This is a genomic window from Pseudoalteromonas sp. MSK9-3 (assembly GCF_003590335.1).
Taxonomy (GTDB): domain Bacteria; phylum Pseudomonadota; class Gammaproteobacteria; order Enterobacterales; family Alteromonadaceae; genus Pseudoalteromonas.
On the sequence record NZ_MIET01000070.1, the window covers coordinates 173,015 to 230,685 of the forward strand.

Annotated in this window: 39 protein-coding genes (2 of these 39 running past the window's edge); 16 read left to right on the plus strand and 23 right to left on the minus strand. The window is 42.1% G+C overall.

Annotated features, from left to right (window positions below):
* Positions 1 to 2,400, minus strand: the 5' portion of a protein-coding gene (locus tag BGP78_RS21425; protein ID WP_119863298.1) for a TonB-dependent receptor. The gene continues 201 nt to the left of window position 1, outside the view; only the first 2,400 of its 2,601 coding nucleotides appear in the window; it begins with the start codon at positions 2,398 to 2,400; its stop codon lies off the left edge, out of view.
* Between the two features lie 139 nt (positions 2,401 to 2,539).
* Between BGP78_RS21425 and BGP78_RS21430 the strand changes: the two genes are divergently transcribed.
* The gene (locus BGP78_RS21430; RefSeq protein WP_119863299.1) at positions 2,540 to 4,663 is read left to right on the plus strand and encodes a winged helix-turn-helix domain-containing protein; all 2,124 of its coding nucleotides are present in this window, start codon (positions 2,540 to 2,542) and stop codon (positions 4,661 to 4,663) included.
* On the opposite strand, the gene BGP78_RS21435 is transcribed toward BGP78_RS21430, so the two are convergent.
* From BGP78_RS21435 to BGP78_RS21445, 3 genes are all read right to left on the minus strand, one after another.
* Positions 4,644 to 5,996 carry a TonB family protein gene (locus BGP78_RS21435; RefSeq protein ID WP_119863300.1) on the minus strand — a complete coding sequence of 451 codons (1,353 nt, stop codon included), beginning with the start codon at positions 5,994 to 5,996 and terminating at the stop codon, positions 4,644 to 4,646. The two genes, BGP78_RS21430 and BGP78_RS21435, sit on opposite strands and share 20 nt — an antisense overlap.
* A 217-nt stretch (positions 5,997 to 6,213) precedes the next feature.
* Positions 6,214 to 8,772 (minus strand): TonB-dependent receptor, encoded by a 2,559-nt coding sequence (locus BGP78_RS21440; RefSeq protein WP_119863301.1) that lies wholly within the window; start codon positions 8,770 to 8,772, stop codon positions 6,214 to 6,216.
* Positions 8,773 to 9,065: 293 nt separating this feature from the next.
* The gene (locus BGP78_RS21445) at positions 9,066 to 10,292 is read right to left on the minus strand and encodes a threonine/serine exporter ThrE family protein (RefSeq protein WP_119863302.1); all 1,227 of its coding nucleotides are present in this window, start codon (positions 10,290 to 10,292) and stop codon (positions 9,066 to 9,068) included.
* 353 nt (positions 10,293 to 10,645) lie between these two features.
* Here BGP78_RS21445 and BGP78_RS21450 point away from each other — a divergent pair, with 353 nt between their 5' ends.
* Positions 10,646 to 12,604, plus strand: coding sequence for a methyl-accepting chemotaxis protein (locus BGP78_RS21450; protein WP_119863303.1), 1,959 nt, complete (start codon positions 10,646 to 10,648; stop codon positions 12,602 to 12,604).
* A gap of 60 nt (positions 12,605 to 12,664) precedes the next feature.
* Here BGP78_RS21450 and BGP78_RS21455 read toward each other — a convergent pair whose 3' ends face one another.
* Both BGP78_RS21455 and BGP78_RS21460 read right to left on the minus strand, forming a co-directional pair.
* Positions 12,665 to 13,891: a glycosyltransferase gene (locus BGP78_RS21455; RefSeq protein ID WP_119863304.1), complete on the minus strand. Its 1,227-nt coding sequence runs from the start codon at positions 13,889 to 13,891 to the stop codon at positions 12,665 to 12,667.
* On the minus strand, positions 13,888 to 14,898 hold the full coding sequence (locus BGP78_RS21460) for a LacI family DNA-binding transcriptional regulator (RefSeq protein WP_119863305.1): 1,011 nt from the start codon (positions 14,896 to 14,898) through the stop codon (positions 13,888 to 13,890). Before BGP78_RS21460 ends, BGP78_RS21455 begins: the two co-directional genes overlap by 4 nt.
* A gap of 200 nt (positions 14,899 to 15,098) precedes the next feature.
* On the opposite strand from BGP78_RS21460, the gene BGP78_RS21465 reads away from it, so the two are divergent.
* Positions 15,099 to 17,585, plus strand: coding sequence for a S9 family peptidase (locus BGP78_RS21465; protein ID WP_119863306.1), 2,487 nt, complete (start codon positions 15,099 to 15,101; stop codon positions 17,583 to 17,585).
* A 212-nt stretch (positions 17,586 to 17,797) separates the two neighbouring features.
* Here BGP78_RS21465 and BGP78_RS21470 read toward each other — a convergent pair whose 3' ends face one another.
* From BGP78_RS21470 to BGP78_RS21490, 5 genes are all read right to left on the minus strand, one after another.
* On the minus strand, positions 17,798 to 18,652 hold the full coding sequence (locus BGP78_RS21470; protein WP_119863307.1) for a DMT family transporter: 855 nt from the start codon (positions 18,650 to 18,652) through the stop codon (positions 17,798 to 17,800).
* A 166-nt stretch (positions 18,653 to 18,818) separates the two neighbouring features.
* Positions 18,819 to 19,610, minus strand: a complete 792-nt coding sequence (locus BGP78_RS21475; RefSeq protein ID WP_119863308.1) for a class I SAM-dependent methyltransferase — start codon at positions 19,608 to 19,610, stop codon at positions 18,819 to 18,821.
* Positions 19,611 to 19,704: 94 nt separating this feature from the next.
* Positions 19,705 to 20,796: a methyl-accepting chemotaxis protein gene (locus BGP78_RS21480; protein WP_119863309.1), complete on the minus strand. Its 1,092-nt coding sequence runs from the start codon at positions 20,794 to 20,796 to the stop codon at positions 19,705 to 19,707.
* A gap of 227 nt (positions 20,797 to 21,023) precedes the next feature.
* A complete protein-coding gene (locus BGP78_RS21485; protein ID WP_182912358.1) occupies positions 21,024 to 21,866 on the minus strand; it encodes a GGDEF domain-containing protein in 843 nt (280 codons plus the stop codon).
* Between the two features lie 57 nt (positions 21,867 to 21,923).
* Entirely contained in the window at positions 21,924 to 22,349 is a 426-nt protein-coding gene (locus BGP78_RS21490; protein WP_119863311.1) for a DUF3429 domain-containing protein, read from the minus strand.
* Positions 22,350 to 22,617: 268 nt separating this feature from the next.
* Here BGP78_RS21490 and ahpC point away from each other — a divergent pair, with 268 nt between their 5' ends.
* Positions 22,618 to 23,187, plus strand: coding sequence for an alkyl hydroperoxide reductase subunit C (ahpC, locus tag BGP78_RS21495; protein WP_010362138.1), 570 nt, complete (start codon positions 22,618 to 22,620; stop codon positions 23,185 to 23,187).
* Between the two features lie 68 nt (positions 23,188 to 23,255).
* On the plus strand, positions 23,256 to 24,827 hold the full coding sequence (gene ahpF / locus BGP78_RS21500; protein ID WP_119863312.1) for an alkyl hydroperoxide reductase subunit F: 1,572 nt from the start codon (positions 23,256 to 23,258) through the stop codon (positions 24,825 to 24,827).
* 154 nt (positions 24,828 to 24,981) lie between these two features.
* On the opposite strand, the gene BGP78_RS21505 is transcribed toward ahpF, so the two are convergent.
* Positions 24,982 to 25,485 carry a DM13 domain-containing protein gene (locus BGP78_RS21505; protein WP_119863313.1) on the minus strand — a complete coding sequence of 168 codons (504 nt, stop codon included), beginning with the start codon at positions 25,483 to 25,485 and terminating at the stop codon, positions 24,982 to 24,984.
* 467 nt (positions 25,486 to 25,952) lie between these two features.
* Here BGP78_RS21505 and BGP78_RS21510 point away from each other — a divergent pair, with 467 nt between their 5' ends.
* The 4 genes from BGP78_RS21510 (at position 25,953) to BGP78_RS21525 (ending at position 36,316) form a co-directional block, all read left to right on the plus strand.
* Positions 25,953 to 29,114, plus strand: coding sequence for a glycosyl hydrolase family 18 protein (locus tag BGP78_RS21510; protein ID WP_119863314.1), 3,162 nt, complete (start codon positions 25,953 to 25,955; stop codon positions 29,112 to 29,114).
* Between the two features lie 69 nt (positions 29,115 to 29,183).
* Positions 29,184 to 30,776 (plus strand): lytic polysaccharide monooxygenase, encoded by a 1,593-nt coding sequence (locus BGP78_RS21515; protein WP_119863315.1) that lies wholly within the window; start codon positions 29,184 to 29,186, stop codon positions 30,774 to 30,776.
* Positions 30,777 to 30,858: 82 nt separating this feature from the next.
* The gene (locus tag BGP78_RS21520; RefSeq protein WP_119863316.1) at positions 30,859 to 33,501 is read left to right on the plus strand and encodes a glycosyl hydrolase family 18 protein; all 2,643 of its coding nucleotides are present in this window, start codon (positions 30,859 to 30,861) and stop codon (positions 33,499 to 33,501) included.
* Positions 33,502 to 33,577: 76 nt separating this feature from the next.
* The gene (locus tag BGP78_RS21525; protein WP_119863317.1) at positions 33,578 to 36,316 is read left to right on the plus strand and encodes an Ig-like domain-containing protein; all 2,739 of its coding nucleotides are present in this window, start codon (positions 33,578 to 33,580) and stop codon (positions 36,314 to 36,316) included.
* A 158-nt stretch (positions 36,317 to 36,474) separates the two neighbouring features.
* Here BGP78_RS21525 and BGP78_RS21530 read toward each other — a convergent pair whose 3' ends face one another.
* From BGP78_RS21530 to BGP78_RS21540, 3 genes are all read right to left on the minus strand, one after another.
* Complete coding sequence (locus BGP78_RS21530; RefSeq protein WP_119863318.1) at positions 36,475 to 38,478, minus strand: TonB-dependent receptor domain-containing protein; 2,004 nt, start codon at positions 38,476 to 38,478, stop codon at positions 36,475 to 36,477.
* Positions 38,479 to 38,568: 90 nt separating this feature from the next.
* Positions 38,569 to 39,924 (minus strand): sensor histidine kinase, encoded by a 1,356-nt coding sequence (locus tag BGP78_RS21535; protein WP_182912359.1) that lies wholly within the window; start codon positions 39,922 to 39,924, stop codon positions 38,569 to 38,571.
* Entirely contained in the window at positions 39,917 to 40,603 is a 687-nt protein-coding gene (locus BGP78_RS21540) for a response regulator transcription factor (RefSeq protein WP_119863360.1), read from the minus strand. Before BGP78_RS21540 ends, BGP78_RS21535 begins: the two co-directional genes overlap by 8 nt.
* A gap of 174 nt (positions 40,604 to 40,777) precedes the next feature.
* Between BGP78_RS21540 and BGP78_RS21545 the strand changes: the two genes are divergently transcribed.
* On the plus strand, positions 40,778 to 41,851 hold the full coding sequence (locus tag BGP78_RS21545) for an SGNH/GDSL hydrolase family protein (RefSeq protein ID WP_119863320.1): 1,074 nt from the start codon (positions 40,778 to 40,780) through the stop codon (positions 41,849 to 41,851).
* Positions 41,852 to 41,914: 63 nt separating this feature from the next.
* Here BGP78_RS21545 and BGP78_RS21550 read toward each other — a convergent pair whose 3' ends face one another.
* The 4 genes from BGP78_RS21550 to nudB form a co-directional block, all read right to left on the minus strand.
* Complete coding sequence (locus BGP78_RS21550; RefSeq protein ID WP_119863321.1) at positions 41,915 to 42,370, minus strand: NfeD family protein; 456 nt, start codon at positions 42,368 to 42,370, stop codon at positions 41,915 to 41,917.
* Positions 42,371 to 42,375: 5 nt separating this feature from the next.
* Positions 42,376 to 43,329 carry an SPFH domain-containing protein gene (locus BGP78_RS21555; RefSeq protein WP_119863322.1) on the minus strand — a complete coding sequence of 318 codons (954 nt, stop codon included), beginning with the start codon at positions 43,327 to 43,329 and terminating at the stop codon, positions 42,376 to 42,378.
* Between the two features lie 390 nt (positions 43,330 to 43,719).
* Positions 43,720 to 43,905 carry a hypothetical protein gene (locus tag BGP78_RS21560; protein ID WP_119863323.1) on the minus strand — a complete coding sequence of 62 codons (186 nt, stop codon included), beginning with the start codon at positions 43,903 to 43,905 and terminating at the stop codon, positions 43,720 to 43,722.
* Between the two features lie 232 nt (positions 43,906 to 44,137).
* Complete coding sequence (nudB, locus tag BGP78_RS21565) at positions 44,138 to 44,593, minus strand: dihydroneopterin triphosphate diphosphatase (protein WP_119863324.1); 456 nt, start codon at positions 44,591 to 44,593, stop codon at positions 44,138 to 44,140.
* Positions 44,594 to 45,361: 768 nt separating this feature from the next.
* Between nudB and BGP78_RS21570 the strand changes: the two genes are divergently transcribed.
* Positions 45,362 to 47,833, plus strand: coding sequence for an InlB B-repeat-containing protein (locus BGP78_RS21570; RefSeq protein WP_119863325.1), 2,472 nt, complete (start codon positions 45,362 to 45,364; stop codon positions 47,831 to 47,833).
* 742 nt (positions 47,834 to 48,575) lie between these two features.
* Here the strand turns inward: BGP78_RS21570 and BGP78_RS21575 are convergent.
* Positions 48,576 to 49,280 carry a hypothetical protein gene (locus BGP78_RS21575; RefSeq protein ID WP_119863326.1) on the minus strand — a complete coding sequence of 235 codons (705 nt, stop codon included), beginning with the start codon at positions 49,278 to 49,280 and terminating at the stop codon, positions 48,576 to 48,578.
* Between the two features lie 641 nt (positions 49,281 to 49,921).
* Between BGP78_RS21575 and BGP78_RS22720 the strand changes: the two genes are divergently transcribed.
* Positions 49,922 to 50,509 carry a hypothetical protein gene (locus BGP78_RS22720; protein ID WP_182912360.1) on the plus strand — a complete coding sequence of 196 codons (588 nt, stop codon included), beginning with the start codon at positions 49,922 to 49,924 and terminating at the stop codon, positions 50,507 to 50,509.
* A gap of 2 nt (positions 50,510 to 50,511) precedes the next feature.
* Positions 50,512 to 52,209, plus strand: a complete 1,698-nt coding sequence (locus BGP78_RS21590; RefSeq protein WP_119863328.1) for an LruC domain-containing protein — start codon at positions 50,512 to 50,514, stop codon at positions 52,207 to 52,209.
* 666 nt (positions 52,210 to 52,875) lie between these two features.
* Here BGP78_RS21590 and BGP78_RS21595 read toward each other — a convergent pair.
* Positions 52,876 to 53,157, minus strand: a complete 282-nt coding sequence (locus BGP78_RS21595; protein WP_119863329.1) for a GIY-YIG nuclease family protein — start codon at positions 53,155 to 53,157, stop codon at positions 52,876 to 52,878.
* A gap of 738 nt (positions 53,158 to 53,895) precedes the next feature.
* Between BGP78_RS21595 and BGP78_RS21600 the strand changes: the two genes are divergently transcribed.
* Positions 53,896 to 55,095, plus strand: coding sequence for a hypothetical protein (locus BGP78_RS21600; RefSeq protein WP_119863330.1), 1,200 nt, complete (start codon positions 53,896 to 53,898; stop codon positions 55,093 to 55,095).
* Positions 55,096 to 55,171: 76 nt separating this feature from the next.
* Here BGP78_RS21600 and BGP78_RS22725 read toward each other — a convergent pair whose 3' ends face one another.
* Together BGP78_RS22725 and BGP78_RS22730 are read right to left on the minus strand one after the other, a co-directional pair.
* Positions 55,172 to 55,321 (minus strand): hypothetical protein, encoded by a 150-nt coding sequence (locus tag BGP78_RS22725; RefSeq protein WP_182912361.1) that lies wholly within the window; start codon positions 55,319 to 55,321, stop codon positions 55,172 to 55,174.
* A 211-nt stretch (positions 55,322 to 55,532) separates the two neighbouring features.
* Entirely contained in the window at positions 55,533 to 55,682 is a 150-nt protein-coding gene (locus BGP78_RS22730) for a hypothetical protein (protein WP_182912362.1), read from the minus strand.
* 1,243 nt (positions 55,683 to 56,925) lie between these two features.
* On the opposite strand from BGP78_RS22730, the gene BGP78_RS21605 reads away from it, so the two are divergent.
* Both BGP78_RS21605 and BGP78_RS21610 read left to right on the plus strand, forming a co-directional pair.
* Complete coding sequence (locus BGP78_RS21605; protein WP_119863331.1) at positions 56,926 to 57,588, plus strand: bifunctional 2-polyprenyl-6-hydroxyphenol methylase/3-demethylubiquinol 3-O-methyltransferase UbiG; 663 nt, start codon at positions 56,926 to 56,928, stop codon at positions 57,586 to 57,588.
* A protein-coding gene (locus BGP78_RS21610; RefSeq protein WP_259386411.1) for an HNH endonuclease crosses the window boundary here: on the plus strand, positions 57,566 to 57,671 show its 5' end (the start). Its footprint extends 1,001 nt past the window's final position; the window shows 106 of its 1,107 coding nt (coding positions 1-106); it begins with the start codon at positions 57,566 to 57,568; its stop codon lies beyond the right edge, outside the window. The genes BGP78_RS21605 and BGP78_RS21610 overlap by 23 nt, the downstream gene beginning before the upstream one ends.

Consider the following 57,671-nt stretch of genomic DNA (forward strand, 5'->3'; position numbering starts at 1 on the left):
ACCGGTGGCAAACTCTGTTCTATAGTTGTAGGCTAGTCGTGTACTTAGCCAATGGTTTTCATAGTAGGCGGTGATGTTATAGCTGTGTTTAGATGTACCGGGAACAAGGTTATTTTGCAAAGAGGTTTGAGACACTCTGTTCCCATCAACGTAAGTATAGTTTGCGATCACGCCAAACCCATAAGCGAGATGTTGCTGGTAACTAAGCTCTAACCCTCTTACACTGCCGCCACTGCCATTTATAGGTCGGTCGATGGACATTAACCTATCTTCATGGCGTTCAAGTGCACGTTTAAACTCAATGAATGATGTCACATCTTTGTTAAATAGTGCGGCAGATATTAATCCACCATCTTGGAAATACCATTCTAAACTGGCGTCAAATTGAGTTGCCCGGTAAGGGTCTAAATTAGGGTTTCCACCCTGGCCTTGAGATTGAGTTACATTATAATTTGTTGAGGGCATCAGGTGATTAAACTGGGCACGAGACATCACCCGTGCAACTGAAAACCGTGACACCAGATCTGGGGTTAATTCAATATTTATATTTGCACTAGGAAGCAGGTCAACATAGGATTTTTTATCATTTATCCAGATAAAGTCCGTTGATGAACTATTGCTCGCGGGTTGTTGTAAGGCTTTGGCATCTTGCCAAGTGGATACAGCCCTTAGCCCCAGGTTTATTCTATAAAAGTCATCGTCAAACGAGAGTTTAAAATAGCCCGCGAGCGAACGCTCTTTTATATTGAAACGACTTGCTTGTTCAACATGCTGAACAAAATTAAGCGAGTTAAAATCCTGCTGTAATAGAGCAATATTTACCAAACTGTATAGCTTGAGTGTTTGGTTATTTCCTATATTTTCGAGGTAATTGTCGACAAATTGACTTGGGTAATCTGCAAGTGTGGTATTTAACTCACCCGCTAGGCCGTCAGTCGAACCATTTAAGGAGCGAAGGCGGCGAAAATCTCGTTGATGATTTCTATATTTTAAGCCTACTTTTATACTTGATATCATTGGGTGGTCAATTTGGTAATTGACATCTACTTGTGCGAAGTAAGCTTTATCTTCGCCTTGCTGAGCGTCTTTTCTCGCTTCAGTTAAAAACCACTGTGATGCTTCAAGAGGTGATGTGTCATAGTGTGCGAGAATATTTTTTTGTACACGGGTATCTACGCTAAACGTCGTATTGGCGGAGAATTGTGAAGTAAAATCTTCACTGGTGCCACCTTGGGCTTGGCTTTGTCCTAATTGGTATTGAACTTGCCAAATAGGGCCTGAGTAGAGTAAATCAAAATGAATACTCTGGGTATCTATCTGAGAATCACGCCAAATAGCTTCCATACTGGTATTGTATGGGTCGTTATTTAATTGACTATATTGGCCATAAACAAGTGTACTGTCACTAATGACTGCATTGCTTATTGAGCCACCTAAATCTAAAACTTTAGCGGGTTGCCATAAAAAATTTTGATTACTGTTATCGGCATCAAGTTGAGAATAAAGTAAATGAGTATCTAATCGCCAATGATGATTAAATTTGTAGGCTATGTTGGCTGATAGTGTTGATAAGATTCTTTCTTGTTTGAAAATTGCAGAACCGCCACCTCCTGGGGTCCAGATATTACTAAGGGCATTGGTTGTTACTTGGCTTGTCGGTGTTAAATTTTGCGCGTCATCATATTGATAATCTCTTTCATGCCACCCCCAAGATTCAAGCCCATCGCGACGCAATTGTCTCGTATATCGGGTGGCGGTAAAAAGCGTCGCAAAGTTTTCATCGCTATTTTTATAATTGAAAATTGCAGAAAGCTGAGGATCTAATTCATTTGATAAATCATTGTATTGCAATTGCGTGTTTAGCACTAAAAAGTGGTTGTCAGTTAAAAGTGGGTCGAGTGTTTTAATGTTTATTGCACCACCTAAAGAACCTTCATCTTGATCTGCTTGTGGTGTTTTGTAAACTTCCAAAGAGGAGACGATGTCTGCGGGTAGAAGCGTAAAATTAAATCCTCTATTAGGTTGTGATGATATCCACCAATCTGCAGAAGCGAGGTATTGTCCATTTAAATAGGTTCTATTTTGTTCGGGTGTGGTGCCGCGAACACCAATGCGTTCACCTTCGCCTTGAATACGAGATAAAGAGATCCCTGTGATCCGTTGCAGCGCTTCGGCCACATTTTTATCAGGAAATTTACCAATTTCTTGAGCGCTAATTGAATCTGTTATTTGATCACTAAATCGCTTATTATTGAGTGACTTGACAACGCTGTCATGAAAGCCGCGAATTTGAATTTTTTCAAGAGGGTTTTCGGTGTGTACTTTATTGTCTGTGGCTAATAGCTGTATAGGAAAGCAAAATGTGAGCAATAGTAAAATTGAATAACAACGATGACTCATTTTGTTTCTCCTTATATATTAACTTAGATTCATCCAGTTAAATGTATTTCACTATTGATGAACAGTGTATTATTAGTGTCAAATATCATACTCTTTTATTACGCTTTTAACCATACCTTTACATTGTACTTAGGACGTTATGCAACAAAATAGACCTAATAAGTTGTTAGTCAATGACGTCGTACTCGACAATGATGCTTTACGTGTGAAAGTGCATGGTGAATGGCGCACAATAGAGGTTAAGCAATTAGCGCTACTGTATTTATTGATTGATAATATTGGTCAGACAGTGACGCGAGACACTATAATCACGACGCTGTGGCCTGATATTATTGTGAGTGATAATTCTGTTAGCCAATTGGTGGTGCAATTAAGAAAAACGTTAGGTGATAATAAAAATAAACCGCGTTTTATTAAAACCGTGCCAAGGTTAGGTTATCAGCTGATTGCAGATGTTAGTGATGCCCCTGAATTAACCGAAACATTACTCGCACCACAAGTAAACAGGCCCATTTATTGGCTGTTCGCGGGCCTTATTATAGGTATGAGTGCTTTGCAATTAGTTAATAGCCAGATATTTGATACGCTACAAACAGCAGAGTATACCTACCAATCTCGCTTAACAGCTTCCCCTGGAGCTGAGGTGTTTTTGCGATATTCTCCTAATGGTCGTTACCTTGCATTCAGCCATGTAGGAAAAAACCAAGAGCAGTTTGATTTATCCGTGATTGATATGAAAACCCAATCTCTTCATAATCTGAAAAGTACGGGATATAGCGAAGAAGCGCCAGTATGGTCTGCTGATGGAAAATGGTTAGCATATTATCGATACGACCCATTTAGCTGTACCGTACGAGTGTTTTCGGTTGAGAACGCAATCGAAATGTGGCGCTTAAGTCCAGAAAGTACGTTATTTGAGTGTGATCCGGCACATGGCCCGTTACCTATTTTTTGGCCTACAGACACGGCACTCTATACCCAGCAATGGCAAGAGTCAGGTATTCAAGTTAAGCATCATGAGGTACTTTCAAGTTCAGGAATGAGGATTTCCAATACAACACTTTTACCCCGTGATATTGGCTATTTGAAAGATATTAATACTGAGACTGGAGAATTGCTTTTTTCACAATTGATAAATGGTAAACAGCATTTATTTAAAGGCCGTGTTGAGGGGGGAAATATAACAAAAAGAGTATTAAGTAATGATACTCGAGGGCCCTCTGTTTGGAATAAAGAGGTTGGCTCTTATGTGTTTGGTGAACATGCCCTCAAGTCTGTAACTCAGCAAGGTGATGAACAACTCATTTATCAACCAAATGGGGTTATTACTGATATTGCGGTAGATTTACAAGGTGGACATATTGCGCATTCTGAAGGTGAAGCGCAGGTGAGTCTTTATCATTTTGATACAAGGTCACAGAGCGTAACGGCTGAGTTAAACGCGGTTTCTTCACCTGCGAAACTAGATATCATGGCAGAGATATCTGAAGATGGAAATTGGTTTGCGTTTGCTTCTTATGGTCCACAAAGACAGCTAGGTTACACACAAGTGGAAATTTGGATCAAGCATCGACAACGTGATACCGCGAACTTACTCACTATGTTACCTCGTAACGTTTTTCCAAATCAGTTACTTCTTTCACCTCAAGGCGATAACTTATTGATTGTCTCCGAAGCTGGAGATGTCTATCTGATCAATCTCTTCTCGAAAAAACTCATTACAATAATTCAAGACTTTAAAGAATTAAGAAACATCTATTGGAGTGATGATGGCCGCTCAATTAATTACCAAGCAAAACAAGCTGCTGGTCAATGGCAATTGTGGCAGTATTCATTAAATGAGCTGAATAATCGGTTAATCGAGCGCGATCCACTAAAGCTTGAACGGTATAAACCGGTGTTGGCCGCACAGAATGTGAGTTTTGAGAGTTTTCAATCTGATGTTGCGTCTTATTTATTGAAGCATACGAAAAATGAGATTGACCCCAAACAGTTACAGGCCTCATTACGTTTGTATACACCGGCGCTATTCAATGAAGGTATTTATTACGTTTTACGCCAGGGGCATCAATTATACCTGTATTGTTACTATTCACAGCGCCAAGAGAACATTAGGATCAGACCTATAGGGCTCTATCTTTATGATATTAGTGTGTCACTCTCGTTAAGTACCGATTGGCTAGGTTCCCATATTTTATTTAATCGGGTTGATGGAATCGAAACGGATATTGTGCTGCATCGATTTAATTCAGCGAGGCAATAAACGCATCAATAGATGTTGTGGACCACGCCCGTGATAAGGCCGCTTCTCTTGCTTGATTGGCCAGGCGTTTTGCTTGTGATGGCTCTTTTGTCAATTTGGATTTATACAGTAATAGAGTTGGGTGTGCACTGTCTTGTGAGAGACCCTTATCTAGCCATGGTATAATTTTTGCTGGAGAGACTTGGGCGTTTATTAGTGCATCAACCAGTGCAATTATCGCTCTAAAGTGCTGTAAAGTCGCTGCGCGAGTAAGCCATTTTATGCCTTGATTGGGTGCGTAGTGCTGAGCTGTTTTTTGTAAGTAACTGAGTCCTAATCGATATTGTGCAACCGCTAAATCTTGCTCCGCTGCTTTGTGTAGCCAATTCAACCCAACATCTTGATCTTCTGCTGAATTACTTCCACTGAGTAAGCTGGTGGCAAGTTTATATTGAGCCAATGGGTAGTTATTTTTTGCTGATGCCAATAGCAGCGCAGAGTCGGCATGTGGCTCTCGCCAGTGATACTTTAAAAGTTTACTGGCATTGTATTCTTCGGAGCTTAGCCATTGAGAAATATAGTATTGTATTCGCCCATTCCCTTGTTCTGCGGCATCAATATGTTTGGTGATCTCTCGTTGATATTCTAGTTTTTGGGCATGAAAGCTCTTATCATATTGCTTACCTTTATACGTGGTAAAATGATAGGTCAAAGAGCGATTACTAATAGGCGCTGATGTTAGGTACTTCCAATGTGGTAGCGCATTGATAATACTCAACGTAAAGGTATTTTTTGGGTGACTATCTACAATTGAAATATTAGTGACTTTGCCACTGTCGTCTATATCAAACTCAGCCCATACCCATCCTTCCAAACCCAGTCTTCGCGCTTCATCTGGGTATGTGGGGGAAATATAAGAGGTGCGTTCTAAGGAGTGTTGGTTTTTTTTATTACGAGTGTTTGAGGGGTAAAGCAATTTAGCTGTCACATCGTACGAATAAATTTTCTGCATCGTTTGATACATATCAATCATGGCTTGTGTATCGTCATAGCTTTGTAGAACAAGCTGTGCAGTTTGCTGTGCATCGTCTAAGCCAAACTCACTGGCTAGCATGAACCAAGCATACGCTTTGGGTTTACTTGGGGCTGTGCCTTGACCATGTAAAGACATAACGGCTAAGTTATACATCGCATCCGCATTGCCTAATTGTGCTAATTGTTCAAATGCACGAAACGCAGTTTTATAATTTTTACTTTGGTAAGCAGTAGTAGCACTATATAAATCGGCAAATACGATGGGGCTCTTAAGCACTAAGCACATACTAAGTATGGCAATGAGTCGATTGAAATTCATAGTGCCTTAATAATTCGTTAATGATTAATACGCTTAGCCGTATCCTGATGACCTGCCTAAACTTGATTGTACTGTTTTATTCTACAAATACTAGCACCACTTTAAGTATTGATTATTATATAAGAAAAGCTGATAGCAATGGCTATCAGCTTTGGCCCCGGGCAAGGAGCACCCTTCCATGGGAAGTCGGATCTGTGTTAGCTAAACGAATATCCGACTAAAAATTAAACCTAACACCTGCGGTAAAGCGACGACCGTCAGCGTAAACCCCGGTAAGTGCTTGTTCTACCCCTTTTTCTTGGTAACTAACAGTGTGTTCATCTGTTAAATTGACAGCTTCAAAAACGGCAGTGACATTTTGAGTAATATTATAGCTAAGGCTTGCATCAATTTGACCATATGCATCCTGGTAGCCAGGCCATGCGCGACCTGTATCGTAACCTGTTCTGTAGTTATACGAAATACGTCCACTGAATGTGTCAGCTTCGTAGTAAGTACTAATATTGAAGGTACTCTCTGAAATTCCCGGAATGAGAATATCATTTCCATCAACATCTTTTGACTCACCGTCGACATAGGTGTAATTCGCTGAGACACCGAAGCCATCCACTATTTCGGTTTGAAAACCAAGTTCAAGACCTTGTAATGTGCCAGATGGTCCATTTATAGGTCGACTGATCTCAATAGGTACACCGTCAAACACCTCAGTTTGCGTATTATTACCAAGCGTTGATTGTAGATCTTTATAAAATATTGCTGCAGAAAATATACCAGCTTCAGAGAAGTACCATTCATAGCCTATATCAAACTGTGTTGCGCGATAGGGGTCTATTTTTGAGTTACCACCAGTACCCACACGAGTCTCTGTATTATAGGTAGTTGCATTTGTCATAGCCGCATAGTCAGGACGGGTCATCACACGCGCAGCACCAAAGCGTAGCAACATGTCTTCGTCTAGATCAATTGCTAAATTAACGCTTGGGAGAATATCAAAGTAGCTGGTGTCTTCTTCTTTCCACACTTTTGCATCCGCAGGCCCTACATATGCCCCCGTCGTTTGCTGTGTTTCGACAAGCCTCACGCCAAGATTACCACGCATACCTTCTACATCAATGTCAGCTTTTACGTAACCTGCGACGATTTCTTCTTTTATTGCAAAGTTACTATCATGTAATAAACCATATTGCCAATTTAGCGCATCGCCTGCCGCTCTAGTTTTTGCTAAATCGGTCATAGCATAATCTCGCAGCGTTTCATTTGTACCCACACCAGATAAAAAGTCGCTTGGCGCTGCAAAAGAGTAATCTGCCAAGCTCCAATTTAAATCTGTGCGCGTTTGAGAGCGTAAGCGGATGTTTTCTCTTTTATGGTCGCGGTATTTCACACCCATCTTAACTTTGCTAAATACGGCTAAGTCAACAGGCCGTTCGAAGTCGGCTTGGGCATAATACTCTTTATCAAGCGCATCATTACTGTCATAACGGAGAAATCCCAACTGCCAATTGTTGCCATCAGCAGGGTCTTTGGCATAATTAGTTCCAATGCTTTCTACATTGGATGCATCAAAGCTGTGCACTGCATTGCCTTCCCAGCCAACACTTCTATCAGTTTGTGTTCCACCAGAACCCTCTGTTACACCGATATGATAAGACGACGACCATAGCTCACCTTCATGCTCTATTTTTAAGTCGTAAGATTTAGTTTTAAGTTTTGAGTTACGGATTTTGGTCTCATCAAGAATATTGTTGCCATCAGGAGAAAGGCCAAATGTACCAGACTGCGCAAATTTTCCGACCTTGTCGTGCTCTACAACGTTCAAAGACGTATATTGTGAATTGCCGTAACCAGGTAGCCACAAAAAGTTTTGGTTGGCATTGTTTGCTTCCATCGTTGAATCAAGTGCGTTAAAAGTAACGTCGGTGTTATCGGAAGGGCGATACTGAAGTGTTAAGCTAAAACCGGTTCTGATACGCTCCTGGGTGAACATCGCTGACCCACCACCGCCTGGCGTATAAACATTGTCGATTGTTGTGCCGTCTTCAAGCGTCACATCACGGTGTGACCAGCTCCAGGCTTCGATACCATCGCGGCGTAAGTTGCGTTCTTGTCTAAAAACAGAAACTAAAGCACCAAAAGTTTCGTCGTCGTCTTTCCAGCTATATAGACCTGCCAGTTGTGGATCTGTTTCACCTGAAATCTCACTGTGTTGCATTAACACAGAGCCGGCAATTTTGTTTGCGTCTAGATCTAGTGGTTTACGTGTACGCACAATCACCGTACCACCAATTGACCCTTCATCTATGTCTGCTTCTGGTGACTTATATACTTCAAGGCCAGAAACAATTTCAGAAGGAAGCATTGTGTAGTTAAACCCACGACTCGCTGATGAATCTACCCACCAATCTGCTGAGCCGACGGCTTGGCCATTTAACAGCGTTCTATTTTGGTTCTCAGAGGTACCTCGAATACTGATCCGCTCACCTTCACCAAAATTTCGACTCATTGATACGCCAGTAATACGTTGTAGAGATTCTGCAACATTCTGATCAGGGAACTTACCTATGTCTTCAGAAGTAACTGCGTCAACAATTGAGTTTGCATAGCGCTTTGTGTTTATTGATTTAACGACACTGCCTCTAATTCCTCGTACTTGAATTACTTCTACTTCGTCTGTTTTTGCACTATTGGCCAATGTTGCGCCAGAAAAGCCAGTTACTGATGTCATTAGGATACTGCTGATCACTAATGCGAGCTTTTTCTTATTATGTAAATTCATGTTTAGTCCCCTTGGTTGCATTTTCATTATGTAAATTATTTTGCGACTAGGGCTATTAAACGCTTAACAATAAATTAAATCTTGAATAGTGATGATTAGTTATGAAAGTAGGTTTTTAAAAGGTGCTTGTTATTTTAAATAATAAAATCAATGGTGTAGGGTTATTTTTGTTGGCTTTTTCTCTTATGAGTAAATTTAAGTTGATTTATTATGTGAAATCATGAGGTCGAATTCACAACTAAAAATGGTGCTCGCTAAGGATGATAAGCGAAGCACCATAATTGAATGACGTTTTATAGACTCTTTTTAGGGGGTAAAGCGACGTTTGCGAAGATCAATCCTGCAACTAGCGACATAAAGATTAAGAACGTCTGCTGGCCAATGTGATCAGCATGAAGGAAACTTTGTCCTTCTATTAATGAATTTAAGCCTATGTAGGTTTTAGAACCCGGTACTAGCACAATTAAGCCTTGCATTGCGACAATAGAAGCGGGTGCATTAACCATTCTATTAAAAAAGTTACTGAATACACCCACGGCAAACGCACCGACAAACGCACCAATTGAATAATCGAAATAAACGGCTGCACTTATGCTCGCGGCATACGCGATAAAACCAGATGCAATAGACCAACTTGCATGTTTTAGTTTGGTTCTGAAAATCACGATTAAGCTGATACAAAGAAGCAGGATGGCAAGCCAAGCGGTCCATTTTGGTAAAGGCTCTGGCTGCACAAAGTCAGTGATCCCAAACAGGGCAAAACCAAGACTAATTCCCAAGAACGCACCAAAGTACAACTTAAATAGTAACATGAGCGCGTCCATCACGCGCGCCGTGCCAGAAACAAGGTGCCTAGCAGAGAGCTCTGCAAATGCAAGCGCTAAGGCTAACCCTGGAATAAACACGATAATAGAGGATAGCACCACAAGTCGGATATTAATGCTCGGGTCAACGTAGCTACTAATTGCACAGGCTCCCAGTGCAGCCACAATAGCAACCAAAGGTTCTAGCATGTGAGTAACCCGTTTTGAACGCGCTGACCAAACAACGAACAAAAAGACGAGAACAGAAAATAAACCTGACCATAAAACGTCATTCCAACTCGTACCCATTAGCATGGCAAAGGCCGCACCTGATACTGAAAAAGCTAGGCATGTCAGTGCCTTGCTATAGGGGTTGAGTTGTTCGCTGATGTTGTCTAAGCATGTATCAGCTTCGTCGATTGATAATTCACCTGCGAGCATACGTGATACAACATCATCAGTATCGGCAAGACTCCCTAAATCGTGATCGCCTGGTTCTACCCTTGCAACATGCGTGTATTCATCTTCATGGCCTTCTGACCAAATGACAAACGTGACCGATGTTGGAGACATCACAAATGCAGATTTCAGGTCAAGATGGGTTGCGACTTCCATAAGGTGGGCTTCAAGACGATAAGCTGGCGTGCCGTATTTATGCAGCATTTTGCCAAGTTTCACAATAAGCTTACGTTTTTGAGTAAAGGTTGCTGTGTTCAACTGTGTAAAACCTAAATGATAAAAAGACTACGCAATTAGTTGCGTCGCTATACCTAAAATATTCTAGTTAATTTGCCAGAGTAACTGTAATAACGGTAGATTTTAGCGCATTCTAATCGCTTTTATCGCAAAGTCTAGGTCATTTACCGAATTTAATTTGCATTTTTTCAAGGGTTTCTATTCACCAGGGTAAATATGCATTTTTTGGGGCTTTTTTTACATAAAAAACCGTGTTTTTTTCATTGTTAAGCAGTTGAATATAATTGAATATTTTGCATTTATTTGATTTAGGTCCAACTTTATCCATAATCTTATCTTATACTCAGTTTAATAAAATAGTGGTAGAGGCGATTATGTTAAGTGTGATTCAGGGTATGGCGTTAGGAAAACAGCTTCGGCTTTCTTTTTCATTATTAATTATATTACTCGTAGTGGTGAGTCTTTCTGGATATTACGGATTGAACTCAGCACAAAGCGGATTTACCAAATACAGAGGGTTGGCCCTTGAAACCAATTTGTCAGGCCGTATGCAAGCTAATCTGCTTTATGCGCGTATTGGGGTGATCAAGTATTTGTCTGATAGTAGCCCAAGCATACTTAAAGAATATGATGAACGCATGGACAAGCTAGACAGCTTTTTTGATACGGCAGATACCAAAGTCACGGATCCAGACCGCAGACGAATTTTAGCGAAAAGCAGAAATTTGCTAAAGCAATATGATAATGCATTCAAAGATGTTCAAGGTTTGATTGCGCAAAGACACGAAGTAGTAAACAACAGACTAAACCCTGAAGGCAAAGATATTCGCCTTCAGTTTACTCGACTACTAGATAAACTGAATGATACGAACCATTCCCAAGAGCTCTATGCGATTGCCAAAGCAGAAGAGTTTTTATTATTAGGGCGTTTGTACGTGGTTAAATACTTAGTAACAAACAGTGAAACCGATAAGAAACGGGCAGAGCTTGAGTTAAAGCAGAACTTGTTAGCAATTCTTGATGAAGATATTAGTAAGTTTCCTGAAATTACGGCTGAATTAAATGGCATTAAAGGGTCGGTTAAAAGTTATTTATCAGCGTTTGATAACATTACACAAATCATTAGTGCTCGAAACGACATCATTACACAAAAACTGAACCCGATTGGCGCTCAGGTGGCTGATAATCTTGAAAATTTAAAACTCGGTGTTAAATCGAAACAAGATGAAATTGGCCCAGAAGTAAAAAATACCACTGAATTTTTGTTGAGCGTTGTTACTGTGATCTCGGTTATTGCTGTGATTTGTGGTTTAGTGCTCGCCGCAACATTGCCTAATGTGATCCGTCGCCCAATAGGTGGAGAGCCGCTAGAAATTGCAGCGGTTGCAGAACGTATTGCCAATGGAGATTTTACCCAGCAGTTTGATGGGAAGTCGGAAGCAACCGGTATTTATGCCTCAATGGCTGCGATGTCTAATAATTTAAGTATGGCCATTTCGGGGGTTGTGAGCACCGGACACAGATTGACTGAGCAAGCACAGTTGTCGTCCACGATTGCCGGTGAAACTCAGGATGTGGTTTCGCAGCAAAAAGATCGAAGTGCACAAATCGCAACAGCATTGAATGAGATGGCATATAGCATTCAAGAAGTTGTTAAATTGTCAGGCAGTTCAGCGTCATCAGCAAATGAAGCTAAAGTATCAGCTGAAGGCGGGCTGTCGCTCATTGAGCAAATGGTTGCGGCTATAGAACGGCTGTCATCTACAATAGAAAATGCGATGCAAGATATTAAAACTCTGGCGCAAAGCAGCCAAGATATTGGGGCTGTAGTGGAAGTAATTGGTAATATTTCTGAGCAAACTAACTTACTGGCATTGAATGCTGCAATTGAAGCCGCGCGAGCAGGCGAGCAAGGTCGTGGATTTGCAGTTGTAGCCGATGAAGTTAGGAGTTTGGCAAAACGCACTCAAGATTCAACCACTGAAATTCAAACCATGATTGAATCGTTGCAATCGGGCACTAATAAGGCGGTTGCGAGTATGAACGAAAGTTCCAGCGAAGCGCTCAATACTGTGCAGCTTTCATCTGAGACAAAAGAGTCGTTAGATAAAATATTGGGTAAAATAAGTGTGATCAACGATATGAACAATCAAGTGGCCGTGGCGATAAACGAACAATCTACGGTATGTGAAGACATTAATCAGAATATTACTTTCTTGACGGACTCTGCGGAGCTGAGTGAACAAACCAGTAACCAGTCGGCAGAAGCAAGTAAAGAGTTAAAAGACTTAGCTGGTCAGCTGCAAGAGATCGCCGGTAAATTTAAAGTTTAACTTAGTATCGCAAAAAATACCGCTCTGTATTAATTCAGTGCGGTATTTTTTAAGGCAAAGCTAAGGTTTATTTTTTGCTTCGATCCATTGCGCCATATACTTGGTACTGCGCATAGTATGGTGCTTAAGCATTTGTCCTGTAAAATTATTGGCACGGTGTGTTTGTAAGTTGCGTATTGTGTCGTTTATTTTGTCTAAGAGGGTTTTTTGCAACTTATTTTGATCGTAAAAATGCGTAAGTAAGGCATTACCCGCTCGTTGCGCTTGTATAAAATGTATCTCAGATTGATAAAGCTCGACGGCCTTCTCTGCAAATTCACTGGCTGTATCTGCGATAGCACCGTGCCATGGGAGGTCGCCATGCATACCTTCAGCACCAATATGCGTGGTCACGCAGGGAGTTTGTGTGATCATTGCTTCTAGTAGCTTTCCTTTTATCCCGGCACCGAAACGCAGGGGTGACAAACACACGCGACTGTTACGCATTACGTCGAGTGCATCATCAGCCCAGCCTTTGATTAAAAAGCCCGTTTTGGGGTTATTTAATGCCGTGGCTTTTGGCGGTGGATATGAACCATAAATATGTAATTGGGCATCAGGAATTTGTTTTCTAATGAGTGGCCAAATCTCTTGTAAATACAATACTGCATCCCAGTTGGGGGCATGACGAAAATTGCCAATGGTCATAAAGTGCGCACGTTGTGAAAAGCGGGGGCTTTCTGTTGCAATAGCATCTAAGTCGACCATAAAAGGTAAATGATGTAATAATGAGGCGTCGACTTTAAAAACTGAATCTAATAAACCCATTTCATGATCTGAAATGATCAGACTCATATCAGAGCGCAAAATTGCCGCGATTTCACGTTTTGCTATATCGCTCATTAAATCTAAGTGAGAAAACTCGCGCTTAGCTTTATGTGCGTCATGACGTGCATTTCTTAGGCATTGTAAATCTTCAGTATCTAATATTTTTAACGCGTTGGGTGCATAGGTATCAACGCGCCAGCCAAATTGTTCTTCCATCATAAATCGGTCAAACATAACAATGTCTGGCGAGTAAGCTTGGATATATTCATTAAAGCTGGCGCAATTTAGATTGATTTCTTTGGTCGAAACGCCCTCAGTTGGTAAATCAACCATGTGCTCGGTTTTTTGTGCTGGACTCGCAAATTCAACTTGCCACTGTTGCTTTTTAAAAAAGCGTAAAATAGACATCATATGACTGCCAGCAGCAGACGAGTTTGGTTCTGGCCACACGTAGCCAATTACCAAGACTTTTTTATTCATAAAGAGGATTCACGTATTTGAACTGATACATCAACGAGCGTTCTTACTGCTGGTTGCGCTTTATTTAAAATTTCGCCGAGGGTTTGGCATGCTCGCTTACCGATATCATTGGCATCGATCCGCACTGATGATAAGGCTGGCTGCATTAAGCATGAATCAGCCAAATCGTCAAAGCCCACCACTTTGATATCTTTACCTGGCACGAGGCCGTGTTGGCGCATGGCTTCGATTGCGCCATAAGCGATCACATCACTAAAGCAAATAATAGCTTGAATGTTTGGCGACTCTTCAATTAGTTTATTGAAAGCTTCTCTGCCACCTTGGCGGTTGGTAGGCGCTTGAATAATACGCTTTTGATCATGAATCCCTTTGAGTTGCAAAGCAGAGTTGAATCCAGCGATACGTTCATGATAATCAGAGATATCAGCAACGCCCCCTAAAAAAGCTATGTGTGTTATACCTTGCTCTAAAATATGCGATGTGGCTAAGTGTGTCCCTTTTTGATTATCAGGTAAAATTGTCGGGGCACTTGAGTAGGGTACTTCTCGCATAATATTGATAACGGGAAAACCACTATTAACTAGGTTATCGGTCCACGTTTGTTCGGTGCCGGGTGCTGGACACATAATAAACGCAGCGACATTATATTCTTTTAATGTGTTGACGACTTGCTTTTGGCGCTCGTAGCTTTCACCGGTATTAACGAGCATAGGCACCATGCCAAGGGCGTAAATATGTTTCTCTAAACCCACAGCAAGCTGAGCTGAATAAGGGTTAGTCAAATCATTAATCACAACGGCAATGAGATTGGAGCGTTTACTGCGCAGCGCGGCAGCATCTCTATTATAGACATACCCTAATTTGTCGATTGCTTTTAGTACTTTCTCTTTACTTTTATCGCTCACTTTATCGCTTTGGGTCAGGACTAAAGAGACGGTTGATTTAGACACCTGAGCTTCTCTGGCGACATCGAAGATGGTTACTTTTTCTGGCTTATTGTTTTTCATAGAGATGCTAATTGCCTAAAGTATGGGCTTGCTGTTGACGAAAGCGTATTTTAACTTAAATAAACACCGCGAAAAAGCATTAGCTCAGGTTAAAAGTATCTTATTGAGCTGCATTTTTTTGTTATTCACGTATATTATGGCCAAGTTTGTCATTTGAGTGCAGGGATTATTACAAAATGAGGAAGTGGCTTTTTTATAGCATGATGGTTGGGTGGCTGTTTATGGCTTGGGGTGTGCATGCGTCAGACTCTGGGTATAAAGTACCATCATCAGATCTCGCAAAGGTGGTTGATGCTGAGTTGATCCCTCAAAGTAAGCTGAGTGCTGATGGCAGGTGGCTAGCCCTTTTAAAGCGCCGACGTGTTGTAGCGTTAGAAGAGCTTACCTTACCAGAGAAAGCATTAGCAGGTATCAAATTTAATCCCGCAACCTTTATGCGTAATTCGTCTCGGGTGTATGCGGCGATTGAATTAAAACACGTTGAGACAGGCTCCGTTGTTAAACTAAACGGCATACCAGCAGGTAAGCTACGCAACGTACAATGGGCAGCGAACAGTCAATACATTAGTTTTATCGTGGAGCAGCAGGATACAGCCACGTTATGGCTTTACGATATAAAAAAGCGTAAAGCTAGACAAATGACCACGAGCACCCTTAATGGGGTAGTCACTTCGCCTGCATATAAGTGGCTGCCTGATAGCAGTGGTTTTGTTGTAAACTTTGCCGTGAACCATGGAAAACCACGCTTATTGGAAAGTGGGCAAAAAAGCGGTCCGATCATTCAACAAAGTAGCGGTGTTAAAGCGCCCGCACGTACATACCAGAATTTACTGAGTAGTCCATTTGATGAAGCACAGTTTAAATTCTTTGCACAAGGTCAGTTGGCCAAATTATCTATAGATGGGCGTGCTAAAGCGATTGGTAAGCCAACGTATTTAAAGTCTTTTTTAGTCTCGCCTGATTCAACCAATCTCATTGTTGGTATGATTGATGAACCTTTTTCTTATCAAGTTCGTTATTCTCGTTTTGCCACTGTATGGCAAGTTTGGGGAATGACTGGTTTTCCTTTATATGAACTCGCAAAACAACCCTTAGCAGACTCCATTCCACAAGGGTTTGATAGCGTACGAACCGGCCCTAGAGAGTTTCAATGGCGCAAAGATAAAGGGGCTACAGTTTTATGGGCAGAAGCCCAAGATGGTGGCAATATGAAGCAAGTAACAGAGCATCATGATCACTTGTACACCATCAGTTCACCATTTAAGCGCGAACCTGAATTATTTGCTAAAGTGAAAGACCGCTTTTCGGGCATTCAATGGGCTGATGAAAATATTGCATTGCTTAGTGAATGGCAGTTTACAGATCGCTTAGTGCGTACGTCGGTTATTTCGCCAAGGAATGCTGATGAGCGCAGAGTGATATTTTCTGAGCGTAGTTATAATGATGCTTATAACGATCCTGGTCGTTTCATTATGGCTAAGAATGACTTGGGCGCTGATGTGTTGAAGTTAGTCGGTGGGCGGTATTTATTTTTACGTGGGAATGGTGCAAGTAAAGAAGGTAACAAGCCTTTTTTAGACCGCTATGATGTGAAAACGAATAGTACAACACGCCTGTGGCAGTCAACAGCACCGTATTATGAACGAGTTCGTGCCATGTTAGATGATGAAGGGCTCAGGTTCATTACTTTACGTGAATCAAAATTAGAGCAGCCAAACTTCTTTATCCGAGATTTAACTTTTGACGCATTGACACAATTAACACGATTTGCGCATCCTTATCCTGAGTTTAAAGGGATCACCAAGGAGCAATTAACGTACAAGCGCAGTGATAGTACGCAGCTAACGGGTAACTTGTATCTACCCGCAAATTATGACCCATCGCAAGGGCCTTTACCGGTACTGATGTGGGCATATCCGTTGGAATATAAAAATAAGCAAGTCGCTTCTCAAGTGAGAGAGTCTCCGTATGCATTCCCTTATGTTGGATATTGGGGACCAATGCCATATTTGGCTCAAGGTATTGCCGTATTTGATGATCCTAAAATGCCAATCATAGGGGAGGGAGCGCAACGACCGAATGATAATTTTAGATCTCAATTGGTCGCCAGTGCGAAAGCTGCAGTAGATGTTTTAGTTGAGCAAGGTATTGCAGATCCAAAACGCATTGCAATTGGCGGGCATTCATACGGTGCCTTTATGGTTGCTAATTTGTTGGCACATTCAGATTTATTTGTTGCTGGCATTGCACGCAGTGGTGCCTATAACCGAAGCTTAACGCCATTTGGCTTTCAAGGTGAAGAGCGAGACTTCTGGCAGGCACAAAATGTTTATTCAGCCATGTCACCGTTTTTTCATGTAGATAAAATCAACGAGCCAATGTTAATGATCCACGGTGCTGAAGATCCAAATTCAGGGACTTTTCCCATGCAATCGCAAAGAATGTACGCGGCGATGAAAGGATTAGGAAAAGATGCCAGGTTGGTAATGTTACCGTATGAGGGCCATAGTTATAAAGCTCGAGAAAGTATTTTACATGTGCTTTGGGAGCAAGAGCAGTGGTTAAAACGGTATTTAATGCCACTCCCAAGTATTGAAGAGATAGAAAACATAGATTTAACGTGGATGGAACCTTTAGATATTGAACCCTCAGATAGTACCGTGGAGCCAAGCACTACTTTGCAGTAAAGTGTTTATGTGGTAAATGGAGAGTCAGCTCCCCACGCACAGTGCAGCGGGTAGTTGACTCACTGTATTTAAATGGGAAAGTCATACTTGCGCCTTTGAAGCAAGTACCTTTGAAGTAAGTTAGCGGCGTGAGTAAAGCGTGAGTATTACAGTGTAATACTCACGGCTTATAGGTAAAGCTCAGTGTTGATCATCATCATGAAGTTTAAGTGTTAGGCTGCTTTAGACCCTGACATTGAACTGCCTATAGAGGCGGTTATCACCATTAATATTGCGCACCACTGCAAAGGTGTGAGTAATTCAGCGAGGATCAAGAACCCTGCGAGTGCCGCAATTGCAGGCTCTAAACTCATCATAATACTGAAACTTTGTGCCGACATATTACGTAGTGCAACCATTTCCAAACTATATGGTAATGCGCTTGAGAGTAATCCAATCATGATCCCAAGAGGGATTAACTGCCAGCTTAGTAAGGCGCTTCCTTGTGAGGCTATGCCATACGGCACCAAAACAACGGCAGCAATACTCATACCGAGTGCAACTGTCGCTCCGCCAGAGCCATGATTGCCGGTTTTTTTACCAAATAAAATATAGCCAGCCCAGAATGCGCCTGCGATAAGTGCTAACACGACACCTATAGGGTCTAACCCATCGACACTCCCCATATCAGGTAAAAGAAGCACGATCCCGAGTATTGCAAAGCCAACCCAAAGATAGTCTCGTTTACGTTTGGAGGCAAGGAGTGCAACAGCTAGCGGGCCGGTAAACTCCAGCGCAACACCAATGCCAATTGGGATCCGTTCAATGGCATAGTAAAAGGTGATATTCATGCCACCTAAGCATAGCCCATAAACAATGATAGGGATCCAATTACCTGGCAGGCGTCGCCAAGGTCGAAAAACCATACACAGAATAATCGCAGAAAATCCCAGTCGATAGGCTGTGGTGCCTTCAGGTCCAACATAAGGGAATAGCTGCTTAGCGATTGATGCACCAGATTGAATTGTCACCATTGCACAGAGTAAACACGCAATAGCGAATAATGTATCTTTATTGATAGCTGGCATTTTAAGGCTCATTGGAACTGAAATATCGTAAAGGCGCCAGTCTACTGTGAGATCTAAAGCATCTCAAGCATATTGTATACTTTATTCTTGTGGTTAGCGTTGGAAGATCTAAAAGTTTACATTGTGTATCGTTTAATTTGTTATTTATTGACCTAGTCCAGCTTTATTAACACTTTAATGTTTTAAGGTATTTGAACCAATCGTTTTGATGTCGTGTCATTGCTTGGTGTTTTTTTGAATTCATGTGGGCATCTTTGTCTTTTTCCGTCATAAAAGGACCAACTCGACAAAAAGGGCAGTGGTTATTTTGTAAATAGTGTGGCAATACAAGCTGTGCACTCAGTGCCGGGTTCGGTTTTTTTGACCAAACATAGGTGGTGCCGCTGGTGTCTTTCACATGTTTATCTCTATCCACATTACGGATTTTATAACCACCGAATTGCCTTATATCAAAGTTAGATTGTCCCAAATACTTGATATCAAGGTTATGGTTGAGAGACGATTCTAAGTCCCACTCACAATAGGGCTTTACATCTTTGGAAGTAACATAACATAACATGTGGCCAGTTGGGTCTAGCGCATATTGGCTAGCATAGCTAATAAAGCAACGTAGCAGTCGCCTATTGAGCGTATTAACAGACAAAGGCTGTGCATCAAACTCAGATTTACTGGTAAAGCCAGGCACCAAAGGAAATTGAAAAATAACAACATCAAAACTGTGCTGTTTTAGACGTTGCCAAGAGTCAGGACAAGTAACATCAAACTCAGTGTATACAGAAATAGCATGATTTTTTAGTGTATCGAATGAATGCGATTCATACTTGTCTCGAAGCTGCTGCTCAGAGTCATAAATACTGGCACAAAGGTGTTTTGGTGAGATGTGGGTATGTAATGCTGAAGAAAAGCTTAAGTCACCATCCCCAACGGTTAAAATTCGCCATTGCTTATCTAAAATCATGTAAAACCATAGTCAATAAAAACGCGCAGAGTATATCATTGAACAGGGAGGTTGGGTAAACCTCAAACGGTTTTACCCATTTGGATAAGCGTGGTTAGTAATGCCTTTGTGCGAGTTGATCAAGTAATGCCATAACATCACTACTGGCACTTTCCATCCTATTGAGTTGTGCAATGACTGCTTGTTTATCTCCTGATGAAAATAACATCATGGCTTCGACGCCCGCTCTATGTACTTCTTTATGCGGTGCATCGATGCGTTTAAAGGCTGAGTGAGCACTAAATTGTTTAGCACCATCACCTTTGAGCCATTTGCCTAGGCGGCAACTGGCATGATCTGCAAAACTATCGATTGGTTGCTTATCTATACCAACTAGATGATTGTATACATCGCCTTTCCATACCACGTGGTCAAGTTTTACGGTTTGCAAGAATGTCTGGGTTGTGGCATTCATGATGGTATTTTTCATAGAGCCACAGCTACTCACGATATCTTTATATTCATCATTTAAATGTGAAATGCTGCCCGACAGGTTGTGATTTGAGTCTTGGATCACACTGACTGCGTTGACGGTGAGCTGTGTTGTATCAATGATTTTTTTAACTAAATCAGAGACTTCATTGGCAGATTCATTTGTATTATTTGCGAGTGCGCGCACTTCATCGGCCACCACACTAAAACCTCGGCCTGCTTCACCAGCTCTAGCTGCTTCAATGGCTGCATTGAGTGCTAACAGGTTTGTTTGGTCAGAGATCTTCGAAATTGTGGTCACGAAGGTATTAATGTTGTCGGCCATTTGCGATAAGCCAGATATGTTATTTGTCATATCTCCCATATTGCTGGCTAAGCTTTCCATACCTTGCAGAATGTTTTTGAGTGAGCTTTCTGAGGTCTCAAAAGATTTATTTACACGATTTATTGATTGGCTTTCTCTCTCTATGTCGATAAAGCTTTGTAGTACAGTCTCTCTGATCCCCTGGATCTGGGATAAACCATGCATGGCACACTGCAATAGTTGATTGTCCGTGTTGTCATTGAGCTGAGCTTGAGAGTGAACTAACTTGTGGTTTAAGTCGTCGGCTTGCGCTTTTAACTGAGTATTCTCGTGAGTTAACTGCGCGACGACACGTTCTAGATCCTCGATTTTTTGCTTTTGTTGTTTATTACTAAATAGTTGATCTAACAAGTGGTTGTCCCTCTTTATCGATTTACCGTACCGAGGGTATCAGTGAATTAACTAAAGCGCTACAATTACTGTTTAACTTATTGAGCTAAATCAGAAGTTGTTAATATTTTTGGTGTGTTCCAGGTGGTTTGTTTAATATTTAGATGAGCTGTAGGAGGGGTCGTGATGTTCATTCACCTCTATGAGTGGTAAAAGTTTTAACCGACGGCTTGCTAGCAAGTAAACAACTATTGAGAGCGAGGGCGAGTGCGCACAACTTTACTGGCTTTATCAGAGTACATACTTGAATCCGCGCGTTGCACTATAGTGTCAGGTTGCTCTTTGGAGTCGGTTTTTGCTGTACCAATACTCAAACCTACGCCATATTCAAAAATTTGCTCAAGCAAGCAGTCACGTAAAGTACTGAGCGCCTGATCATTATCTCCTCCAAACGCCACAAATTCGTCGCCACCAATTCTAAAACAACAATCGTCACCAAATTGTTTTGTTAACGAAGCTGAGAATGCTTTGAGAATATTGTCACCTACATGATGACCATATTTGTCATTGGCTTGTTTAAAGTCGTCTAGGTCGAAGTAAAAAAGCAGGGATTGTTGGTCACTGAGTTCATCAAAGGTTTCAAAGCAAGCCTTACGATTACCAATGCCGGTTAACGGGTCATGATTTGCCTCATAACGCAGTTGTGCCTCAAGCTTTTCACGTTGTTCTATCTCGGTGTTAAGCTGACCAATTACCCCACGCTTTGTTAAAATCATCGTCAACATGCCGTAACATGTAATGAGAAAGCCAATGTTTTTAAGTGAGGTATCAAAAATGAGCAAGACAAAATCACTATCACTGATAAAGTCATCGGTAATATCAAGCAGTAACCCGATACTATATATACTCCAGCCGAATAGTAAGAGCCTACTTTTGAGGTAAGGGACGCTAAGTGCAATTAATGACGTCGTTAACCCAAACCAAAACAGCTCTTCAAACGTGTCCCAATAAAAGTCTGGTTGGTTTAACTTCCACGCGGTAAATAGACCAACTACTAGCCAAATGAGTACTAGATAAACTTTAACTGCCATATGCATACCTTTCAGATCTCTCATCTATATATATAGCAGATAAATTAGCAAAGTAGATTATCCTCGGGTTAATTCAATGCTTTGTGCCAACATAAATAAGTGACAGACAAACACAACCGAGGTCAGTACATAGCGCATTTTTTGATAATCTTTATGGTAGCCCTGCCACACGGCCATCCCTCTTTCAAATACCAAAACAATTGGGTAGCTAAGCGCAAGGTAGAGCAAAACGATTGAAGAATCGAATAGTGCTAAAAGTGGAAACGGCATAACAACTAGTACAGCCATGACTGCATGGGTATAAGACTGCTCACCAGCTCGCCACAAAGTGCCTGCCATAAAGGCAAGAATACCTAAACTATAGTAAATAAATGTATCAATAGCGGTTATTGATGACCCCAGAAGTAACGGCCAAAACACGCAGGCTAAAAAAGGCAAAAGGCCAAAGTAGCCAAGTTGGATATGATTCATATAAGGGTGCATGCTCTACTCTTTGTTGCGTTATTTATCAATATTGTACGTATGGCAGTATACCTTAGGTGCACTGTTCTCGGGAAGTTTTGTCATACTGTTCGGACTTTCATCGAGAAAAACAGGTTGATAAAGGATTTCATCCAAAATACCGATTAGTTTAATCTAAACAATCAATTTTATTTGTTTATTCAAAACCACTATCTTAGTTACCAAGCCAAACGAACACAGACTACATGTTCGAAACATACATTAATTATTTAAACTAAGAGAGAGCACTATGAGCACATCTTTAATTAACACAACAATCAAACCTTTTAATGCAACCGCTTACCACAATGGCGACTTTGTAGAAGTAAGCGAACAAGACTTACTAGGCAAGTGGTCTATCGTTTTCTTTTACCCTGCAGATTTTACGTTTGTTTGTCCGACTGAACTGGGTGATGTTGCTGATTATTACGCGCAGTTACAAGAAATGGGCGTCGAGGTTTACTCGGTATCAACAGATACGCATTTCACTCACAAAGCGTGGCACGATACATCAGACACAATACAAAAAATCAAATTCCCAATGATTGGCGACCCTACAGGACGCATCACACGCAACTTCGGTGTAATGATTGAAGAAGAAGGCCTTGCGCTTCGTGGTACATTCGTGATTAACCCTGAAGGAGAAATCAAGGTAATCGAAACACACGACTTAGGTATTGGTCGAAGTGCAAAAGAGCTACTTCGCAAAGTACAAGCTGCACAATATATTGCCAGCCATGACGGTGAAGTATGCCCTGCATCTTGGCAGCCAGGTGAAGAAACACTTGCGCCTTCTTTAGATTTAGTAGGAAAAATCTAATAGAAAATACTGCTCATGGGGTGACTTAGTTGCCCCGTGTATCACTTATTGCTGTGAGGAAATTAAGCATGCTCGATGAAAATATCAAACACCAACTACAAAGCCATTTTAGTGCCATTACTAATCCGATTGAGCTGATCATTGCCCTCGATGACAGCAATAAATCAAAAGAAATTCAAACCTTAGCAGACGATCTAGCGTCACTAAGTGAGCACATTTCAATTAAACATGCGACGCAAGCGAACACACGTAAGCCCAGCATGGCGGTATGTTCCCCAGATAAGCACACCCACATTGAGTTTGCAGGTGTGCCAATGGGTCATGAATTTACATCATTGGTTTTAGCATTACTACAAACTGGTGGTCACCCAGCTAAAGCGTCAGAGGATGAAATTTCGCAGATCAAAGCACTCGATAAACCGCTTAATTTTGAGGTTTATATTTCATTGAGTTGCCAGACTTGTCCGCAAGTTGTGCAGGCGCTTAACTTAATGGCTGCCACTAACCCTAATGTACGTTCGACGATGATAGATGGCGCGTTATTTCAAGACGAGGTCAATGAGCGCAACATATTAGCGGTGCCTGCGGTTTACTTAAATGGAGAGTTATTCTCACAGGGGGCTGTTACCCTGAGTGATATTTTAAATAAGGTTGATAGTACATCAGCAGAGAAAAATGCGGCAAAGCTTAATAAAAAAGGGGTTTTTGATGTACTTGTTGTTGGCGGTGGTCCGGCTGGGGCATCAGCGGCAATTTATTCAGCCAGGAAAGGGCTTAAAACGGGCGTTGTTGCTGATAAGTTTGGCGGCCAAGTCTCAGAGACGCTCGGCATAGAAAACTTTATTTCTGTACAAGCAACACAAGGTCCTAAACTGGTGGCGCAATTAGAAGAACACGTTAACCAGTATGAAGTCGATATTATGAAAGGGCAAAGAGCGCTCAGTGTATCTGCAGATGAATTACTGAGCATTGAACTTGAAAGTGGTGCAACGTTAAAAGCCAAATCGATAGTTGTCGCGACAGGTGCTCGATGGAGAAGCATGAATGTGCCAGGAGAAGCTGAATATAAAGGCCGAGGAGTTGCGTATTGCCCTCATTGCGATGGCCCATTATTCAAAGGTAAACCGGTTGCTGTTATTGGCGGTGGAAACTCAGGAATAGAGGCCGCGATAGACTTAGCCAACATTGTAGAGCAGGTCACCGTACTGGAATTTGCCGACACCTTGCGTGCTGATGACGTCTTGATCAAAAAAGCACGCAGTTTACCAAACATAACAATCATTACTCATGCACAAACAACACAAGTACTTGGGGATGATAAGAAAGTCACTGGCTTAACCTATATTGACAGAGATACACACGTTGAACATCAACTGCCAGTAGCGGGTATTTTTGTACAAATTGGCCTAATACCAAACAGTGAATGGTTACAAAATTCAGATGTGGCATTAACTCAATTTGGTGAAATTGAAGTTGATGGTAAAGGCGCGACTTCAATGCCTGGGGTATATGCCGCAGGAGATGTTACCTCTAGTGCTTTTAAACAGATCATAATTGCAATGGGCTCTGGTGCAACCGCAAGCCTAGGAGCATTTGATTACTTGATACGTCATGACACAAGTAAAGCTCAAGCCGCCTAAGGGCAACTAGATTAGATGGAAGGCTGTTTAAGGCCACTCGAGTGAACAGTACTTTCAACGTATTTATATAACGCCGATTTTAAAAAATCATTGCATGTCAGTTCGTTAGGTACTGACAACACCCAGCAATGCAAAGCCATTTAATACCCAAGTATTAAATGGCTTTTTCGGTTACACCCTCTTTTATAATGACTTGGTATTGGGCTGCAGAAATAAATTGAGAAAAGCTTTCACACCAAATTATCACGGTATTGAATGCTTCTATATCAATATGCTTTGGAACAGTAACAATAAAAGAGTCAAACGTTTTTATGTCAGCAATACTGATCATTTCTGACTTCAAACGCATGAAGTCAGCTTCTGTTTCTACAAACTGCTTTGCCAAGTACAACTTATAATCAGGTCCCGGTGCGATGGTGCCTTGAAAAGCAATGGTGTCTGTTGAGATGCTCACATCACCTTTTGCAAAATGTAGCAAGTCTGAATCTTTCAGTGAACTGACGAACTGCCCCTTGTGCTTTACATGTTGAGTGGCAGTAGCGAGTTCTAGCATACTTGGACTCGCAGGTGCACTGATAATAGGCAGTGCGTACAGGCCGCTCAAAAAACCCACAAAAAATGTAACAACAATTAACAATGTCAGTTTTACTATTTTCATTTATCCGCGACCTTTTCAAATTAGTTAGCGCTGATTATAGCGTATTGAGATCAGCTAAATCGCTAATTTTATTCATAAAGGACAAGTTTCTAGAACTTTTGATAGTTAAAAAATACTAATCAAATTATTTTTATTAGTACTTTTTACCCTTGCTACTGGTTTGATATGCTTTATTTGTAACGAATGAAATACACATAAAGAATAAATATTGGTGTGAATTTTGTGCTAATTTTTGGTTTTATTCATGTTATTGTATTGTTTTTATCAATAAATACAATGAGTTTCACTGTATTTCTAAATGTTATGTTATTTTATTTCTAATCCTTTTTTGTGTTTGTTTTTATTTTTGCTAACCCCTTGTGGTTGGTTTTTTCGAGTGTAGAATTCTGCGCCGTGTCTACCTATGGGTACATTTGTAACCATTAAGTGGCATAAATAACAAAAAACATACAAATTAGGAAGGTTTCATGCCGTATTCACGCGACCATAAGCGTATTTTTCAATTTAGCGCAATAACAGCCGCTATGCTGAGCAGTTCAGCATTCGCTGCGATTGATTGTGCCCCGTTAGATAAGTGGCAAGCAAACACCATTTACACCAGTGGTGATCAAGTTCAGCAAGATGATGTTGCTTATAAAGCCAATTGGTGGAACAAAACATCTCCGAAGCTCCGTTCAGGTCAGTGGCAAGAGTGGAGTAAACTAGGTAACTGTTCGTCATCAGAGCCTGAAAATACAGCCCCAAGTGTGGATTGGCTAAAGCCTGCAGCTGATGTTACTGTGCTTGAAAATGACAGCGTTATCATTGAGTTTGCCGCGACCGACAGTGATGGAACCGTTAAGCAGGTTGCGGTGTATCATGATGATGAACTCGTGCGTGTGTTAGACAGTGCCCCGTATTTGTTTAACTGGCAAGCAAAGGTCGGTGAACATCAATTTCATGCCGTCGCATTAGATGATGATGGAGATACCGGACGTTCTATTAGTCGCAAAGTGACAGTAAACACTTTACCGAAAGACACCAATAACGCGCCCACTGTGCGTCTTGCAGCGCAATTGCCTTCAGAGCTTGAAGTGGGTGCGAGCATAGGCTTTACACTTCAAGCAAATGACTTAGATGAAGATACACTCAAGCAAGTGTTGCGTCTTAATGGCGAGATACTGGTTGAAACGACTGATCTAACCCACCAGTTTGATTGGCAAGCGAAAGCAGCAGGCCGTCAGGTATTTACGTTAAGTGCAATTGATGAACATGGCGCTGAGTCAGAAGTAGTACAACGGGTATTTACAGTAAAAGAAAAAGGCGACCAGCCAGACAGTCATGACAACTGTCGTCCTGCCGGTTTGTATCAAACGCCGGATGTAACACCTGCTTACTGCGATATATACGACAGTGAAGGTCGCGAAAAAATGGGGGTTGATCACCCCCGTCGTGTTATTGGTTACTTTACGAGCTGGAGAACGGGTAAAAATGATCAGCCGAGTTACCTAGTTAAAGATATTCCTTGGGATAAAATCACCCACATCAACTATGCATTTGCCCATGTTAATGCTGAAAATGAAATCAGCATTGGTAACCCAAACGCCGAAAACAACGCGGCAACCAATATGACGTGGCCGGGTGTCGCGGGTGCTGAGATGGATCCTGCGCTCCCTTATACGGGTCACTTTAACCTCCTAAATAAATATAAGCAGCAATATCCTCACGTAAAAACCATGATCTCTGTCGGTGGCTGGGCTGAGACTGGCGGCTTCTTTGACGAAACAGGAAAACGCGTTGCCAGTGGTGGGTTTTATACAATGACAACCAATGAAGATGGCAGCGTTAATCACGCAGGCATTAACGCATTTGTTGCCAGTAGTGTGGAATTTTTGCGGACTTATGGCTTTGATGGCTTAGACGTCGACTATGAATATCCATCGTCAATGAAAGACTCAGGGCATCCTGAGGACTTTGAGATCAGCAACCAGCGTCGTGCGGGGTTGAACAAGTCTTATCAAGTACTGATGAAAGCATTACGTGAGGCACTTGATAAAGCCGGTGAACACGATGATAAACATTATATGTTGACCATTGCTTCGCCTTCGTCAGGCTATTTATTACGCGGGATGGAAACCTTTCAAACGGCGCAATATTTAGACTTCGTGAATATTATGTCATACGACTTACACGGCGCATGGAACGACCATGTGGGGCATAACGCACCTTTATTCGATACAGGTAAAGATTCTGAGTTAAAGGTGTGGAATGTATATGGTACTAAAGAGTTTGGTGGTATTGGCTATTTGAATACCGACTGGGCGGTGAATTACTTCAGAGGCGCATTGCCATCAGGGCGAATTAATATTGGCTTGCCGTATTACACCCGAGGTTTTCAAGGTGTGAATGGCGCAGAGAATGGCTTATGGGGGCGTGCACCGCTGCCAAATCAAAGCGATTGTCCTAAAGGCACCGGCATTGGTGACAAAAACAAATGTGGTAACGGCGCGGTTGGCATCGATAACTTATGGCATGATCTTGAAAATGGTCAAGAAGTGGCTGCAGGTAGCAACCCGTTATGGCATGCTAAAAACTTAGAAAATGGCATAGTACCTAGTTACTTGGCTACCTATGGTCTGACGCCAGAGTCTGATCCTGATGATGTTATGACGGGGAAATATGAACGTCATTACGATGAGGTTGCCGTGGCCCCTTGGCTGTGGAATGCCCAGAAAAAAGTGTTCTTATCAATAGAAGATACTGAGTCTATGAAGACAAAGTTAGATTATGTTATTGATAAAGACTTAGGTGGCGTGATGTTCTGGGAGCTTGCCGGTGACTATGCATTTGATGCCAATAAGGGCGAATACTTTATGGGCTCGACGATGACATCGTTGGCGTATGACACTTTTAATCAAAGTGGCAAAGCGTATGGAGCGCATTTAGGGGACTCGCAGTTTACACCACCTGAAACGGCGGTCGATGTGAGGTTTGTTGCCAAAGACTTCCCAGTCGGTGACCAAAACTATCCGATCAGACCTACTTTTGCTTTTACGAACCACTCAGAAATTGATTTAACGGGGGCAAAAATATCGTTCAACGTGCCAACGTCAACGTCTGCTATTTTCAAGTCAAATTGGAATGCACAGAAAAAGCTTGGGATGCAAGTTGAATTAGATAACTCAAATGCCTCTGGTAATAACATTGGCGGATTTGAAAATGAATTCCATCGCTTTTCAATCACCTTAAAAAATCAATGGGGTGGCCAGCTTGAGTCTTTCAAAAAAGGCGAAACAGTCAATGCGCAAGTGATGTATTACATGCCCATTACTGGGCCGGTAAATTTCGTGATTGAAAAAGATGGTAAAAAGTACGCGTTTGCAACAGAGTACCCAGCGCTGCCAGTTGCTAATAACGACACACCCGACCCAGGTGATGGCACCCCCCCATCAGACAAACAATGTAATGGCATTGATGTATCAACGCTTAATACCTATCCAAACTGGCCGCGTACTAACTGGGCTGGACAGCCAAGTCACGCATTAGGTGGCGACCACATCATTCACAACCAAGCTGTATTTAAGGCGAAGTGGTGGACCAATAGTGCGCCGTCTGATGGCGGTGCTTGGCAAAAAGTGTGTGACATTTAACCATTCTGGTTTAGAGAGCGAAAAACACACAGTCTAATTCAAGGGTCGCTTGCGGCCCTAGGGAAACTTATGAAACAACAATTAACACTGACAGCGGTTGCGCTGGGGATCACTGTCGCTGCAATACCGCAGGTGCATGCCCACGGATATATGGATAGCCCTAAAGCGCGTCAAACCATTTGCCAAGAACAAGGGGGCTTTTGGTGGCCAAAAGATGGCAGCAATATTCCAAATGCGGCATGTCGAGCTGCTTTTCTAAAAAGCGACCATGTACAGTTTATTCAAAGGCATGAATTTGCAGCGAACGTGGCAGATTTCAATAATCAAACTGCGGTTGAAGCGGCAGTGCCAAATGGCAAGTTATGCGCCGCTGGCGATGCCAATAAAGCGGGTATGAATATCGCTTCTGCTGATTGGCAGCGCACGGTGGTTAAGCCAAATAGTAATGGTGATATAAAAGTTCGATATCGCGCCACTACTCCACACAATCCTAGTTTTTGGCAGTTCTATGTAACTAAGCCGGGCACTGCGATCAGTACAGAGTCACTGCGCTGGGACCAGCTTGAGCTGGTGCAAGAGCATGACAATGTGGCATTTTTTATGGCACCTGATGGCAAGCGATATTATGAAATGACGGTTGCTATCCCTGAGCAGTTTACAGGTGACGCTATTTTATATAGCCGTTGGCAGCGAGATGATGTGGTTGGAGAAGGGTTTTACAACTGTAGCGATATTACCATTGAACGCACAGATAGCACGCCTGATCCGGTGGTTTGGCACTCAGCTGGTTTTTACGTAAAGCAAGGTCAAGACGCATTAGCGGGTGACACGGTATGGCTGCGTTTGTTTGATGCAAACGGACAAGAACTCATTCAACAGCAATTTAAAGTAACTGAGCACTCATTAGATTGGGCGATGCAATTGGCTCAGCTAGTTGTGCAAGATAATCCTGATTTGATTCAGATTGGTGTTAAGTCAGCAACAGGTGATGTGACATTCGATCATCAAAACCTGTCATCCAATCAGGTTTTTGTTAGTGACACAGCGCATAGCTACAATTTAAGTATTGTAAAGCAACCAGTTAACACAGCGCCGACAGTACATACGCCACAGCCATTAACATTAGAAGAAAATACCAATAAGCACTTACATGTTCATGCCTTTGACGATGAGCAAAGCACGCTAACCTTTGCTTGGCAGTTGCCTAACGCGCTGAGCTATACAGGGGCTGGTTCAACAATCACAGTCACCGCACCTGAAGTGACTGCAGACACTGAGTATACCGGGCAGGTTACGGTCTCTGATGGGATGTTAAGTAAAACGGTTCCGCTACATATCACTGTCACTAACAAGGTAACCCCGCCAACGCCTCCGACACCGCCAGAAGGTGACACGTGGCAAGCAAATAAAGTCTATACCGCCGGAGATACTGCGGTTTACAACGGAAAAACCTATCGTGCTAAATGGTGGGTAAAAGGTCAGCGACCAGACCAAAGCCAAGCGTGGCAATTAGTAACAACAGACGATAGCAGCAATGCGTGGAATGCAAGTACGGCTTATCAAGGGGGCAGTATTGTGACCTTTCAAAGCCAGAAGTACAAAGCGCGCTGGTGGACTCGAGGCCAGCAGCCAGGCAGTAATGCTGTGTGGCAGAAACTATAACCACCTTATAAAACATTAAATTTCATTGCTTTAAAAAAGCTTTAAATAATAACTATTAAAACAACATACTATAGGAAAAACTATGTTTAAATTTTTACTCTCAGCGGTTGCTGTTGGGGCTGCGCTGGCAAGTGCAAGTACCGTAGCAGCACCATCAACACCCAGTATCACGTGGAAGCCACAAAATTACTCGTTTGTGGATGTGAATATTTATGGTCGTGGATCATACAAACAACTTATTCAAGCAAAAGACGAAGTAAACATTCAAATTGAGTGGAACGCTTGGTCTGGCAAAGGCGGCGATAGCTATCAGGTATATTTCGACAATGAACTCGTCAATGAAGGTCAGTTATCGCCTGGTTCTAAAAGTGGCGTGATCAGCTTCCCGTATAAAAAATCGGGTCGTCATCAACTGCAAATTGCATTGTGTGATGAAACCGGCTGTGTAAAAAGCGCCACTAAGCCGATTGTGATTGCCGATACTGACGGCGGGCATTTAGCGCCATTACCGTTAAACGTTAACCCAAATAACAAACAGTTTGATACTGATCCTAATACGGTTGTTGGTGCATATTTTGTTGAATGGGGTATTTATGGTCGTAAGTTCGATGTGACGCAAATCCCAGCTGATAACTTAACCCATTTACTCTATGGTTTTATTCCAATTTGTGGCCCAAATGAGTCACTGGCTGAAATTGAAAACGGTAACAGCTTACGTGCATTAAATCTGGCATGTGGGGGTTCAGAAGATTACGAAGTGGTGATTCATGACCCATGGGCAGCAGTACAAAAAGCACTGCCAGGTGTGAGCAGCAGTGATCCAATTCGCGGTACCTACGCACAACTTATGGCACTTAAACAACGTAACCCAGACTTAAAAATCTTACCTTCTGTGGGCGGCTGGACATTATCAGATCCATTCTTTGATTTTGACAATAAAGCCAACCGTGACACATTCGTTAAGTCAATGCGTGAGTTTTTAACCACCTGGAAGTTTTATGACGGGATTGATGTTGACTGGGAATTCCCTGGCGGAGATGGCGCTAACCCGAACTTAGGTAGTGACAAAGATGGAGAAGTTTATGTGACGCTGATGAAAGAGCTGCGCATTATGCTCGATGATCTTGAAGCGCAAACTGGCCGTGAATACGAGTTGACCTCTGCGATAGGTTCTGGATGGGACAAAATTGAAGACGTTGATTATCAACAAGCTGCGCAATATATGGACTACATTTTTGCGATGACATATGATTTTCATGGTGGTTGGAACAACGTAACTGGACATCAAACAGGTATTTATTGTGGGTCGCATTTATCAGCCGATGAATGTAATGGCACAGGTGTAGATGAAAACGGTGAGCCGCGCAAAGGGCCTGCCTATACATTAGATAATGCAGTTAAGTTGTTGCTTGAACAAGGCGTGCCAAGCGAAAAGCTAGTAATAGGTGCTGCGATGTATGGCCGTGGTTGGGAAGGGGTGAAACCTGAAAATGCGACCATTGCAGGCAACCCTATGACGGCACCGGCTAACGGTAAATTACGTGGTTCAACGTCTCAAGGAGTGTGGGAAGCGGGCGTGATTGATTATAAGGGGCTCAAGTCTCATATGATTGGTGCAACCGAGCAGGGCGTGAATGGTTTTGAGGTTGGCTATGACGAGCAAGCACAAGCTGCATATGTATGGAATCAGCAAAAAGGTACCTTGGTAACGTACGATAGCCCACGCTCAGTGCAAGCAAAAGGCCGATATGTACGTGAGCATAATCTTGGTGGCTTATTTGCGTGGGAAATTGATGCAGACAACGGTGACATATTAAATGCGATGCATGAAGGTCTTGCTGGAAAATCAACGCCAGTTCCTCCTAAAAATCATGCGCCAACGCTTGAGCTAACGAGTGAAGTAAATGTTATATCAGGCGCGACGACCCAGCTTGTGGCCAATGCCACAGATCCAGAAGGAAAGCCTCTGACTTACCTTTGGCAGGGAGACAGTGCGTTAACTTTGACTGCGAATAATGAAACACTCGTTATTACAGCGCCAGAGATCACAAAAGATGCCGTTTATACCGTGAATTTAACGGTATCTGATGGAGTCAATGACGTAACTGCATCGGTCAAAGTAATGGTGAGTGCACCTGTTGTAGAAAATAAAGCGCCGAGCGTGGCAGAAGTTACAGACATTGTTGTGGATGAAAACAGTGAAGTAGCATTGAGCGTGGTGGCTTCGGATCCAGAAGGGAAGACATTGAGCTATAGCTGGCAAGTACCAGGTCATAGCATTGTCGGCTCTGGCAGTGAAGTGATATTGACCACCACAGAAGTAGAGCAAGACCAACGTGTAACAGGCTCTGTTTCAGTGTCTGATGGGGTGAATACGGTTGAGCGTGAATTTAGCGTGACGGTGAAAAACACAGAGACTACGCCAGATCCAACACCTGAGCCAGGTAAAACAACATGGAACGCAGACACCGTGTATGTGGGTGGCAACATCGTTTGGTATAACGGCGTGCAATATAAAGCACGTTGGTGGACCAAAGGGGCTGTACCAAGTAACGGCGGTGTATGGCAAGAGATCATTCCTGATGACGGCACGGTTCGTGACTGGCGCAGTGATTTAGTCTACACCGGTGGCGATCAAGTAAAGCACGATGGCATTAAATACCAAGCACGCTGGTGGACACGAGGTCAAACACCAGGCAGTAATGCTGTGTGGCGCAAGCTATAACCTCAAGTTTATTTAACTAACACACGATTGGGGCAAGGAGGCCCTTTTTACAAAAACAAAAATTATAGAGATCATTATGTTCAAACTAACCCCAATCGCGCTACTGGTTGCCGCCAGTAGTTTCCCGCTTTATGCCACTCAAGCTACGCAGATACATACAAATGTAGAATTAAAGCAAAAGCTTATGGATGTTTTCTCACCTCAGCAAAGCCAGTTCTCTACTCAGGGTAACCATGAAACGTCGTTACAATTTAAAGCGCATCAGCGCTCAGCAGATGGTAAACACATCCGCCGCAGTCAACATTATCGCGGCGTGCGTGTGCACGGTGGTGAAGTTGTCACTCATCATGACGCTGAAAACTATGTAGGCGCATTAAATCATCGCCAAGGTACAATTAAGTCAGTGAGTGGCAGCGTGGTTGAAAATGCCTATGTTGACGTGACGGTTCCGAGTTTTGACGAGTCGAAGGCCATTGAGTATGGTCGTCAAAATGTGGCGAATATCCAATTTACCAATGATGAACACGCAGAGCTGGTGATCTACCCTTACCAAGAGAGCTTCCGTCTTGCCTATATTGTTACATTTTATGCGGAAACGCTTGAGCATCCGACTCGTCCCGAGCTGGTGATTGACGCGCAAACGGGTGAAGTGTTAAGTCAAACAGAGACATTAGCACACGCAAAAATTGGCATGGGGCCGGGTGGTAATGAAAAAACTGGAAAGTATTATTTTGGTGAGTCAAAAGCCAAATTTAACGCGACCGACTTAGGCAATGGTCACTGTGCAATGCAAGATAGCGATATCCGCGTGATCGACATGGAGCATGGGACAACGAATACGCATACTTTTGAATTCCCTTGTTTTGAAAATACCCACAAAGCCATCAATGGCGCATATTCACCGCTCAATGATGCGGTATTTTATGGTCAAGCAACCATAGATATGTTTCATGAATGGTTTGATAGTAGAGCGTTGAGTAGCGATTTGGTGATGCGTATTCACTATCGTCAAGATTACCTAAATGCGTTTTGGAATGGTAAAGAGGTTACGTTTGGCGATGGTGACCATCGTGTATACCCGTTTACTTCTTTAGGCGTGATTGCTCATGAGGTTGCACACGGTGTGACACATCAAAACTCGAAGCTTGTGTATAGTGCACAATCTGGGGGGGTTAACGAGTCTTTTTCAGATATGACATCTGAAGCGTTGGAATGTTATCTGAGCGAGCAAGCGGATGGCAGCTGCGTAGTTGATTGGAAAATTGGCGCACGTATCTTCAAAAATCTTGATGCAATGCGTTATTTAGATATGCCAAGTAGAGATGGCCGTTCTATTGATCATGCCAGTGAATACAAAAGTGGCTTAGATGTTCATTATAGCTCAGGGGTGTTTAACCGTGCTTTTTACTTACTCTCTACGACCGAGAATTGGGGTGTGAAAAAAGCCTATGAAGTGATGCTTCATGCCAATAAAAATTATTGGGTGTATAACGGTAATTATGAGTCGCTAGCGTGTGGCGTCACCGATGCGGCAAAAGACTTTGGTTATGATATTAAAGCGGTAGGGGATGCGTTTAGTAAAGTGGGTGTGTTTGCCTGCACCGACAATAAAGCGCCAACCATCGATATTACCAGCCCAGTTAACAACAGCCGCCATATTGTGGGTACTAATATCGAGCTAAAAGCACTTGCAGAAGACGAGTATGGTGAAGTGTCAAAAGTGGTATTCAGCGTAAATGGACAGGTTTATAAAACACTGACTTCAGCACCTTATACAACACAATTTCAAAGTAACACGAAAGGTGAGTATGTCGTCACAGCAGCAGTCACCGATAATGAAGGGCTGACTGCCAATGCCCCTGCTGTGGTATTCAACTTAATTAACCCAAGTGATTGCGATACGGCTCAGTGGCGAGCCGGTCAAGTGTATACACAAGGTAACAAAGTGGCCTTTGAAGGGTTTGAATATACCGCTAAATGGTGGAACCGTGATCAAAGCCCAGCGACCAATGCCAATGCATGGGGTGTTTGGAAAAAGGGGCTAGAGTGCGGCTCAGATTCGGAGCAGCCAAATAAAGCGCCGAGTGTACAGTTTATAAGCCCAAACACGACTAATAGTACCGTAACTGTGGGCGACAATGTTGCCGTAAGTTTGGTGGCAAATGATGCTGATGGTCAAGTTGAACAAGTCAATGTGAGTGTTAATGGCACCTTATTGACCTCGTTACGGTCAGCTCCTTTTAGCTTTAACTGGCAACCAGAGGCAGCAGGCACCTATCGTTTAAGTGCAGAAGCGGTTGATGATAAGCAAGCCAAATCAGAACTTGTATCTGTTAACGTGACGGTTAAAGGCGCGGATCCTACGCCAACAGCACCCAGTGTGAGTTTATTGTCACCAAATAATGGCAGTGTATTTGAGCAGGGCAGCACGGTAACTTTACAAGTAAATGCCTCAGATGCTGATGGAGACTTACAGCACGTTGTCTATTTTGTGAATGGTACACAAATAAAGCGTACACAGGCACCTTATGCGGCTACGGTAACGGTACCAAGTGTTGGCAACTATAGTGTATATGCCGTCGCGACTGATTCATTAGGTCTTGCGACACAATCTGAAACACACCGTTTTAGCGTTACCGCAAAACCAACTGGCTGTGATACCCCTGCTTGGCAAGCGAGCTCAGTATACACTGCGGGTAATAAAGTAAGTCATGATGGTTTTACTTACCAAGCAAAGTGGTGGACTCGCAATCAAAACCCAACGAGCTACTCTTCACAATGGAGTGTTTGGAAAAAACTAGATAAATGTAACTAAGTTATACAGATATATAGTGTGGTATTGACTGGGACAAGCAAACATAAGTTGTTTTAGGTAAAGAAAAAGCGCAGTGTCGTAGACACTGCGCTTTGATTAACAACAAGTAGTTTCATTAATTATGACATTCATGTTACTTGTTGGTTCAATTTAATAGGTTAAAACTTCCAAACCAGCGTTACACGTGCGTCACGGCCTGGTTCTGCGACACCTGAGTCAATAGGACCAAGTGCTGCGTACGTTGCGTGGTCGTAGTAGAACTTGTCAAAAATATTCTTGATTGCTGCTTCAACGACTAACGCTTCGCTGCCCATAACATACCAAGTTGCTTGTAAGTCGTGCGCCGCATAGCCTGCTTTTTCTGGTAGGGCACTGTTATCCCATACGTTGACGCCTGAATTAGTTAACCGTTTTACAAAACGGCTGTTCCAGCTGACTTCTAAATCGTCTGAAATGGTATAGTTAATACCAGCTGTTAATGTGTCGCCAGAACTTGTACCAATTGACCAATCTTGGTCGCTAATTGCCGCACCACTCAATGCTGGGTTAACGTGGTTTTCCCATTTAGGCTTACTGTGGTTATAGCTTAAACTCACATTCATATTGTCAAAACGATAACGCGTTTGTAAATTGAAGCCGCTATTTTCAATATCACCGACATTGGTCAGCAGTGTGTGTTCAATTGTGCCGTGGTTTCGAGCGGTTGACACTGCATCTTTAATGGTTGAATCAAACACATTACCCGTAACGGTTAAACGGTCACCTAAATATTTGAAACCCACTTCAAAATTGTTAGCTTGCTCTTCTTTTAGGTTTACGTCGTTGTCGTAATAGCCTAGTACAAACAGCTCTTTAACCTTTTGACCGCGTAGCGCTTGCGCAAACCCTGCATTGAGTGAAAATGCTTCAGTAATGGCATAACTCATATTAATATTTGGGCTGAAACCATTTGAATTCATGGTTACGCCATTGTCATCAACGAGCTCGTAGTTATCGTAACGTAACCCTGTACTGATCTGAAATTGCTCAGTAACGTCGATGTAATTTTGTACATATAGTCCGAACACTTTCCCTTTTTCAAGGCCTTCCGTTTCAGACTTAGTGCCGATGTTTTGTAGTTTTGCTTCATCTGAACGGTAATCAATACCAGCCACTATCTTGGTATTGCTCAGCTGAGCGGTATTACGCAAATCAAAACCCGTAGAGTCATATACTGCATGATAGGTATTATCAACACCTTCATGAAGCGGATGATCGTGTGTAATAAAGTTTTCAGTGTTAAATACGTTCAGGTGCACATTGAGTAACTCTGAACCAGGATTATACGTATAATTTACGGTACTGGTTGTACGCTCACTTTCTTGTGGTAATGCAAAGTTCTTTCTACTTGGGTGCCAATGTGCACGAAGTAAACGTGTGCCGTTGTCTTGGCGCATGTCATAACTGGCTGAAATTGTCTGCGTATCACTCAGTTCACCGGTGATTTTTGCAAACCCAACTTCTTGCTCAGACGCGGTATAAGGCATGGTATTACCTCGACCATCTTCCATGTCTTTGGTATCACGCTTGAGTACTGTCACTAAACCTGACCAATCATCAGTCATGTGACCGTAAGCTGTCAGACTCGCCTTAAAGCCATCGCTATTACCATAGTAACCAAGTTTAACGTTACCACCGAATTGCTCATCACCAGAAAGTAAGTCACTGGCATCTTTAGTTAGAAAGCGAATAGCGCCCCCTAATGCGCCTGAACCAGACGTCGCATCACCTGCACCAGCCACAATATCAACTTGTTTAAGTAGCTCAGGCTCAATGGTCAGTCGACCTTGGTGATGGAATAAGTAGCCAGCTTGTAGTGCGCCGTCTATTGATACGTTTAGCATGGTGTCTTCTAAGCCACGCACATAAATCTTTTGTGCGATTGGGTTTGAACCACCGACAGACACTTCGGCTTGGCTTCTAAATATGTCACCTAAATCATTGGCTTGCAATTGCGCCATTTGAGCTTGACCAATGACTTGATCAGCATCAGACACTTTTCCATGGACTTCGATGATTTCCATTTTTTCTGACGTGTCGTTTGCCAGTACAGGGGTGCTAATAAGTGCGGCAGTGGATAAAGCCGCCATTGCGATGTAGATAGGAGAGCGAGAGAACTGCATGTGAAATTACCTATTTTGTAAATGCGAATAGTTATCAATGTCGCGTATTATTCATTGTTTATTGGGGAACAGAAAGGACTTTTACAACTGTTACATTTGTACTTGTGAAGGGGTGAGTTTAATCGTGACGATTAAGCCACCTGAAGGACTGTTCTTAGCTGAAATAGAGCCTTGTAGCCTGTGTATATGACGTTGACACAGTGCAAGTCCGAGGCCAAATCCAGCACTTTTTTGTGTACTGGTTACCCGATAAAACGGTTTAAATATATCTTCTAACAAATGCTCAGGTACGCCGCATCCATCATCTTCAATTTTGATACTACCACTGAGAGTTATGGTAACGGAAATGTGCTTATTGGCATATCGACTGGCATTACGCAATATATTTTCAATAACTTGGCCTAATACACGGCTGTTGCTAAAAATGGGATAGCTGTCAGGCGCAGTGGTCTTAAATTGAATATGTGGCACTTCAAACTGTACGTCTTCAATAATACTGTCGATGAGGTCAACTAAATCAAATGTATCTCGCTCTATGGCATGATCTGCGATTGCTGACTCATTTTCTAGCCATGTTAGCGTGAGAGTATCTTCAGCCAGTGTGCGCATGGCGTTACAATCTTTGCGTATTCTTTGTAGCATTTTTTGGGTGTTAATTGACTGCTCAGCGCAGCTCAATGCGGTTTCCACCCGGGCTATCGGGGTTCTGATCTCATGTGAAAAGTCAGCAATAAATTGCCTTTGTGATTCAATGGTATGCTCTATACAATTTGCCATTTGGTCAAATGTTGCGGCGATTTGTTGAAATTCGCCATCGGTACTTGAAATTTTGTCATGTATTCGAGTGTTTAACTGCCCGCTGGCAAAACGTTCAGTGGCTCTTTCTAGCTGCTTTAACGGCCTCATTATGGCGCGGTATATAAGAATACAGAATCCCGCTAAAAAAATAATAGGTAAAATAAATTGGATTGTGAGATAGGTTAATTGCCAATAATCTCCGGGGCGCATGTGGGGGGGCAGCTGAATAAGAAAGTGTGTTTTGTTATCAGCAAAGGGTACATCCATGATGGGGTTGTAGTTAAAGTAAAGGTGAATTTTCCATGATATGTCTCGGCCTAAATAAATATGCTCACTAAACAAGGGCGTTAATGTCCCATTGGCAAGGGGGGTAATTTGCCTTTCAACTACCGCCGCCCAGGTGTTCTCTTCATGTTGGATCATATCAACATACTGCTCTAGCAAGTCTAAATCGCCGGCTAAATAGAGTTGCTCTGCATGCCGTCCATAGTGTTCTAAAGTATGCTGATGCCGTGCTTCTAATTGACTCATCTTAATTTCAGTATGACTGGCTAGCAGGTCGACGAGCCAAAAAAGTGATACTGCGCCTCCAATGATTAATAAGCATAGACGGGCAAAGAAAGAGTGCTTTTTTAGCTGCTTATGCATTAAACGTATACCCTCTGCCATGCAAAGTTGTTATGGATTCTGCGCCCATTCCTGCGGCTATCAGCTTTTTACGTAAGCGGCTGAGATGCATGTCTAAACTGCGGTCATAGCGGCTAAATTGTCGTTCTAAAACCTGTTGAGAAAGGTATGGCTTGCTGAGTGCTTGGCCTGCATTTTCAACTAGGTGCCACAATAACTTAAATTGTATGGCAGTCATCTCAATGCTTGCGTTATTAAAGGTCGCTTCAAATTGATGTTTATTTAGAGATAACCCATTCTTTTCAATAAAAAAATGAGTAGTGTTTTGTTCAAAGTGTTGAGAGCGACGCAATATCGCTTCCACGCGTAAAATAAGCTCTTCAATGTTAAATGGCTTAGGAAGGTAATCATCAGCGCCCATGCTCAACCCTTTAATACGATCTTGTTCAGCCCCGCAAGCAGACAATATGAGTACAGGAGTCTGTTTACATTTTCGCAATTGAGAAAGGACGTCATAACCTTCGAGTAGAGGGAGTCGTATATCAAGAATGATCAGTTCGTAATCGTATGCCAATGCATGGGTTAATCCTTGCTCGCCATCGTGTACACAGGTTACTTCAAACCCTTTATTTTCAAGCAATGCACATACTTGTTGATTTAATTGTGGGTCGTCTTCAACGACTAAAATGGGAGCTGGCACCAAGGGCATCACTGTTCTAAATAATAATGATTGTATTTTACGTTAATTATTTAGCTGCAATCAATAACACTTTTTCTAAGAGCCAAATTCAAAAAAAATCAAGTAGCAGCTGCTTGCGAATTATTAATGTGAAAACTAAGTTAACTAGTTCTTATTAAAGAAAGGAACAACAACATGTATAAGGTAATCTTCAATTTATTTGCGTTAGGCCTCGCGGTAAGTGCTCAAGCGCAAACTGTACAAGCGACGGATCATACTATTCAATATGAAGGGCGTATCTCAAAAAGTTATGAGCAAGGTGAAGTGCAGTTTAACTGGCCTGGTAGCTACTTTAAAACTAAGTTGATTGGGCACAGTTTAAGTATGACATTAACCGGCTATGGTGATCAGTTTGACGTATTAGTTGATGGGCAATTACATAAAAAGGTAGTAACAACATACTCAGAACAACCCGCTACATTTATGTTATTTAAGCAGCAAGAGAAAGCAGAAGTGGTTATTGAGGTTGTAAAAAGGACCGAGAACTATGAACAATTTGCGACGATCCATAGTTTTGATGTTGACGGACGTTTAGAGGGAATATGGCAAAATCAAAAACATATTTTGTATATTGGCGACTCGATCAGTGCTGGGTTTGGCAGTGAGTCAAATAAACGGCAATGTACATGGAGTGAAGTGGTTGAAACCAGCAATGCTCGACTGGCATTTCCTTATGTGGCAGCAAAGTCGTTAAATAGCAGTTTTACTCAGGTGTCGTTTTCTGGGCTTGGCCTTATTCGAAACTGGGGGGGCAACCAAGCTCACCACGATTTAGCGTATTATTATGATCGTGCTGGTGGGGTATTTGACCAAAACATAAATTACCAAGACACCTACCCAGATCTCATTGTGATTGAGGTGGGTACAAATGATTTTAGTACAGATCCTCAGCCTCATGAACCATGGCATAACATAGAAGAAGTACAACAAGCATGGGTTGATGAAATGGTGAGTTTTGTTAGTCAGTTACGAGTTCGTTATCCAAAACGCCCAATTGTTTTTATGCCACGACCTGCATATCCGTATGACTTGATCATTCCTTCAACAGAACAAGCGATTGAACGATTAGAACAGCAAGGTGAGTCAAACTTGTATACCCAAACATTTACCTCTGAGCTAAATGGATGTATTTGGCATCCTACCGCACAAGAGCATCAGCAAATCGCCAATACATTAGTGGAGTTTATTCAACAGCATAGGTTGTTATAAATTCCATTCGCTCAAAAATACAAAATTCGGCAACATGCCGCATTTTGTATTATCAATTATGTCTTAAGCAATGGGTTCAATCCACAACACGCCGACTTCTTTTTTAATGACTTTGACCATGGTGCCTTTTGTTATTGGGCTCTGTGACTTTAATTGCCATTGAATACCAGAATAAGCATAGTGCACGGTACTGTTTTGATTTACGTCATCGGTGAGTGCGAATTCTATTTCCGCGAAATCACTTTTTACGTCGGACGACTCGACATTGTTTTGCATGCGTTTTAGCGGCTTCCAAAGCAGTAACGCTAATAAAAAGGTAAGTACAGCGTTGACCCACAGGGCGTTAAGCCAGCTAGGCGTAATTAACTCTGCATACATCATGCTACCAGACAATACCAATGATAACCCAAGGAAAAGCAGTACAAATGTGGCAAAGCCCAAAATAACGACTTCGATTATGAGTGCTACTATCCCTGCAATAACTAATGTTTGCGCAATATTATCAACGATAGAGTCCACGATATTTACCCCTTTTGCTTACTGTTTAGCGTATTAATAATCGACATGCCCTGGGCAACCAGTGAACTGGCGTCAGTGCCACTTTCAGGTAAAAGCACCACCGATGACTCTTTAGCAATGGCCTCTTTAGCTGCGATTGCTTTGGTGGCTAAATCTAGCTGTATTGCCTTTTGCCCTTGGACGGTGTCTGCGGCTTCCCCGACTTTACGTAGCGCTTCTGCCTGCGCATCTGCAACAGCGATAATGGCTTGTGCTTCACCTTCAGCATTTAATATTTGCTCCGTTTTATCGGCTTCTGCGGCGAGGACTTGGGCTTGCTTTTTACCTTCGGCAACATTAATAGCCGATTGTCTATCCCCCTCAGATTCAAGTATTTGTGCGCGTTTAACACGTTCGGCTTTCATTTGTGCTTCCATCGCTTCCATAACCGATTGAGGAGGAACGATGTCTTTAATTTCATAGCGTAAAACCTGAATACCCCAGGGTTCTGACGCAGAGTTAATAGCTGAAACAATATTGGTGTTGAGTAAATCTCGCTCTTCAAATGTTTTGTCTAGTTCCATTTTACCAAGCTCACTACGCATGGTAGTTTGGGCAAGTTGAGTGACGGCAAAAATATAGTCGTCAACACCATATGTTGCTTTATAAGGATCTAATACGCGAAAGTAGAGTACCCCATCAACAATTAACGAGATGTTGTCTTTGGTGATGGCCGATTGTGAGGGAACATCAACAGCTTGTTCTTTTAAGCTTCTATCAGCAGAAATACGGTCAATAAACGGTACAATAAAGTTAAGTCCTGCTTCTTTTGTCGACTGGTATTTACCAAAACGTTCAACCACCCACGCTTTATTCTGTGGGACAAACTTAATGCCGCTTTTCAAGACGATGATAACAAAAATGAGCAACACCACCTCGATGTTGAACAGCAAACTAACTATTTCTGTGACTGGATCCATAATGTTTCCTTATATGTTATCGAGCGCATGTTCAGTTACAGGTTGAATTATGACTGAACGTGAGTCATATGTGAGAATTAAAGTTACCATTGGCAGTGTGAAACGCCAACTTTTACTTTAGTTGTGTGCTGGGCTGTGGTTGCGGAATATGTAAATAACCTAAGCTCTGGATAAGCTTTATTGCCCAATAAAGCTATTTTTCTCACTCTCGGCGTTGCTTTCATTTGTAATAGCCCGCTATTACTGCATAAAAGCGCCTTGATATTGAGCAAAATATCATCATTAGATTGTACGTAAGTGTGTTTTCAAAACATTTTCTATACCAAAACCCTTATCCAAACCTGAGGTTAAATAGCGTAGGGCATGTATTTGCATACATGCCTACAAATTTTAATTGTGTGGGTTAGCTGTACAAATAGAGGGGCGAGAGTTATCGGCATTTAAGCCAATTTCAGTGCATAAAGTTGGGCCTGAGTGTTGACCTGCGCCAGCAATTAACATTGTTACTTCTTGCGGTAACTGTGTCTTATCGTTTGTGAGTGTTTTTATATTTTTTTTATTTAAAGATAACTTCATAAATCAGTCCTTAATATAGGTATTAAGTTTATATTTTTATCGCAAATCATTGATTAAGACAAGGTGTATTATTTAATTTGAGTAAAGCTCGTTCTCTATAAAGGGGTTTAGAACGGCTTTTTGGTGAGTTGTAATTGATATATTGACTGTGCTGTCACTCTCAGATAATAAATGTTGGTATGACATTCGCTCGGCGAAGCTTAAGCACAAAATAGAGTGCTGCAAAATGTCACTAGGTGCGAGCTTTAGGGCAGAGTGACATTGCTAAAATTTCTTGCTTATTGCTTTCAGACCAAGCGAGCGCAGCGGCTTTTGATTGTGATAACCATTGATAGGCTGTATGTTCATTGGGGTCAAGTACGACTTGAGTTGTTGAAGGCACACAGATACTAAAGACATGTTCAGTATTGATTGTTGCACTATTAATATATCGATGTTTCCAGCATTGTCTTATTTCATAACTATTTGTTTTGTTGTGATCGCATATTGTTATTCCAAGGTTTACTGCATCAATACCCGTTTCTTCTTTAAGTTCTCTATACGCAGTTTGTATTGGGGTTTCTAGGTCATCAATTCCACCTGTGACGGATTGCCAAAAATTTGCGTCATCGGTGCGGCGAATAAGTAGAAATTCATTGTTATCATTGTAGATAACAACTAAAACCGAGTAGGGTTTTCTCAGGGACATATCAAAACGACCATATAGATATTTTCTTTAGTGTACCGTAAAAAGCGGCTTTATAAATGACATTATTTTAAGGACATAGAGAAAGTATGGTTTGCGGCGCTGAATATAAAAAAAAGGCAGGCCATAGGCCTGCCAAACATAACTACACCATTAAAAAAGTGTGCTAAGGAAGATAAAAACAAGCCAACCTCCTTGTTGGCCAAAACTGTGCTAAATAACGTACATAAAGTGCCTAGTGGAATAAAGCCTCTCAATGTGAAATACATGCTAAATTAATATGTTTCATTTGTAAATATAAATGGTGTTTTTTTTGGTTTTTTGTTTTCATTTTAATCTATTATGCAGTTTTACTTCATTTTCGCATGTTGTTTTTTTGGTTTTTATGTTTTACTACATTGTTTATTAGTGTGTTTTTTGTACTCTTGTTGATTTCGAGGTGTTATTGTTTTTAATTGTGCATTTGTTTTATTTTTGTAAATGTTAGACCAGAATTTTTACATGTTTTAAAGTTGCTGCTTTTTCTGATCGTAAACCTCCATTATTTTTCCATATTTACTTTATATCCTGTGCTCTGTAACGCAGCGTGAATACGCGCATTACTTTTCCTATAGTATGTAGGTTCATGGATGAACCTTTTTATTTTCCCCCTGACTCATCTTCGGTTCACCTTTTGTTCAAGTTGACTAATAAATAATACTTGTGGATAATAAAAGTACCCAAATGGTCTACAAAGGACTTGTTTGGGGGAAACAATAAAAGGAAATTATTATGTTTATGAATACCTGCAATAAATTGCTTGTAGCGGCATCCTTGGTATTTGCCTGTCAGGCAAGTGCCGGCGAAGCACAGCCTTCGTCACTATGTGAACCCACGTTAGAAACTGCGCAAAGCGCATTTGATGTAATCTATAACAATAAAAAAAATGCGTTTAGCGAAGCCGTAAATAATAGTATTCATCAGTGCCAACAAGCAAAATTGGGCCAATCCTCTTCTTTGCTTGATAAGCAAGTAAATGAACTAGATGACGCCCCACCTGAATTGAGAGAATTTAACCTCTCATCTCATAATGTAAATCTTGATAATGGCAGTGTTACATTAACTTTTACTGTACAAGCTTATGACCTGAGCGGGTTAGATTCCGTTATAGTGGGTATTGTGGCGCCTAATACCAGTTACCCTTTTCCTGCACCTCGAAATAGAGTGAAGCTTGAAAACTGGCTAGAAACCACAGAAGAAAATGTTTATGAGGCATCAGGCTCAATTACATTGTCCCCATCACACACAGATGCGGGTAAGTGGAGCACGGTTATGCTTTTCCTGCGTGATACCACAGGTCGTTATATTCCGAGATATAAGTCAGAGACGCTAGAGAGTAAAGGGTTTAACCCATATTTAGTCGTTGAAAATAATACTGTTTTAGATAAAGATGCACCAGAATTTAGGAGCCTAATATTTTCTTCAAATTCGTTTGATGTGAGTAGTGAAAAGCAAACACTCACAGGCGTAGTCGAACTATACGACATAAATGAAGTGAAAGCAGCGAGATTACGCCTATCACCACCAGAAGGGTTAAGTTCATCACTGACTAAATATGCAGAGTTTGAAAACATTCGCTTATCAAAAGACGAAAATGTGTATCAAGCTGATGTAAATCTGGTACTCGATAATACAGATGCCCCTGGCGTATGGTTGGCCGGTTTACACGTGAGTGATGATAAGCTAAACAGTACTGGCGCTATCTCGAGTAACGTAGTGCGTAATGCAGGCTATAATCCTGATATTGAAATAATCAACACAGTCGATGTTGATTTGTTACCACCAGAGCTACGTGCTGTGGAAGTGTCTGAAAATGATATAACGATGACCATAAACTCACAAGATGTAACGGTTAGTGTATTAGTTTACGACCCTTCAGGAATACATGAAGGGTCTGTCAGCTTGATATCTCCGACTGGAGAGAGCAGTTTAAATAAAAAAGCTTTAATTGAGGACTGGCAAGCAACAGCGCAAGATGGCGTTTATTCAGCGCAAGCTACATTCTCATTCAACGCAAAAGACGCAGCTGGGGGCTGGTATATAAAAGTGCATTCGATTGTTGATAAAAATGACAACCAGTTTGATTCATCAGATATAAACCACCTTATTGAACAAGGTACTAACCCGTATGTGTTGATAAATGTAAAAGAACAAGATAAACGCGATTATACACTCACTACAAGACTAGATAACATCGAGCTCGAAATGAGCAGTAGCACACCTGTAGAGTTATTTATCCAAGAGAGTAATGGTCATACTTTACCAAGAAAAATGACCGTTTTGGCCAAAGGGACTGCCAATGTGTCGGCTTCATATGAAGCGATTGGCGGCACGGGGAGTGTAAATTGTGTAGGTAAGAATGCGTTATTAACGTGTGATTTAGCGATACCTGCAGATCAAACTGAATTTAGCATAAGCTATACGTTAAAATCGACTGATAAAGCGACAACTGACAGCGCACAATTTACGCTAATTACCGATAATGCAGAAACCGATATAACCAATAATAAAACAAACATTGCAGTAAACGTACTGGAGCCAATTTATTACCAGGTAGAATTTCTTGATTGGGATGGCCGTATTGTTGCCCAGCAGGAAGTTAAAGCGGGAGAAAGTGCCAAGCCTGTTGAAGTCTTATTAGAACGTTTAGGTCATACATTTATAGGGTGGGATAAAGCGTTAGTAAACATTATGAGTGATACATCAATTACTGCGCAATATGAAGTTAATCATTACATGGTGAAGTTTGTAAATTGGGATGGCGCTGTCCTATCGCAAAGCATGGTTGCTCATGGAAGTTCGGCGGTTCCTCCGTCATCGGTGCCAGTTCCTGAGGGGAAAGTATTTACTGGGTGGGATGTTAATTACGAGCATATAGCTTCGAGTATCGAAATTACTGCGATGGTTCAAACCAAAACCTACACTGTAGAATTTAAAGACTGGAACGGTGCGACTATTTCAATCGTGCTTGTTGAGCATGGTAAAGCGGCCGAAGCGCCAGATAGGCCACAAAGAGAAGGGTATACATTTTTGAGATGGGACAAGGCGTTTGATTCAATTACCCAAGCGGAGTCAATTACAGCGCAGTATTCTCAAAATACTGAAATAGAGATACCTAAAATTGATACAAGCTCTGACAGCGGCTCCTTCGGGTTATTCTCACTGCTATTTGGTGCTATATTTTTGTTTAGGCGAAAAGTTTAGCTCAATATCGGCTGGTATTTAGATTAGCAGAAAGTATAAATAGCCACTCACTGTGGCTATTTATAGATGACTGTAATAGTTGTGTAACTGCCTGTTATTCAGAGCTATTTTCATTGAGTAGCTCATGGCATTTTTACAGAGCGCAACTTTGCATTATTTGCTTTGATATTTACCACTCGTCACGCACTTTATATTTCATCATCGATTCTATACTTCGTCATCGACTTTACAATTCGTCTCCCTGACGCAGGTCAGGGTCCATTTCAAGTGAAGTCACTAAAACCATATGGACTCTGAAACGAGTTCAGAGCGACGAAATTGGGAGTTCTGAGTGACGAAATTGGAAATGTTTGTTGGATGGCGAGGCACATAGTGTCATCCATTCGATACTTTATCATCGACTTTACAGCTCGTCTCCCTGACGCAGGTCAGGGTCCATTTTTAGTGAAGCTACCAAAACCATATGGACTCTGAAACAAGTTCAGAGCGACGAAATAGGGAATTCAGAGCGACGAAGTTGGGGGGGGGAGATATTTAACGTCCTCGGAGAGGTTTTTGTGGTTGGTCTTTATACTTTGTCTCCCTGACGCAGGTCAGGGTCCATTTTAAGTGAAGCTACTAAAACCATATGGACTCTGAAACGAGTTCAGAGTGACGAAATAGGGAGTTCAGAGCGACAAAATTGGGAGTGTCAGGATTCATGCATAGTTATCTATTTGCGTTACTCTATGCCTGATAATGGTTAAAAACGATAACTAAGGTTTCCCGATACTGCATTGTACTCATCTGTTTTTTGGTAGCGTACATTAGCTCCCCATGATGATGTAATATCGTAACCTAGCTCAAGAGATAACAACGTGCTGGTGTCACCGCCTTCTTTTTGTAACCTTTTAATATCATTACTCGCTTCTGAGGTTGCACCGAGCCCAAACTCTAAATATACATCGTTAAAGTAAGCTCTGTAGTTAACCTCTAAGGTGATCAAATCAGCGGTGTCTTTTTCTGAATATGCGCCGTCATAAACTACATGAGTGGTTCCATCATCAAGTGTTTGCACATAATGCTCATAGCCTTTTATATCTAAATAAACACGAGTTACGTAACCCTGTAAATCAAGGTAAGACGTGTCTGATAATGTAAACTTTTTACCAATACCAAATTCAATAAAGTCGATGTCAAAATTGAATGTGCTTTTGCCTTTAATAGACTCTGAACCATCTATCGTTGTGAAATTACCTTCAATGTCCCCTGAAAGTTGCACATAACTTCCTTTAAGGTAAAAGCTTTCAAAATCGCGAGCTAGCGCAATTTGGGCACCATTGGTTTGTAGGTCTTCTAAATCAGGTAATGCCAGTCGAACTAAGCCGGTTTCTAGTGTGTTGAGTGGTGCGCTGTATGCGTGTGTTGTTGCGAATAAAACACTTAAACCGATTAAAAATATCTTCAAGATTTTGACCCTTTCAATGACAAGCCGTACATAATACCTAACAGGCTTTATGCTGTAAATTCCCGAACAGACGAAACTCTGTTATCGGTGCTTATGATCAGTTTTATTGCCTTACGTTATTGCATCAATGACACATGAAGTCAGATCATGAAAACTGCACTTTTGATATTTAATTGTTGTGATTATTGGTGTTTAATTGCGGGTAACTCGTACTTTTACTCTGTGTATTAGGTCAAAAAGGGACGTGGTTTTGCAGAGTTATTTGTAAAATGCGACGCAATCTGACCCAAAGAGTACCAAATTGGCTTATCTATTTTTGACCTTATCTGACTTTAGTATTTTGTAAAGCTCTAAGCTAACTTGACGTAACTACATAAATTATTGTGATTAAATATATAAATCTCCGGCTCATATACGGGTCAAATACTACGAACTGAACCTAAAATAACCTATCTGTGAAAAGGCGGCACAGATCTTTAACTGTTACTTTTACTTTGTGTGTTGGAACCCTGAAGGGTCGTAAAGTAGTAGGCATGAGGTTAATGGATTTTACGTATTAACTGTTTGCCCAGTGACTCACGGCACCTTGGAAATTGGTCAAATGCAATTAATCTTAAATGTATAATGTTGGAGAATAAGCAATGATATCTAAATATACATGCATAGCACTGTGTTTACTTACTGTGGGATGTGGGGGTGGTTCTAGCGACGAAACGAGCACACCAGCTCCGACGGTTCCAGATCAAAATAGTGGTACGACACCACCGCCTGATATTAATCCAGATCCAACACCTGATCCTGCTCCAGATCCAACGCCCGATCCGGACCCTACACCAGAGCCAAACCCACCAGCGGCTAACTTAGACAGCGTCGTGGTGCCAGAACAATTTGATTGGTCAATGTACAAAGAAGACGAGGTGAAAATCAAAACGGTAACTAGCACTATGCGCCCAGACGGCGAACTTGCAGGGCTTGGCGGTAAGCACTTTATGAAAATAGTGGCACTTGATGGTAATCAACAGGAGGTAGAAAACCCGTTACAGCGCAGTTTAACAAGTAGAACGGGCGAAACTCGCACCAAGCTAAAATTGCCAAATGAGTGGTACGGTATAAAAGTTGAAGTGACCGTAGGGTCGCAAGTGTGTAGCAAGGTATTTAGTAAAGAAGAAGTCACAGGAGAAATTGAAGTACCGTGTGACATCGAAATGCCCGCTGGCGATGGAGAATAATTATGAATATTAAACACAGTCTTTCTATCGCACTATTATGCCAAACGTCCTATGTTTTTGCCGCTGCGAGCGAAACTAACACGGTTGATAACCAAGATGGGACCTTCACGTACACGCAAAAAATTAATAAGGACAGCACCTCACCTCATTATGTGGCACCGAGCGGGTATGGCTTCAACTTTTACTCCCATTCTGGGCAAGACTATGGGTGGCAGCATAACTTTGACGAAGCATCTAACCCGTTGGTAAAAATACAAAGCGCGACACTGATGATCCGTGGATACGATATTGACTCTGAGGCTTTTCATGGCACCAGTGGCGAATACGACGGTATAAGCGTTGACGGAATAGACTTAAACCCCGGACTATTACAAGGCACCAATGGCACTTGGTCTGAAACCACATTTGATATGCCAACGTCCTATATATTAGACGATGGGTTAATGAGTGTATTTTTAGACATTGATATGAACCACGACTATGTATGGTGGAAAACCACCCTAGATTATAGTTTACTAACAATTACTTATGCTATAACGCAAAATGATGCACCGTACACGCCGACATTAAGCGGTTCTCCACAAGGCTGTGCTAATTCAACGGATGATTTTACCGTTAACATATCAAACAGCAGTGATGCAGATCCGGACGGAGACCCAGTAACTTACGAATATCGTTGGTTTGTAGACATTGGACAAGGCGAAGTAGTAGACGATGAAGTTGCAGGTAAAACAGATCATACTGGTAATACCGTGTTGTCATCACAAGTAAATGCAGGCGAAACATGGCGAGTGCAAGTGATTGCAACCGACAGCAATAACCTGGTGAGCGACCCTGCATTCTTTACGTGGGAATTGGGTGAAAACGACAGCGACTGCGATGGTATTACCGATGCTAACGATGATTACCCAAATGATGATAAACGTGCGAGTAATAACTATTCGGTTCAGTCAACACTGGCATTTGAAGATTTGTGGCCAGAAAAAGGCGATTACGACTTAAACGATTTGGTTATTTCAAATCAGTTTAACCTTGTAAAAGATGCCAATGGTTTGGTTAAGCAAATAGACTTAACAGGGAGTATTCAAGCACGGGGCGCAACGCTTGCCAGTGGCTTTGCGATTGCCTTTCCTGGTACCACCAGCGCGAATGTAGAAAGCATTAATGTAAACGTGAACGGTCAGTCTGAATCAGTGAGCGCAGAGGCAGGGCACAGCAGTGAACTTGTGGTTGCAGTGCTTAAAAATACCCATTCAGCAACGAACGACTCGCAAACTTATTCATTCTTTAACACCCAAGACGGTGACGACAGAGCGGTTATTCCAGTGACAATGAACTTGATTTTTATTGACCCAGTTGATCCGCTGCAAATTGGTAACGCACCATTCAACCCGTTTATTTACCGAGTAAGCGACCGTGGCAGAGAAGTGCACTTACCAAATTATGCACCAACGGCACTGGCAAATACTGGCTTATTTAAAACGGGGGCTGATAACACTGAAGTTGGGGGCGAAACTTATATGACGCCAGCAGGCCACCCTTGGGCACTTGAGATATCTACCTCATGGTTACACCCAATGGAGTCGGTAGACATTATTCAGGCTTACCCAGCCATTCAAGATTGGGCTGAAAGCCGCAAAGGCAGAGGCACAACATGGTACAGTACACCGGTAGCAGGTAAATGTTGGAAATGTAACTAGCAAGTAGGAACGTACAAAATGCACCGTAATAGCGCGGTGCATTTTTTATTTACTGCATATCGCTGACGAATGTCAGGATCCATTCCAGACAATCCATTAAACTGAAATAGACTCTGAACCAAGTTCAAAGAGACAAAGGAGTGGCCTCTACAGAGTCAGTTGCCGATTTATATACACCGTCTTCCTGACGAAGGTCAGGATCCATCTTTAATACAATCACTAAAAACCAACTTCATACTCCGTCTTCCTGACGAAGGTCAGGATCCACCTCACAAATATAACCACCAAAACCAACTCCAAACACTGTCTCCCTGACGCAGGTCAGGGTCCATGTTCAGCTAAACTACCAAACTGAAATAGACTCTGAACCAAGTTCAGAGAGACAAAGGAGTGGCCTCTACAGAGTCAGTTGCCGATTTATATACACCGTCTCCCTGACGCAGGTCAGGGTCTATGTTCAGCTAAACTACCAAATTGGAATAGACTCTGAACCTAGTTAAGAGATACCAAGCAGCTGCGCACCTTCACAAACCGCCCCCACTTTATACTCCGTCTTCCTGACGAAGGTCAGGATCCATCTTGACCTGGGCACTGCAGCTTAGTCTTTACTCCGTAACTCCTAATGGAGGTCAGGCCATTGTTAATTGAACTCTCAAAGAGCAAACCTTAAATTGAGAGGTACAAGTCATCCCAATTTGGATTCACCTTCTCAATTAAATTGATTTTCCATTCACGACGCCAATTTTTAAGTTGTTTCTCACGAGTGATGGCACTATACATATCGCAATGGGTTTCAAAATAGACCAGCTCAGTTACCTGATACCGTTTAGTGAACCCTTCGACAAAATGATGTTTATGTTCGTATATGCGTTTTTTTAAATCACGAGTGACGCCGATATATAAAGTACCTTGAGGCTTAGATGCCAAAATATAAGTGGTAGGCTGCATGTTTTAGTCCTTTAATGCAATATGAAAAGTAAAGTGTGTAGCTATAACATCCTGTTATAAGTACTTATATATTTAATTATTACAGTTAATTTAAATAAATCAAATAGACTCTGAAACCAGTTCAGAGCGACGAAGCAGCGGCGCACCTTCACACACCGCCCCCAACTTATACTCCGTCTTCCTGACGCAGGTCAGGATCCACCTCAAATACAGGCACCATCGCCAACCCCACACTCCGTCTCCCTGACGAAGGTCAGGGTCCATCTCAACTAAACCATCAAAGTAAAATAGACTCTGAAGCCAGTTCAGAGCGACGAAGCAGCGGCGCACCTTCGTACATCAGTCCCACTTCACACACCGCCCCCAACTTATACTCCGTCTTCCTGACGCAGGTCAGGATCCACCTCAAATACAGTCACCAAAACCAACCCTTCGTCTTTCTGACGTAGGTCAGGATCCATCTCAAGTTAGTACCTCGGAGCAAACCCCACACGCCGTCTTCCTGACGCAGGTGAAAACCCATGTAAAGGCGGCTGCATCATATATATGAAAATATTGACTTTTTGGCTATCTGATTGTTCTAAAACTAAGATTTGAATTTGAATTGTGTATTATCGACATAAAAAGTAAGTTAGAAAGTTTTCATAAAAATGTATTTTGATTTTGTATGGATATAATAGAATGGCGATTACAAGTTAGATTTGTACGTTACTACAACGCATAAGCAGGTGAAACCGAGTGGAATCAAGTCAAGCAGGCCTTACGATTGTTAAAAATCAACCTAAGCAAATAAGTAATAGCAACGAATTGCACACTCTTTGGCTAAGAATAGAGAAGCATCAAAAACGTAATCTAAACTATGCAAAAAAACTTAAAAATACGTATGATTTATTTCAAGCTGTAGCCCTTGAAAAAGAGCTTGAATTTGCAAATTGCATCATTATGCAAGTCAAACATTTAGCTGGTTTTATATTACGTAAGTCATTATCAAATACTGAACGCGAGCATCTTATACAGTGGATTGATGAAGACTTAGCTTATCTGCAATCACACCCCTTTGTAGATCAAGTAAGCGTCAACCATGCTATTACTTATGTAAATGATCAGCACAAAGGGTACTTAAAAGAACACCCACAAGAAATAGATGAAAGCGAAATACACGCGCTAAGACGTCAACTAGATGAAGAGTTTAACGGGTTATTTGATCTAAACGATGACCAGCTCCGAGAATTACTTATGGATCCAGAAAAAATTGTTGAGCATATCGCAAAGCTACAAGATGAGTTTCAACCAAAGAATCATCAAGATAACCATGATGAAGACGCTATATTTGAAGAGTCTTTCGATGGGTTTGATGAAGGTGAGCATGCATGGACGAATGGTTCTGAAAGGCTAAATAATAAACTAGATAAACTTTTTAAAAGTAGTCAATTAAATAAAATGTATAAGCGTGTTGCTTCAAAACTCCACCCTGATAAAGGGGTTGATGACGAAGATAGGGTGCAAAAGCACTCGCAAATGCAGGCTTTATCCGAGGCGAAGAAAAATAATGATGGCTATACAATTTTAAAGTTGTATTTGACGTATTTTGATGACACTGAATTGGATGGCGACACTTTAGCAAACCTCAAGCCAATGTTAGAAGCCAAAATACAAAAGTTAAACCAAGAATATCGAACATTACAATACGGTGATGACATGGCGAGTTTGGTTTGGCAGAATTTTAAACAAAGAACAATAAAAAAGACTGAACAAGCTATAGAGCAACACGCTACTAAATTGCATTTTGACTGTGATGAAATGCGTCAGTTTATTGCAACGCATACCACGGTAAAGGCAATTAAAAGTAAATTAAAGAGCAGAATGAAACTAGACAATATGTTTTTTATAGATGAGCTAGAAAAGCAATTACAAAATGGCGGCTTTTATTTTGAGTAAGTATGGTAATAGCACAACGAGTGGTAAGGCCTGTTAGTAATTCACAGGTACTTACCGCCACATATCGATTTTACACTTAGTGTGCCTTTTGTGGGGGTCTAGAGCCACCAAAACCAACCCATACACCGTCTCCCTGACGAAGGTCAGGGTCCATCCCAACCAAACTATCAAAGTAAAATAGACTCTGAACCAAGTTCAGAGCGACGAAGCAGCGGCGCAGCTTCATACAACCAGCCCCACTTCACAAACCGCCCCCAATTTATACTCCGTCTCCCTGACGAAGGTCAGGGTCCATCCCAACCAAACTATCAAAGTAAAATAGACTCTGAAACCAGTTCAGAGTGACGAAGCAGCGGCGCACCTTCACACACCGACCCCACTTTACACACCGTCTCCCAATTTATACTCCGACTTCCTGACGCAGGTCAGGATCCACCTCAAATACAGTCACCAAAACCAACCCATACACCGTCTCCCTGACGAAGGTCAGGGTCCATCCCAACCAAACCACCAAAGTAAAATAGACTCTGAATCAAGTTCAGAGCGACGAAGCAGCGGCGCACTTTCATATACCAGCCCCACTTCATACACCGGCCCCAATTTATACCCCGTCTTCCTGACGTAGGTCAGGATCCACCTCAAATACAGGCACCAAAACCAACCCTACACACCGTCTCCCTGACGAAGGTCAGGGTCCACCCCAACCAAACCACCAAAGATAAATAGACTCTGAATCAAGTTCAGAGCGACGAAGCAGTGACGCATCTTCGTACACCAGTCCCACTCACACACCGCCCCCAACTTATACTCCGTCTTACTGACGAAGGTCAGGATCCACCTCAAATACAGGCACCAAAACCAACCCTACACTCCGTCTCCCTGACAAAGGTCAGGGTCCATCCCAATCAAACCACCAAAGATAAATAGACTCTAAAATCAGTTCAGAGCGACGAAGCAGCGACGCACCTTCACACTTCTGGCCCAACTTTATACACTGTCTTCCTGACGCAGGTCAGGATCCATCTCAAGTTCGCACCCCGGAGCAAACCCCACACACCGTCTCCCTGACGAAGGTCAGGGTCCATCCCAACCAAACCACCAAAGTAAAATAGACTCTGAATCAAGTTCAGAGCGACGAAGCAGCCGTGCACCTTCGTACATCAGTCCCACTTCACACACCGCCCCCAACTTATACTCCGTCTTCCTGACGCAGGTCAGGATCCACCTCAAATCCAACCCATATACCGTCTCCCTGACGAAGGTCAGGGACTATCCCAAGTTCGTACCCCGGAGCAACCCCCTTATACTGTCTTCCTGACGCAGGTCAGGATCCACCTCAAATACAGTCACCAAAACCAACCCCACACACCGTCTCCCTGACGAAGGTCAGTGCCCATCCCAATTAAAACCACCTACCAACCTCAACAACTCAATGTAAAAATAACGTAACAGATAAAGCCATGTTAATTATGTGGACTTCAACGCAAAGCCTATTCAAACCGCAATAAATCGTGCTAAGTTACCAGTCAACAGCTAAATTATAAGACGAAAGGCTCGTCGTTTTAGCGTAGCAATACAGTAACAAATACACGGTTACACTTGGCATAGAAGCGGTTGAAGGAAGCAATACAACCGCGGCGGCTCTGCTTATACGCTCCTAGGTATACACAAAGTCGCAGAACTAACAGGAATTTGAATGCGCTTATATCATGCAGCTTTAAGCGGCCACAGGCACACACACTATACAACTACCCATCCTAACGGTGCCCATAAGTGCATCATGTGTTGTGCATACCAGTGTTTAACAAACTCACACAGTGAGCACCAACCATGAACAATACCGCGTCTTTGTCTAAAACAAACCGTACACTCCAATACTACGCCAATAACGCGCACGATTTTGCACAGTCAACACTGCACGTGGATATGGCCGAGCTATACAAAGAGTTTTTGCCATTATTACCATCGCCGCATCACAGCGAGCATGAAAAAATACATATTCTCGATGCCGGTTGCGGTGCAGGGCGCGACGCACTCGCGTTTAAGCAACTCGGCTATAAAGTCACCGCCTTTGATGCCTGCAGTGAACTGGCCGACATTGCCAGCTTTCATTTACAACAAAGCGTGTACGTAAAAACCTTTCGACAAGTTAAAGAACACGCGCAATATCACGGCATATGGTGCTGTGCAAGCTTACTTCACGTTGCCCATAACGAGCTCCCAGACCGTTTCACCAAGCTCGCTAACGCATTAAAACCCAATGGTATTTTGTACGCCTCATTCAAATACGGCAAAGGCGAGCGCAGCGATGGCAACCGCACATTTAGTGATTTAACCGAAACATGCCTAGAAGATCTACTAGAACAAATCCCCAGTTTAAACGTGGTTAAAGTATGGCAAAGCAAAGATCAACGCCCCGATAGAAGCGAGCAAGTGTGGCTGAATGTAGTGACGGTGAAAGAGCCGCCTTATGAAGAATCGTCTTATGAGTGATAACCAACAGCAACAACTTGATTTTATCGCTTACATTCAGCGTTTACTGGTTGAAGGCGACTTCAGTGCCACCTATAAGTTTG

What these genes read in the sequence shown, in the direction of transcription:
- BGP78_RS21430 (WP_119863299.1), top strand. Translation starts at nt 2,540, where the DNA reads ATGCAACAAAATAGACCTAATAAGTTGTTAGTCAATGACGTCGTACTC.
- BGP78_RS21435 (WP_119863300.1), bottom strand. Translation starts at nt 5,996, where the DNA reads ATGAATTTCAATCGACTCATTGCCATACTTAGTATGTGCTTAGTGCTT.
- BGP78_RS21440 (WP_119863301.1), bottom strand. Translation starts at nt 8,772, where the DNA reads ATGAATTTACATAATAAGAAAAAGCTCGCATTAGTGATCAGCAGTATC.
- BGP78_RS21450 (WP_119863303.1), top strand. Translation starts at nt 10,646, where the DNA reads ATGTTAAGTGTGATTCAGGGTATGGCGTTAGGAAAACAGCTTCGGCTT.
- BGP78_RS21455 (WP_119863304.1), bottom strand. Translation starts at nt 13,891, where the DNA reads ATGAATAAAAAAGTCTTGGTAATTGGCTACGTGTGGCCAGAACCAAAC.
- BGP78_RS21460 (WP_119863305.1), bottom strand. Translation starts at nt 14,898, where the DNA reads ATGAAAAACAATAAGCCAGAAAAAGTAACCATCTTCGATGTCGCCAGA.
- BGP78_RS21465 (WP_119863306.1), top strand. Translation starts at nt 15,099, where the DNA reads ATGATGGTTGGGTGGCTGTTTATGGCTTGGGGTGTGCATGCGTCAGAC.
- BGP78_RS21470 (WP_119863307.1), bottom strand. Translation starts at nt 18,652, where the DNA reads ATGCCAGCTATCAATAAAGATACATTATTCGCTATTGCGTGTTTACTC.
- BGP78_RS21475 (WP_119863308.1), bottom strand. Translation starts at nt 19,610, where the DNA reads ATGATTTTAGATAAGCAATGGCGAATTTTAACCGTTGGGGATGGTGAC.
- BGP78_RS21485 (WP_182912358.1), bottom strand. Translation starts at nt 21,866, where the DNA reads ATGGCAGTTAAAGTTTATCTAGTACTCATTTGGCTAGTAGTTGGTCTA.
- BGP78_RS21490 (WP_119863311.1), bottom strand. Translation starts at nt 22,349, where the DNA reads ATGCACCCTTATATGAATCATATCCAACTTGGCTACTTTGGCCTTTTG.
- ahpC (WP_010362138.1), top strand. Translation starts at nt 22,618, where the DNA reads ATGAGCACATCTTTAATTAACACAACAATCAAACCTTTTAATGCAACC.
- ahpF (WP_119863312.1), top strand. Translation starts at nt 23,256, where the DNA reads ATGCTCGATGAAAATATCAAACACCAACTACAAAGCCATTTTAGTGCC.
- BGP78_RS21505 (WP_119863313.1), bottom strand. Translation starts at nt 25,485, where the DNA reads ATGAAAATAGTAAAACTGACATTGTTAATTGTTGTTACATTTTTTGTG.
- BGP78_RS21510 (WP_119863314.1), top strand. Translation starts at nt 25,953, where the DNA reads ATGCCGTATTCACGCGACCATAAGCGTATTTTTCAATTTAGCGCAATA.
- BGP78_RS21515 (WP_119863315.1), top strand. Translation starts at nt 29,184, where the DNA reads ATGAAACAACAATTAACACTGACAGCGGTTGCGCTGGGGATCACTGTC.
- BGP78_RS21520 (WP_119863316.1), top strand. Translation starts at nt 30,859, where the DNA reads ATGTTTAAATTTTTACTCTCAGCGGTTGCTGTTGGGGCTGCGCTGGCA.
- BGP78_RS21525 (WP_119863317.1), top strand. Translation starts at nt 33,578, where the DNA reads ATGTTCAAACTAACCCCAATCGCGCTACTGGTTGCCGCCAGTAGTTTC.
- BGP78_RS21530 (WP_119863318.1), bottom strand. Translation starts at nt 38,478, where the DNA reads ATGCAGTTCTCTCGCTCTCCTATCTACATCGCAATGGCGGCTTTATCC.
- BGP78_RS21535 (WP_182912359.1), bottom strand. Translation starts at nt 39,924, where the DNA reads ATGCATAAGCAGCTAAAAAAGCACTCTTTCTTTGCCCGTCTATGCTTA.
- BGP78_RS21545 (WP_119863320.1), top strand. Translation starts at nt 40,778, where the DNA reads ATGTATAAGGTAATCTTCAATTTATTTGCGTTAGGCCTCGCGGTAAGT.
- BGP78_RS21555 (WP_119863322.1), bottom strand. Translation starts at nt 43,329, where the DNA reads ATGGATCCAGTCACAGAAATAGTTAGTTTGCTGTTCAACATCGAGGTG.
- BGP78_RS21560 (WP_119863323.1), bottom strand. Translation starts at nt 43,905, where the DNA reads ATGAAGTTATCTTTAAATAAAAAAAATATAAAAACACTCACAAACGAT.
- nudB (WP_119863324.1), bottom strand. Translation starts at nt 44,593, where the DNA reads ATGTCCCTGAGAAAACCCTACTCGGTTTTAGTTGTTATCTACAATGAT.
- BGP78_RS21570 (WP_119863325.1), top strand. Translation starts at nt 45,362, where the DNA reads ATGTTTATGAATACCTGCAATAAATTGCTTGTAGCGGCATCCTTGGTA.
- BGP78_RS22720 (WP_182912360.1), top strand. Translation starts at nt 49,922, where the DNA reads ATGATATCTAAATATACATGCATAGCACTGTGTTTACTTACTGTGGGA.
- BGP78_RS21590 (WP_119863328.1), top strand. Translation starts at nt 50,512, where the DNA reads ATGAATATTAAACACAGTCTTTCTATCGCACTATTATGCCAAACGTCC.
- BGP78_RS21595 (WP_119863329.1), bottom strand. Translation starts at nt 53,157, where the DNA reads ATGCAGCCTACCACTTATATTTTGGCATCTAAGCCTCAAGGTACTTTA.
- BGP78_RS22725 (WP_182912361.1), bottom strand. Translation starts at nt 55,321, where the DNA reads ATGAAGCTGCGCCGCTGCTTCGTCGCTCTGAACTTGGTTCAGAGTCTA.
- BGP78_RS22730 (WP_182912362.1), bottom strand. Translation starts at nt 55,682, where the DNA reads ATGAAGTGGGGCTGGTATATGAAAGTGCGCCGCTGCTTCGTCGCTCTG.
- BGP78_RS21605 (WP_119863331.1), top strand. Translation starts at nt 56,926, where the DNA reads ATGAACAATACCGCGTCTTTGTCTAAAACAAACCGTACACTCCAATAC.